The sequence below is a fragment of the Pyxidicoccus sp. M15 genome (assembly GCF_056858435.1).
Genome location: NZ_CM166495.1, coordinates 7736174 through 7793638, shown reverse-complemented (window position 1 = coordinate 7793638; position 57465 = coordinate 7736174). Strand labels below are relative to the sequence as shown.

Annotated in this window: 46 protein-coding genes and 1 tRNA gene (2 of these 47 only partly in view); 34 read left to right on the top strand and 13 right to left on the bottom strand. The window is 70.3% G+C overall.

The window, feature by feature from the left end; all coding sequences use genetic code 11:
• Both ACX9TP_RS28650 and ACX9TP_RS28645 read right to left on the bottom strand, forming a co-directional pair.
• Nucleotides 1-3393, bottom strand: partial view of a serine/threonine-protein kinase gene (locus ACX9TP_RS28650; RefSeq protein ID WP_482973810.1) — the 5' portion only. The gene continues 453 nt to the left of window position 1, outside the view; the window shows 3393 of its 3846 coding nt (coding positions 1-3393); it begins with the start codon at nt 3391-3393; its stop codon lies beyond the left edge, outside the window.
• A gap of 132 nt (nt 3394-3525) precedes the next feature.
• Nucleotides 3526-3798, bottom strand: a complete 273-nt coding sequence (locus tag ACX9TP_RS28645) for a helix-turn-helix domain-containing protein (RefSeq protein ID WP_240360793.1) — start codon at nt 3796-3798, stop codon at nt 3526-3528.
• Between the two features lie 236 nt (nt 3799-4034).
• On the opposite strand from ACX9TP_RS28645, the gene ACX9TP_RS28640 reads away from it, so the two are divergent.
• The 6 genes from ACX9TP_RS28640 to ACX9TP_RS28615 all read left to right on the top strand — a co-directional run bounded on the left by ACX9TP_RS28640 (nt 4035) and on the right by ACX9TP_RS28615 (nt 10181).
• On the top strand, nt 4035-4442 hold the full coding sequence (locus ACX9TP_RS28640) for a (deoxy)nucleoside triphosphate pyrophosphohydrolase (RefSeq protein WP_482973809.1): 408 nt from the start codon (nt 4035-4037) through the stop codon (nt 4440-4442).
• Nucleotide 4443: 1 nt separating this feature from the next.
• On the top strand, nt 4444-5379 hold the full coding sequence (locus ACX9TP_RS28635) for a hypothetical protein (protein ID WP_482973808.1): 936 nt from the start codon (nt 4444-4446) through the stop codon (nt 5377-5379).
• Nucleotides 5380-5525: 146 nt separating this feature from the next.
• Complete coding sequence (gene ftsH, locus ACX9TP_RS28630; RefSeq protein WP_482982234.1) at nt 5526-7586, top strand: ATP-dependent zinc metalloprotease FtsH; 2061 nt, start codon at nt 5526-5528, stop codon at nt 7584-7586.
• A gap of 109 nt (nt 7587-7695) precedes the next feature.
• Nucleotides 7696-7941 carry an RNA polymerase sigma factor region1.1 domain-containing protein gene (locus ACX9TP_RS28625; protein ID WP_482973807.1) on the top strand — a complete coding sequence of 82 codons (246 nt, stop codon included), beginning with the start codon at nt 7696-7698 and terminating at the stop codon, nt 7939-7941.
• 100 nt (nt 7942-8041) lie between these two features.
• Entirely contained in the window at nt 8042-8662 is a 621-nt protein-coding gene (locus ACX9TP_RS28620; RefSeq protein WP_482973806.1) for a nucleotide exchange factor GrpE, read from the top strand.
• A 61-nt stretch (nt 8663-8723) separates the two neighbouring features.
• Nucleotides 8724-10181 carry a trypsin-like peptidase domain-containing protein gene (locus ACX9TP_RS28615; RefSeq protein ID WP_482973805.1) on the top strand — a complete coding sequence of 486 codons (1458 nt, stop codon included), beginning with the start codon at nt 8724-8726 and terminating at the stop codon, nt 10179-10181.
• 218 nt (nt 10182-10399) lie between these two features.
• Here ACX9TP_RS28615 and ACX9TP_RS28610 read toward each other — a convergent pair whose 3' ends face one another.
• On the bottom strand, nt 10400-11038 hold the full coding sequence (locus tag ACX9TP_RS28610) for a DUF6066 family protein (protein ID WP_482973804.1): 639 nt from the start codon (nt 11036-11038) through the stop codon (nt 10400-10402).
• Nucleotides 11039-11223: 185 nt separating this feature from the next.
• On the opposite strand from ACX9TP_RS28610, the gene ACX9TP_RS28605 reads away from it, so the two are divergent.
• On the top strand, nt 11224-11583 hold the full coding sequence (locus ACX9TP_RS28605) for a PilZ domain-containing protein (protein ID WP_164000386.1): 360 nt from the start codon (nt 11224-11226) through the stop codon (nt 11581-11583).
• Nucleotides 11584-11734: 151 nt separating this feature from the next.
• On the opposite strand, the gene ACX9TP_RS28600 is transcribed toward ACX9TP_RS28605, so the two are convergent.
• Nucleotides 11735-13285 (bottom strand): Glu/Leu/Phe/Val family dehydrogenase, encoded by a 1551-nt coding sequence (locus ACX9TP_RS28600; RefSeq protein ID WP_482973803.1) that lies wholly within the window; start codon nt 13283-13285, stop codon nt 11735-11737.
• A gap of 309 nt (nt 13286-13594) precedes the next feature.
• On the opposite strand from ACX9TP_RS28600, the gene ACX9TP_RS28595 reads away from it, so the two are divergent.
• Nucleotides 13595-13669: transfer RNA gene (locus ACX9TP_RS28595), tRNA-Thr, on the top strand.
• A gap of 479 nt (nt 13670-14148) precedes the next feature.
• On the top strand, nt 14149-15054 hold the full coding sequence (locus ACX9TP_RS28590; protein ID WP_482973802.1) for a hypothetical protein: 906 nt from the start codon (nt 14149-14151) through the stop codon (nt 15052-15054).
• A 108-nt stretch (nt 15055-15162) separates the two neighbouring features.
• On the opposite strand, the gene ACX9TP_RS28585 is transcribed toward ACX9TP_RS28590, so the two are convergent.
• The 3 genes from ACX9TP_RS28585 to ACX9TP_RS28575 are packed head-to-tail and all read right to left on the bottom strand — an operon-like array spanning nt 15163 to nt 17070.
• Nucleotides 15163-15990 carry a sulfite exporter TauE/SafE family protein gene (locus ACX9TP_RS28585; RefSeq protein WP_482973801.1) on the bottom strand — a complete coding sequence of 276 codons (828 nt, stop codon included), beginning with the start codon at nt 15988-15990 and terminating at the stop codon, nt 15163-15165.
• 26 nt (nt 15991-16016) lie between these two features.
• Nucleotides 16017-16337, bottom strand: coding sequence for a rhodanese-like domain-containing protein (locus ACX9TP_RS28580; protein ID WP_482973800.1), 321 nt, complete (start codon nt 16335-16337; stop codon nt 16017-16019).
• 31 nt (nt 16338-16368) lie between these two features.
• A complete protein-coding gene (locus tag ACX9TP_RS28575; protein WP_482973799.1) occupies nt 16369-17070 on the bottom strand; it encodes an MBL fold metallo-hydrolase in 702 nt (233 codons plus the stop codon).
• A gap of 511 nt (nt 17071-17581) precedes the next feature.
• Here ACX9TP_RS28575 and ACX9TP_RS28570 point away from each other — a divergent pair.
• The 12 genes from ACX9TP_RS28570 to ACX9TP_RS28515 all read left to right on the top strand — a co-directional run bounded on the left by ACX9TP_RS28570 (nt 17582) and on the right by ACX9TP_RS28515 (nt 27155).
• Nucleotides 17582-18007 (top strand): YeeE/YedE family protein, encoded by a 426-nt coding sequence (locus ACX9TP_RS28570; RefSeq protein WP_482973798.1) that lies wholly within the window; start codon nt 17582-17584, stop codon nt 18005-18007.
• Nucleotides 18008-18019: 12 nt separating this feature from the next.
• Nucleotides 18020-18481 (top strand): DUF6691 family protein, encoded by a 462-nt coding sequence (locus tag ACX9TP_RS28565; RefSeq protein ID WP_482973797.1) that lies wholly within the window; start codon nt 18020-18022, stop codon nt 18479-18481.
• A 90-nt stretch (nt 18482-18571) separates the two neighbouring features.
• Nucleotides 18572-19093: an RNA polymerase sigma factor gene (locus tag ACX9TP_RS28560; protein WP_482973796.1), complete on the top strand. Its 522-nt coding sequence runs from the start codon at nt 18572-18574 to the stop codon at nt 19091-19093.
• The gene (locus ACX9TP_RS28555; RefSeq protein WP_482973795.1) at nt 19080-19844 is read left to right on the top strand and encodes an anti-sigma factor family protein; all 765 of its coding nucleotides are present in this window, start codon (nt 19080-19082) and stop codon (nt 19842-19844) included. The genes ACX9TP_RS28560 and ACX9TP_RS28555 overlap by 14 nt, the downstream gene beginning before the upstream one ends.
• 187 nt (nt 19845-20031) lie before the next feature.
• Nucleotides 20032-20385: a rhodanese-like domain-containing protein gene (locus tag ACX9TP_RS28550; protein ID WP_482973794.1), complete on the top strand. Its 354-nt coding sequence runs from the start codon at nt 20032-20034 to the stop codon at nt 20383-20385.
• Nucleotides 20386-20500: 115 nt separating this feature from the next.
• The gene (locus ACX9TP_RS28545) at nt 20501-22111 is read left to right on the top strand and encodes a bifunctional metallophosphatase/5'-nucleotidase (protein WP_482973793.1); all 1611 of its coding nucleotides are present in this window, start codon (nt 20501-20503) and stop codon (nt 22109-22111) included.
• A gap of 35 nt (nt 22112-22146) precedes the next feature.
• Nucleotides 22147-22626 carry a DoxX family protein gene (locus ACX9TP_RS28540; protein WP_482973792.1) on the top strand — a complete coding sequence of 160 codons (480 nt, stop codon included), beginning with the start codon at nt 22147-22149 and terminating at the stop codon, nt 22624-22626.
• Nucleotides 22627-22741: 115 nt separating this feature from the next.
• Nucleotides 22742-23785 (top strand): YeiH family protein, encoded by a 1044-nt coding sequence (locus tag ACX9TP_RS28535; RefSeq protein ID WP_482973791.1) that lies wholly within the window; start codon nt 22742-22744, stop codon nt 23783-23785.
• A 28-nt stretch (nt 23786-23813) separates the two neighbouring features.
• Nucleotides 23814-24284 carry a DsrE family protein gene (locus tag ACX9TP_RS28530; RefSeq protein WP_482973790.1) on the top strand — a complete coding sequence of 157 codons (471 nt, stop codon included), beginning with the start codon at nt 23814-23816 and terminating at the stop codon, nt 24282-24284.
• Nucleotides 24285-24620: 336 nt separating this feature from the next.
• Entirely contained in the window at nt 24621-25430 is an 810-nt protein-coding gene (locus tag ACX9TP_RS28525) for a sigma-70 family RNA polymerase sigma factor (RefSeq protein WP_482973789.1), read from the top strand.
• A 66-nt stretch (nt 25431-25496) separates the two neighbouring features.
• The gene (locus ACX9TP_RS28520; RefSeq protein ID WP_482973788.1) at nt 25497-25859 is read left to right on the top strand and encodes a thioredoxin family protein; all 363 of its coding nucleotides are present in this window, start codon (nt 25497-25499) and stop codon (nt 25857-25859) included.
• Between the two features lie 87 nt (nt 25860-25946).
• Nucleotides 25947-27155 (top strand): NAD(P)/FAD-dependent oxidoreductase, encoded by a 1209-nt coding sequence (locus ACX9TP_RS28515; protein ID WP_482973787.1) that lies wholly within the window; start codon nt 25947-25949, stop codon nt 27153-27155.
• Between the two features lie 94 nt (nt 27156-27249).
• Here ACX9TP_RS28515 and ACX9TP_RS28510 read toward each other — a convergent pair whose 3' ends face one another.
• Genes ACX9TP_RS28510 through ACX9TP_RS28500 form a run of 3 tightly spaced genes read right to left on the bottom strand, consistent with a single transcriptional unit; the run spans nt 27250 to nt 29952 of the window.
• On the bottom strand, nt 27250-28524 hold the full coding sequence (locus tag ACX9TP_RS28510; RefSeq protein ID WP_482973786.1) for an MFS transporter: 1275 nt from the start codon (nt 28522-28524) through the stop codon (nt 27250-27252).
• Entirely contained in the window at nt 28521-29255 is a 735-nt protein-coding gene (locus tag ACX9TP_RS28505) for an MBL fold metallo-hydrolase (RefSeq protein WP_482973785.1), read from the bottom strand. The genes ACX9TP_RS28510 and ACX9TP_RS28505 overlap by 4 nt, the downstream gene beginning before the upstream one ends.
• 28 nt (nt 29256-29283) lie before the next feature.
• Nucleotides 29284-29952 (bottom strand): ArsR/SmtB family transcription factor, encoded by a 669-nt coding sequence (locus ACX9TP_RS28500; protein WP_482973784.1) that lies wholly within the window; start codon nt 29950-29952, stop codon nt 29284-29286.
• 22 nt (nt 29953-29974) lie between these two features.
• Between ACX9TP_RS28500 and ACX9TP_RS28495 the strand changes: the two genes are divergently transcribed.
• From ACX9TP_RS28495 to ACX9TP_RS28485, 3 genes are all read left to right on the top strand, one after another.
• The gene (locus tag ACX9TP_RS28495) at nt 29975-30439 is read left to right on the top strand and encodes a hypothetical protein (RefSeq protein WP_482973783.1); all 465 of its coding nucleotides are present in this window, start codon (nt 29975-29977) and stop codon (nt 30437-30439) included.
• A gap of 232 nt (nt 30440-30671) precedes the next feature.
• The gene (locus ACX9TP_RS28490) at nt 30672-38006 is read left to right on the top strand and encodes an amino acid adenylation domain-containing protein (RefSeq protein ID WP_482973782.1); all 7335 of its coding nucleotides are present in this window, start codon (nt 30672-30674) and stop codon (nt 38004-38006) included.
• A 79-nt stretch (nt 38007-38085) separates the two neighbouring features.
• On the top strand, nt 38086-42840 hold the full coding sequence (locus ACX9TP_RS28485; RefSeq protein WP_482973781.1) for a type I polyketide synthase: 4755 nt from the start codon (nt 38086-38088) through the stop codon (nt 42838-42840).
• Between the two features lie 39 nt (nt 42841-42879).
• Here ACX9TP_RS28485 and ACX9TP_RS28480 read toward each other — a convergent pair whose 3' ends face one another.
• On the bottom strand, nt 42880-43995 hold the full coding sequence (locus ACX9TP_RS28480) for a nitroreductase family protein (RefSeq protein ID WP_482973780.1): 1116 nt from the start codon (nt 43993-43995) through the stop codon (nt 42880-42882).
• A gap of 9 nt (nt 43996-44004) precedes the next feature.
• Nucleotides 44005-45213 carry a patatin-like phospholipase family protein gene (locus ACX9TP_RS28475; protein WP_482973779.1) on the bottom strand — a complete coding sequence of 403 codons (1209 nt, stop codon included), beginning with the start codon at nt 45211-45213 and terminating at the stop codon, nt 44005-44007.
• Between the two features lie 213 nt (nt 45214-45426).
• Between ACX9TP_RS28475 and ACX9TP_RS28470 the strand changes: the two genes are divergently transcribed.
• Together ACX9TP_RS28470 and ACX9TP_RS28465 are read left to right on the top strand one after the other, a co-directional pair.
• Nucleotides 45427-46659, top strand: a complete 1233-nt coding sequence (locus ACX9TP_RS28470) for a cytochrome P450 (RefSeq protein ID WP_482973778.1) — start codon at nt 45427-45429, stop codon at nt 46657-46659.
• Between the two features lie 63 nt (nt 46660-46722).
• Nucleotides 46723-52023: a trifunctional serine/threonine-protein kinase/ATP-binding protein/sensor histidine kinase gene (locus ACX9TP_RS28465; protein WP_482973777.1), complete on the top strand. Its 5301-nt coding sequence runs from the start codon at nt 46723-46725 to the stop codon at nt 52021-52023.
• A gap of 62 nt (nt 52024-52085) precedes the next feature.
• Here the strand turns inward: ACX9TP_RS28465 and ACX9TP_RS28460 are convergent, their stop codons facing one another.
• Nucleotides 52086-52607 carry a hypothetical protein gene (locus ACX9TP_RS28460; RefSeq protein ID WP_482973776.1) on the bottom strand — a complete coding sequence of 174 codons (522 nt, stop codon included), beginning with the start codon at nt 52605-52607 and terminating at the stop codon, nt 52086-52088.
• A 128-nt stretch (nt 52608-52735) separates the two neighbouring features.
• Between ACX9TP_RS28460 and ACX9TP_RS28455 the strand changes: the two genes are divergently transcribed.
• The 8 genes from ACX9TP_RS28455 to ACX9TP_RS28420 all read left to right on the top strand — a co-directional run.
• Nucleotides 52736-53161, top strand: a complete 426-nt coding sequence (locus ACX9TP_RS28455) for a hypothetical protein (RefSeq protein ID WP_482973775.1) — start codon at nt 52736-52738, stop codon at nt 53159-53161.
• Between the two features lie 105 nt (nt 53162-53266).
• Complete coding sequence (gene sitA5, locus ACX9TP_RS28450) at nt 53267-54619, top strand: SitA5 family polymorphic toxin (protein ID WP_482973774.1); 1353 nt, start codon at nt 53267-53269, stop codon at nt 54617-54619.
• Nucleotides 54616-54966, top strand: a complete 351-nt coding sequence (locus ACX9TP_RS28445; protein ID WP_482973773.1) for a DUF2019 domain-containing protein — start codon at nt 54616-54618, stop codon at nt 54964-54966. Before sitA5 ends, ACX9TP_RS28445 begins: the two co-directional genes overlap by 4 nt.
• 68 nt (nt 54967-55034) lie before the next feature.
• Nucleotides 55035-55388, top strand: a complete 354-nt coding sequence (locus tag ACX9TP_RS28440; RefSeq protein WP_482973772.1) for a DUF2019 domain-containing protein — start codon at nt 55035-55037, stop codon at nt 55386-55388.
• A 31-nt stretch (nt 55389-55419) separates the two neighbouring features.
• Nucleotides 55420-55773 (top strand): DUF2019 domain-containing protein, encoded by a 354-nt coding sequence (locus ACX9TP_RS28435; protein ID WP_482973771.1) that lies wholly within the window; start codon nt 55420-55422, stop codon nt 55771-55773.
• Nucleotides 55774-55851: 78 nt separating this feature from the next.
• Entirely contained in the window at nt 55852-56223 is a 372-nt protein-coding gene (locus ACX9TP_RS28430) for a DUF2019 domain-containing protein (protein WP_482973770.1), read from the top strand.
• 183 nt (nt 56224-56406) lie between these two features.
• Entirely contained in the window at nt 56407-56757 is a 351-nt protein-coding gene (locus ACX9TP_RS28425) for a DUF2019 domain-containing protein (protein WP_482973769.1), read from the top strand.
• A gap of 331 nt (nt 56758-57088) precedes the next feature.
• On the top strand, nt 57089-57465 hold the beginning of the coding sequence (locus tag ACX9TP_RS28420; RefSeq protein ID WP_482973768.1) for a type I restriction-modification system subunit M. The gene runs 1366 nt beyond the window's last position; 377 of the gene's 1743 nt are visible here — the first part of the coding sequence; it begins with the start codon at nt 57089-57091; the stop codon falls past the right edge of the window.

The window sequence follows — 57465 nt, the reverse complement described above, 5'->3', positions numbered from 1 at the left end:
GGGGAGCGCCTCCGCAGCCCGTCCCTGATAGCCGAGCAGCAACGACAGGTTGAAGGCGGAGGTCCGCTCTATCTGCACGTTGCCCAGCTCGCGCCCCAGGGACACGGCGCGCTCCAGGTCCGCCCGGGCGCCCTCCGCGTCACGGCGTTGCACGTGCAACACCATCCGGTTGTTGAGCGCCACGCCCAGGTGCAGGGTGTCCCCCGTCGACTCGCAGAGCGAAATCGCTTCCTCGAAGCGCCGCGCCGCGTCCTCCAGGTGCCCCGTCCACGCCAGCATCGCGCCGAGCATGGACAGCGCAATCGCCTCCGTCTCCGCGTCGCCGCCGGCCCTCGCGGCCTCCACGGCCCGCTCCAGCGGAGGCACCGCGCCCGTGATGTCCTCCCGCCTCACCACGACGCGTGCCTGCGCCAGCGCATGGCGCGCGGCCAGCTCCGGAGGCACGGCATCCCCCAGGCGGCGCAGGGCCTGCTCCAGCAGGGCCGTGGAGCCGTCCGGGTCGTCCTGCCAGTCGAGCGCGGTGGCCTCCTCCAGCAGCAGGTCCGCCTCGCGCACCCCGTCCCCGCGGGCCTCCGCCAGCGCTCGCGCGGCGCGCAGGTCCGCCAGGGCATCGTCGATGCGCTGCAGCCGGTAGCGCACGCGCCCGCGTCCGGACAGCAGCTCCAGCCGGACGGCGTCGTCCCCGCGTGGCAGCAGGTCCAGCGCGGCCGAGTAGTGGCGCTCCGACTCCAGCAACCGGTGTGCGCGGCGGCCGGACTCGGCCAGCATGCGGTGGAGCGCGAGCGCCTGGGGCAGGTCTCCCGCGGCCTCGGCCAGCCGCGCCCTTCGCACGGCGGGGGCCTCCGGCAGGGCCCGCAGCGCCGCCGCGCAGACGCGCTGCCGCAGGGACGTGGAGAGCAGGGCGCCGAAGGCGTCGCGCAGGGTGGCGTGCTCGAAGCGCCAGCGCCGGGGGCCGCGCGGCTCCAGCATGCCCGCACGCGCCAGCCGCTCCAGGGCGACGCCCGGGTCCAGGGACAGGTCCAGCGCGTCGTCCGCCTCCAGGTGCGCGAGCGTCGCGGACAGCTCCTCCAGCCGCACGTCGTCACCCAGCAGCGCCGCCACCTGGAGCAGGGAGCGCAGTCCGGAGGGCAGGGCCGCGAGGCTCCGCTCCGCGAGCCGCTCGTCCGGGCGCGGGCTGTCCGACGCCAGCCCGTGCAGCGCGTCCGCCGCCAGGTAGTTGCCACCGCCCGCCTGAGAGCGGATGGCTCCGGCCGCGCGCAGCGCCCGCACCGTCTCCAGCATGCGCAGCGGTGAGCCGCCACACCGGTCCACCAGCTCCCGCAGCACCCCCTCGGCCAGCAGGTCCACGGGCCGCAGGAGCTGACGCAGCAGCTCGCGGGCCGCGTCCGCGCGGAGCGGAGGCAGCTCCCGCTGCGCCGAGTCGCGCGCGCGCTCACCGAGGTACGGACGCAGGCCCAGCAGCCGGTGCCTCCCGGCGAGCACCACGCAGAGCGACGCGTGGATTCCGGCCAGCGTGGCCAGCTCCAGTGCATCGAGCGCAGTGGGGTCCAGCGTGTGGGCGTCATCCACGAGCACCACGAGCGGCCGCGCCGCCGCGAGCCGCCACAGCCGCGAGGCCAGGGCCCGGGCGATGAGCTGCCGCCGCGCGGCGGGATGCGACGTGGGCCCGGAGCCCGCGAGGAGGTGGCGCACCGCCTCGTCGGGAGGCGTGGACGCCGGCAGCCCGAGCACGGTGGTGATGAGGTTGCGCAGGCCGCTCTCGCTGGCGCTGCCCTCGTCCGGCTGGGCCTCCACGAAGAGGACGGACACGCTCGGAGTCCCGCGCAGCTCCCGGTGCCACTCCGCGAGCAGGCGCGTCTTTCCCAGTCCCTCCTCGCCCAGCAGCGTGCGCAGGGCCGGCGCGCCGCTGGCGCGGACTCGCGCGAGCCCCTCCCGCAGCCAGGCCAGCTCCGCCTCCCGGCCCAGCGTGACGTCGAGGGAGGGCAGCACCACCTCGGGCGCCAGCGAGCGGCCCGGCCCGGCATCGCCCAGGTGTGCGCGGGCCTCCTCGGTGAGCGCGGGCTGCGCGACAGCGCCGGGCGGCGGGGGCGCGGGCCACCAGCGCTCGAGGCGCTCCAGCGCGGCACCGCCCACCGTCATCCTGCCCGCACGCTCGCGGATGCGCAGCGGCGCGCAGTGGATGACGCGCTCCGCGCCGGACGGAAGCACCGGGGCCAGCACCTCGGCGGACTTGAGCGCCGCGCGCAGCCCCACCTCCACCGTGCCCACATGGGGGAAGGCGAAGACGGCCCGCCCGGCGTCCACCCGCGCCAGCTCCGCGCCGAACGCCGCGAGCTGCGAGAGCATGGTCGGCACGTCCATCGACGTCTTCACCCCGAGCAGGGCCACCTCCCGCGGGCCCTGGGGCGCACGGCTCGCCTCCGTGCCGTCCCTTGAAGACGAAGACACGGACGCGGAGGGCTCCATGCTCCGCCCCGCCGTGTCCGCCAGCACGCGCCGCAGGTCCGCCGCCAGGGCCTCCGCGCTCGGGAACCGCTCCTCCGGGTCCTTCGCGAGCAGCCGCTGCACCAGGACTTCGACGGGCGCGGGCACCGGCCAGGGCGCCAGCTCCCTCAGCGCGGGAGGCCGGCGCGACACGTGCGCCTGCAGCACGGCCGCCGAGTCACCGACGAACGGCGGACGTCCGCACAGCAGCTCGAAGAAGACGACGCCCAGGCTGTACAGGTCCGCCCGCGCGTCGATGCTCCGGGCGTCGCGGCACTGCTCGGGTGACATGTACTCGTGGGTGCCCAGCCGCTGGCCCGTGCGCGTCAGGGTGACGGCGGGCGCCGTGTCGTCCTCGGTGGCGCCCAGGCGCGCCAGGCCGAAGTCCAGGAGCACGACCCGGGCCCCGGCGACCATCACGTTCTCCGGCTTGAGGTCCCGGTGCACGACGGCCGCGGCGTGCATGTGCCCCACGGCCTCCGCCAGCGCCAGCATGAGGGGCGCGGCCTCGGCCCACGGCAGCGCGCCGGGCCCGGGCAGCTCCGCCAGCCTGCGCGCGAGCGTGAGCCCGTCGATGCGCTCCATCACCACCAGGGGCTCACCGGCGCGCGTCAGCCCCTGGTCCAGCAGCCGGGGCGCGGCGGGCGGGCCGATGCGGCGCAGCGCCTCCACCTCGCGCTCCAGTCGCTCGCTCGCCAGGGGCTCCAGCACCTTGAGGGCCACCTCGCGTCCATCCTCCTGCCGGAGCGCGGAGAAGACGCGACCGAAGCCGCCGCGGCCCAGGGGGCCTCCCACGGTGTAGCCCGTCACCTCCGGGGGCACGGCCGGGGCCGCCGGTGGACGCGGCTCGGCCGAGGGGTGGAGGGGGCAGCGCTCCGCCACGCGGCGGTGACAGGTGGGACAGCGCATTCGAATCGAGAACGCCTGACCCGGGAAATCATCGCCGGTCGGCCGCGCGGACGGAAGGAGGCCCTGCGTCCAGACCTCGCGGCCACCGGGGAGGGCGGGGACGGCCCGGCCAGAGGGGCCCTCCCGGGACACTCAGTCCGACATCTCCGGCAGGTCGGGCAGCGTGTCCGGGTCCAGCTTGAGGATGACGCACAGCCGCGTCAGCGTGGAGATGGTGGGCACCATGACTCCTCGCTCCACCCGGGCGAGGACCTCCACGGGAATCTCCAGACGCTCGGCGACCTCCTCCATGCCGAGCCCCGCCTGCTGGCGGGCGGCCTTCAGTGCCGCTCCGAGCACCTCGGCCTTTTCCCTCCGACTCGTGTTCATGGCCCCGAGCATGACGCCATCCGGTCCGTCCGTCATCCAATTCACCACATGGACTGTACGCGACGCATGGCCTCGAACATTGCCGCCGGGCCCGGGGCGCCCCGCGCAAGCCGTCCTTCCGTCCCCGGCAAGTGTGCGGCCTGGCCGGCCAGGACTGGCCGCCCCGTCAGGTCGTGTGCAGGGTGACGGTAGGGGGCTGTGGCATTGGCGCCAGGGGCTGTGTTAGGTCGCCCCTCCCCGGTATCCCCCTGGGCAGGAGACAGGAGAAGCGAATGGCCCGTCGCCACGTCCGCGTCGTCGGTGCAATGCTCCAGAACGACGGGGGGCGCTACCTCATCACCCAGCGCCCTCCCAAAGCTTCGCTGCCTCTGCTGTGGGAGTTCCCCGGCGGCCGCGTGGAGGAGGGCGAGGACGACGCCACCGCGCTCGCCCGGGAGATTCAGGAGGAGATGGGCGTGGCCGTGTACGTGCTCGAGCAGGCCATGCACACCCGCCACGAGTACCCGACCTACGACATCGACTTCCGCGTCTTCCACTGCCGGATGGCCGAGCCCGAGGGCAACATCCGCCACCTGCGCGTGCACGACCACCGCTGGGTGACGCTGGAGGAGATGTCCGGCTACCGCTTCCCGGATGCGGACGCCAAGACGCTGGCGAAGCTGCTCGACCTGGACTCCTGACGTGTCGGCCCGACTGGCCCTCGTCCTGGCCCTGCTCGGGGGGCTGCTCGCCGGCTGCTCGCGCTCCAAGCCCGTCCCCCCCGGAGACACCCCTCCGGACGCGGGCTCCCAGGTGCCCGCCGTCGGGGTGCCCGGCTGTACCCTCTATAGCGAGCCCCGCCAGACGGGCACCGTGCCGGACGTGCTGCCCGAGTTGTCCGGCCTGGCCGCCAGCCAGCGCCACCCGGGCGCCTTCTGGGCGCACAACGACTCCGGCAATGACTTCGAGGCGTTCGCCATCGACGAGAAGGGCGCCGTCCGCGCGAAGCTGACGCTCACCGGCGCCGACCCCCGCGACGTCGAGGACGTGACGGTGGGCCCCTGCGCCCCCGGGGACTCACGCCCGTGCGTCTTCCTGGCGGACATCGGCGACAACTTCGAGCGACGGGACGTCCTGCGCCTGTACCGCTTCCCGGAGCCCGAGGCGCTCGCCGACGCCACCGTGCCCGTGGAGGTGCTCTCCTTCTCGTACCCCGACGGCTCGCACGACGCGGAGTCGCTCATCCTGGACGCGCGCTCCGGACGGCTGGCCGTCATCACCAAGACACGCAGCTCGCTGGGGGATGTGTTCGCCCTGGACGGGGCCCGGCCGGGCGCGACGGTGGCTGCCACGAAGCTGGGCTCCTTGGAGGTGCCGGAGGGGTTGGACGTGGCGACCACCGCCGCGTCGCTCCACCCGTCCGGCCAGCGGCTGCTGCTGCGCACCTACAGTCGGGTGTGGGAGGTGCGGCAGCCGGACGCCGCTCGCCTGGAAGACCTCCTCAAAGGGCAGGTGGTCGAAGTGCCGGGTGCAAGCCAGGCTCAGGCGGAGGCCATCGCGTTCTTGAAGGATGGCAACGGCTACCTGCTGGGCACGGAGTTCACCAGTCAACCTCTGTGGCTCACGGGATGTCGCTGATCTGGCGCAAAGGGCGGCACAGCCGGTGAAGCCCGCCTGCCGGGTTGACGGTATGGCGACGGTGAACATCTTTGGCCACAGCCAGGGTGCCCCCACATGGGCAAGGTGTCCCTGTGAGTGGGAGGGGGAGGGCGAGCGTGCCGACGATGAAGCCACAGGATTTGCCGCCGGGTATGAGCCCGCGCGGGAAGAAGACGGACAAGCCAACACCGACACCGGGGAAGGGCTTCAGGTTTGGCTCGCCTCTGGGCTACATCCTGTTGCTGGTCCTGGGCTTCCTGCTGTTCCGCAACGTCTTCCAGGACGCGGGCGTGCGGCGAGTGAGCTACAGCCAGTTCCGTGATGCAGTGGAGGCGGGCAACTTCAGCCGCGTCCAGATTTCCAACGAGTGGGTGAAGGGCTTCCTCAAGGACACGGCCCAGCAGCCGCCGCCGTCCACGACGGGGGACCGCGCGCTGCGCAGCGAGCCCAGCGCCCTGCCGTGGATGGCGTACCGCGTCCCCGGTGACGAGGGCCTCATCCCCGTGCTGGAGGAGAAGGGCGTCCAGTTCGAGGCGGTGCCGCAGTCCGGCCTCGGCGAGGCGCTATGGATATGGCTGCTGCCCCTGGGCCTCTTCGTCTTCTTCTGGAGCTTCATGATGCGCAGGATGGCCGGCGGCATCGGCCAGGGCCCGCAGAGCGTCATGAGCTTCGGGAAGACGCGCGCCAAGGTTCAGGCCGAGGCCGACACCGGCGTGGGCTTCAAGGACGTGGCCGGCGTCGACGAGGCGGTGGACGAGCTGCGCGAAATCGTCGAGTTCCTCAAGACGCCGGAGAAGTTCCGCCGACTGGGCGGACGCATCCCCAAGGGCGTGCTGCTCGTGGGCCCTCCGGGCACGGGCAAGACGCTGCTGGCGCGCGCGGTGGCGGGTGAGGCGGGCGTGCCCTTCTTCAGCCTCTCCGGCTCCGAGTTCGTGGAGATGTTCGTCGGCGTGGGCGCCGCCCGCGTGAGAGACCTCTTCGCGCAGGCCACGGCGAAGGCGCCGTGCATCATCTTCATCGACGAGCTGGACGCCATCGGCAAGAGCCGCAACGCGGGCGTCGCCGGTGGCCACGACGAGCGCGAGCAGACGCTCAACCAGCTGCTGGCGGAGATGGACGGCTTCGACAGCCGCGCGGGCCTCATCATCCTCGCGGCCACCAACCGGCCTGAAATCCTGGACAGCGCGCTGATGCGCCCGGGTCGCTTCGACCGGCAGGTGCTGGTGGACCGGCCGGACAAGCGGGGCCGCGAGCGCGTGCTGGAGATCCACTCCAAGGGTGTGAAGCTGGGGTCGGACGTGGACCTCAAGTCCATTGCCTCGCGCACGCCGGGCTTCGCCGGCGCGGACCTGGCCAACGTGGTCAACGAGGCCGCGCTGCTCGCCGCGCGCCGCAACCGCGACGCGGTGATGCGGGCGGACTTCGAGGAGGCGATTGAGCGCGTGGTGGCGGGTCTGGAGAAGAAGAACCGCCGCATGAACGAGCGCGAGAAGGAGATTGTCGCGCACCACGAGGCGGGCCACGCGGTGGTGGGCTGGATGATGCCGTACGCCGAGCGGGTGACGAAGGTGTCCATCATCCCCCGCGGCCTCGCGGCGCTGGGCTACACCATGTCGCTGCCGCTGGAGGACCGCTACCTCATGTCGCTGGAGGAGTTGCGCGACAAGATGGCGGGCATGATGGGCGGCCGCGCGGCGGAGGAGATCTTCATCGGAGAGATTTCCACCGGCGCCTCCAACGACATCCGCCAGGCCACGGAGATGGCCCGGATGATGGTCCGCGACTACGGCATGAGCTCGCTGGGCCCCGTCGCGCTGAGCGCCGACCACGGGCCGGGCTTCCTGCGCTCCGCCGGCATGCCCGAGTCGCGCAGCTACTCGGAGCAGACGGCGCGCATGATTGACGAGGAGGTGCGCAAGCTCGTCAGCGAGGCGCTGGACCGGGCGCGGGAGACGCTCACCCTCCACAAGGACAAGGTGCAGGCCGTGGCGGCCCGACTGCTGGCCACGGAGGTCATCGAGGAGGACGCGATGACCGCCATCCTCGGTCCCAAGGTGGTGGCCCAGCGCGGGCTGCTGCACCCGGAGGCGCGTCAGGTCATCTCGGCGCACCCCGTGGGAGTGGGGGAGCACGACGAGCAGACGCCGCCCACGCAGCACGCCACCAAGGCGCCCCTGGATTCCTGACGGGACGCCTGGGCGCCTGCCCTGCTGCCGTCCATTCGCCCACCGACGCCGCGGCTGCCTGCGGTGTCCGGTGGGCGAAATTATCTTGAGCGCTAAAGGAGGCGTCGCCGTGGAGAACAGGATCGGCAAGAGCTACGTGGCCCGGAAGTCCCTTTTCGCGAAGGGCCTGAAGGATGGACGGCTCACGGTTCAGGAGATCGAGGAGGCGCTGCCTCCGGGGACCCTGACGGCGGCGGAGCGGTGGCTCCTCTACTACTCGCTGCGCGCGGCGCAGGTGGAGATCATCGACGAAGTCACGGGACAGGTGGACCACGGCTTCATGGCCGAGGCCCCCGCCGCGCCGCAGGAGCATTAGCGCTCCTGGCGCGTTGACAGGTGCGCGCTCGCGGTTACGTTCCGGGGAATCCAACCCACCCGCGCACGCGCGCACTTCCCATCGCCTCAGGTTCTTCGACATGGACGGCAACTCCCGCAGCGACGCAACCCCCGAAGCCCAGCAGGCCCAGACCGCCAACGGCGGGGCGCCCGGCCCGGCCTCCGAGGAGGCCACCTCGCAGCAGCCGGAGGAGCCCACCGCGTCCAAGGCCGACCCGGAGAAGGAGCGGCTGGCGGCGGAGCTGGAGGCCACCCGGAAGAAGTACGACCAGCTCGCCCGCGCCTACCAGGACGTGAATCGGGACCGGGAGGAGTTCAAGCAGCGGCTCACCCGCGAGCGCGACCGGATGATGGACGTGGAGCGCGGCAACGTGGCCACCACGCTGCTGGAGGCCATCGACGAGCTGGACCGGTGCCTGGCGGTGAGCGGCCAGGACACGTCCCCCCTGGCCCAGGGCGTGCGGATGATTCGCGACGCGCTCTTGACCAAGGTGCAGGGCACCGGCATCGAGCGCATCCAGGTGGTGGGGCAGACGTTCGACCCCAACGTGGCCGAGGCCTCGGACATGGAAATCACCACCACCCCGGACGAGGACCAGCGCGTCGTCGCCGAGGTGCGGGCGGGCTACCGCCTGAAGGACCGCATCATCCGCCCCGCGCGGGTCAAGGTGGCCAAGTACGTGGCCCCGGCCCAGGCCTGAGGGCGAAAGTCGTACCCGCCCGGGAAGGGGGCGACCGGGGCCGCTGTTGGCCCCGCTCGCCATGGCCCGCCGTATAAGCTGCCCCTCCGTGCTCTCCCGACTGCTTCCCGTCCTCCTCGTGCTGGCGCTCGCCCCCGTGGCCCGTGCCGACGAGGGTATGCTCGACTCATGGCTCCAGGCGCGGGTGCGCGAGCACACCGCCTGGTTCGCCGCCCAGGCCGCGGGGGAGGGGGGCCGCTCCGGCACCGCCCTGAGCCTCTGGAGGGAGCGCGCCCCGGGCGACAAGGTCCTCCCCGACTTCGTGCCGCCCACGTCGCTGGCCCCGCTGATCCGCGCGGTGGAGGCGGGCGTGGTCAACATCACCACCGTGGCCCTGCGCGAGAGCGGGCTCGGGGGGATGAAGAAGGCCACCGGCTCCGGCTTCGTGCTGACGCCGGACGGCCTGGTCGTCACCAACAACCACGTGGTGGCCGGGGCGCGGCAGATTGCCGTCCGCCTGTCGGACGGCCGCGAGTTCGCCGCCGAGGTGGTGGGCCGCGACGCCTCCACGGACGTGGCGCTGCTGCGGCTGAGCGGCGCCGACCTGGGCAACCTCCCGGCCGTCTACCTCGGTGACTCGGACAGGCTGGAGGTGGGTGACTGGGTGGTGGCCATCGGCAACCCGTTCGGCCTGGACCACTCGGTGGCGCACGGGATGATTTCCGCCAAGGAGCGCGTGCTGGGCGTGGGCCAGTTCGACGACTTCATCCAGACGGACGCCCTCATCAACCCCGGCAACTCGGGCGGCCCGCTCTTCAACATGAAGGGTGAAGTCGTGGGCGTGACGACGGCCATCATCAGCCAGGGGCAGGGCATCGGCTTCGCGGTGCCCATCAACCTGGTGAAGGACCTGCTGCCCAACCTCCGGGAGAACGGGAAGCTGGAGCGCGGCTGGCTGGGCGTGGTCATCAACGACGACGGCGGCAACGGCGAGCGGCGCGCCCCGGTGGTGAAGGACGTCTACAAGGACAGCCCGGCCGCGACGGCCGGCATCCGCCCCGGGGACAGGCTGGTGGCGGTGAATGGGCGCGCGATTGCCTCCTACCTGCAGCTCTTGCGCAAGGTGGCGCTGCTGGCGCCCGGCACCGAGGCGCGGCTGACGCTGCAGCGCGAGGGCGTGACGCGGGAGGTGTCCGTGCGGCTCATCGTCCGGCCGGCGCAGGAGGCCACCGAGGGGCTCATCCAACGGACCTCCAGCGAGCAGGACGTGGGGCTGGCGCTGAGAGACCTCACGCCGGAGGTGGCGGCGCCGCTGGGCGAGGACGCCTGGTCCGGGGCGCTGGTGTCCACCGTCACGCCGCGCAGCCCGGCGGACGAGGCGGGCCTGCGCGCGGGGGACGTGGTGACGGAGGTGAATCGCCGCCGGGTGAAGGACGCGGCCGGGGTGCGCGCGGCGCTCGCCAAGGGCAGCGCCGGGGCCAGCATCCTGCTGCGGGTGAAGCGGGGCGACGCGCTCCAGTACGTGGCCATCGCCCGGTGAGGGCGGGGCGACGCGCCGCCGCACGTCGCCAGCGTCGGGTGAAGCGGGGCGACGCGCTCCAGTACGTGGCCATCGCCCGGTGGGGCGGGGCGGGGCGACGCGCCGCCGCACGTCGCCATTGCCCGGTGAGGCGGGGCGACGCGCTCCAGTACGTGGCCATCGCCCGGTGAGGCCGCGGAGGTGGGGCGTGGGGTGCCACCGCCTGCCGGTGCGTCGCGCTACTTGCCGGCGTTGGCGTCCTTGCCGTTGAGCCACAGGCCCATCTGCCCGCCGGTGCGGCCCTCGGTGACGAGGAGGCCCTCGATGCGGGTGGTGACGCCGAAGTTCTTCCCGCCGCCCTTCTTGGGCAGGCTCCACACGCCCTGCGGGGTGAAGACCACCTGCACGCGCATGCCGCGCATGGAGAACATGCGGGAGAACATCTGCCCGTTCCACCCCTCCGGCAGGGTGCCGGTGACGGTGAGGTAGGGCAGCAGCGGGTTGCCGTTGGCGTCCGTCTTCTTCGGCGTGCCGTGGGTGAGGGCGTAGCGGCCGCCGGGGAAGAACGGGGTGATGTTGATGGTGTACTCGCTCGTGGCCGGCGAGTACGGGCCCGGGGACAGCATGGTGGCGTCGTCCTCGGTGACGATCATGTACAGCCGCTTGCCCTGGTACTTCTTGCGGAAGGCCTCCGCCTGCGCCTTGCACTGCGGGTCCACGAAGGCCCCCTCGCACGCGCCGATGTACTTCTCCAGGAAGGCCCCCAGCCCGCCCAGCGGCTCGGCGTCGTCACGCAGCTTCGCGAAGCGCGGGTCCACGTCGGCCAGGGCCAGCGCGGGCAGCAGGAGGGAGACAGCGGCGGCAAGGAAGCGGCTCACGGGAGGGGACTCCAGGGAAAACGAGGGGTTCAGTCCGCCATGGTGCCACCGAGCCGCCCCCCGGGCACTCCTCTTTCAGTGGGTGGGGAGGGGTAGACGCAGGTGGATGCAGGTGAAGAACTTGCCTACATGTGGCTACCATGTAGTTTGCGCCTGTCACCACCTGTTCCGGGAGGTAGCCCCCAGTGTTCGAGCGTCCCCAAGAGCGCCGCACCCACCTGCGTTTCGACAAGGTCTTCACCGTGTACCTCACCACGCAGGACGGGATGATGCGGGGGGTGGGCCGCAACATCAGCGCGCGGGGCATGTTCGTGGAGGTGCGCGACTCGGTGGGCCTGGGCGAGAAGCTCAAAGTCACGTTCGCCGGCGAGGACGGCACGGAGATGACGTGCCTGTGCGAGGTCCGCTACCAGGTGGCCCTGGCCTTCGGGCGCAAGGACGGGCGCGAGGGCAGCAGCCGCGGGGTGGGGCTGCGCATCGTCGCCTACGAGACGCAGGACGACGCGCCGCTGCTGCTGGTGGACCGCGAGCGCGTCATGCACTGACGCCGCCTCCAGGCCCGTGAAGGGCTTGACGGCCCGTCGCTCCCGGAACCGCGGGGGCCGTGGAGCCACTCCTCACAGGCCTTGAAACGACAAGGGCACGTCCTCCGCGTGGGTGGACGTGCCCTTCGTCTTTGCTACGGCAGCGGGACGGTTACTGCGAGAAGCCCTCGAGGAGGTAGTGGGCCTCGATGCGCTTGAGCGCGAGGATCATCGCGGCGCAGCGGGTGTCCACGGCCTCGCCGATGCAGTACTGGCGGCTGTCGTGCATCTCCGTCTTGCGCGGCTGGTTGCGCGAGATGTCGCGGATGATGCGGTAGTTGCGCTTCATGGCGCGCTCGAGGCGCTGGTCGACCTCGGCCTCGCTCCAGCGCTCCATGCGCTTGTTCTGGATCCACTCGTAGTAGCTCACCGTCACACCGCCGGCGTTGGCGATGATGTCGGGGATGAGCTCGATGCCGCGCTTCTGGAGGACGCGGTCGGCCTCCGGAGTGGTGGGGCCGTTGGCGCCCTCGGCGATGAGCTTCACCTTGAGGCGCTCGGCGACCTCCGCGGTGATTTCGCCACCCAGCGCGGCGGGGATGAGGATGTCGGCCTGGACTTCCCAGAGGTCCTTCTTCTCGATCTTCTGGGCGCCGGGGAAGCCGAGCACGCTGCGCTTGAGATTCTTGGGGTCGGCCACGTAGGCGGCCAGCGCGTTCACGTCGATGCCGTCACCGTTGTAGATGGTGCCGTCGGAGTCGTTGACCGCCAGGAGGCGGGCGCCCATGTGGCCGAGGATGAGGGCGGCGTGGCTGCCCACGTTGCCGAAGCCCTGGAGGACGAAGGTCTTGCCCTTCACGGACTCGCCGCGGTCGGCGTAGTAGTCCTCGATGCAGAAGGCGACGCCCTGGCCGGTGGCCTTGCCGCGGCCCTCGGAGCCACCGATGCGCACGTCCTTGCCGGTGACGATGCCGCGCAGGTTGTGGCGCTCGCGCTCACCGTCGGAGAACTGGCGGTACAGGAGCGCCATGATGTCCGGGTTGGTGCCCACGTCCGGCGCCGGGATGTCGATGTTCGGCCCGATGAGGCTCTTGAGCCGGTACATGAAGCGCAGGGTGATGGCCTCGATCTCCTCGCGGCCGTACTCGCGCGGGTCGATCTGGATGCCGCCCTTGCCGCCGCCGAACGGAACCTCGCTGATGGCCGTCTTCCAGGTCATCTCCGCGGCGAGCGCCTTGAACAGGTCCAGGGAGACTTCGCGGTGGTAGCGGAGGCCGCCCTTGTAGGGGCCGCGGGCCTGGTTGTGCTGGACGCGGTAGGCCTTGAAGCGCTGCGACTCACCGGGGACCAGCTGGTACACCTTGCCGTCCGGCAGGCGCAGGTGGCCCTGGCGGATGGCCACGTCGGAGCCGAGGAGGGCGCGGCCGTTGAGGATGATGTTGCCGTTGGCCAGCAGCTCCAGGCCTTCCTTGTTGCGGACCTGCGTCTCGGGCAGGTCGGAGAAGGACTTCGCGCGGTCGGCGGCGAGCGGGACGAGGCGGTCCTTCAGCTTGGCCGTGACGTAGAAGATGTGCTCGTAGTCGGGCTCCTCGAGCTCGAGACGGACGCGCTTGTCCAGCTTGATGAGGTCCGCAGCGCGATGGAAGATCTCCATCGCCTCCGTGTAGACGGTGCGCTTGGGCGAGGGGGCCGGGGCGCGCATGAAGTTCTCTTCGCTGGCCATGACGGGAAACGCTCCTTGTGGGCCTCACCGGGTAGGGGCGAGGCACGCGGGGATGGCGGCCCTTATGTGCACAGCCGCCTTGCGCTTTCAACCGCGCGGAACGCCTGCTCTTCCTCCGGAATGTGGAGAGATGACGGGCACTTATGGCAACGCGCTGTGTCACCGAGGGCAGACGCGGTGTGTCATGGCTGTCACGGTGGACGGGCGGTGGATCTGGGGCAGGCCGGGCGGGTGGGGGAGCAAAGGAGCAGTGCTGATCATTTGTCCTTGCCGGCCCGAAAACCCCGTGGTACTTCGCGCCCACCTTCCGCCGACATAGCTCAGTGGTAGAGCAACTGATTCGTAATCAGTAGGTCCCCAGTTCAAGCCTGGGTGTCGGCTCCAATAAAATCAAGACGTTTCAGGCCGGTTGCGAAAGCACCCGGCCTTTTTTATTGGCCCTGTTGCGGGGGAGGGGTTGAGACCGCTGGGTCCAACGGCAGCTTCATGCCCATGAACGCCCACGAGCCCAGGCGGTCCGCCTCGACCACAGAGGAGGACTGTCAGGACTGCAGCTGCGGTGTGTAGCGGCGCGCCCCCCGCAGGGCTGCTCGAGTGAAGGTCGTCGGACGTGGTTGGCGCACGCGAGCGTGTCCTGTGAGCTTGCCTGCCCGCGCTCCCTCTTGTCGGGCGCTCGGCTCCGCCTCACGGCCCCCGGCAGGGACGCCTGAGCAAAGCCCGGGGCCCGGGGTGTAATGCCCCACGTGGCATCTGCGTCTCCTCTGGTGCTGGGCATCTCGCACTTCCGGCGCAGCGCTGATGGGCACCTTCTTCCTGGGGACGCTCTTCACGCAGCACGTCTTGCACTTCAACGAGGAGTTTCCATGAACCGCATCAAGCTCAGTCTCAGCCAGGTGTTCATTCATCTCATGCTGGCGGGCGCCTTCTTCCCCGCCCGCGTCCTTGCCGGCACGACTGCTACGCGCGCCGACGCCACCGCGAGCTCGCACGCGCACCGCGCCCAGGAGGGCACAGGCATGTACCGCACCCACTTGCAGCTGCACCCCGCACCGGCCGAAGCCGGCCAGCCGGTGACGCTCACCCTCACCGTCCGGGATGGGGAAGGGCGCGCCGTGTCGCGGCTCACGCCCTCGCACGAGAAACCCCTGCACCTGTTCGTCGTCTCCAGGGACCTGCGCCACTTCGCGCACGTGCATCCGTCCGTGGTCGGCGACTCCTTCCGTGTCCAGCACACCTTCGCGGCGGCGGGGGAGTACACCCTCTTCGTCGACTACCAGCAGCCGGGTCGCGGCCAGGTGGTGGACCGGCACAGGGTGCACGTCGAGGGCGCCGCGCCCCCGGTGGCCGCGGCGCTGACGGAGTCGCCCAGGACGCAGCGCGCGGATGGACTCGAGGTGACGCTGCACAGCGACGCGGAGCTTCGCGCGGGCGAGGCCGCCATGCTGCACTTCGACGTCACGGACGCGGAGACGGGCAAGCCGGTGGTGGACCTGGAGCCCTACCTGGGCGCGATGGCGCACTTCATGGTGCTGAGCGCCGACGGGCAGGACTTCGTCCATGTGCATGCCCTCGACACCCGCAGCAGCGCCTCGCGAGTGTCGGCGCATGCGGTGTTCCCGCGCTCGGGCCTCTACAAGCTCTGGATGCAGGTGCAGCGCCATGGCCGGGTGGCGACGGTGCCATTCGTCGTGCGTGTGGACGACGCCGAGGCACGCCCCAAGGCTGAGCCCGCCTCGGGGAAGAGTGGGCACGGGCATCACCAGCACTGAGCACCTTCCCGTCTGGGCCCGCAGTGCCTCGGGCAGCGCGCGTCCCATCGGGTGCCGGCATTCGGGTGCTGCTCCGCCAGGGGGCTCCTCGTCGAATCTCGAAGGACTTCAACGTGGGTGCGGTGCCGCGGAGGCCGAGGGCTCACCGCCACCCTGCGCCAACGCTTCCCGGTTCTTGAAGAAGATGAAGACGCCCATCACGACGAGGAAGACGGAGAAGGCCCGCTTGAGGGCCGCCTGCGAGACGTAGTGGGAGGCCCAGGTGCCGAGGAGGATGCCCGCCACGGCGATGGCCGTGAAGATGCCGAGGTAGCGCCAGGGCACCTCGACGTGGCCGAGGTAGCCGGCGAAGCCCACGAAGGAGTTGAGGGCGATGACGAGCAGGCTGGTGCCCACCGCCTGCTTCATCGGCAGGCCCACCAGGAGCACCAGCGCCGGGACGATGAGGAAGCCGCCGCCCACGCCGACCAGGCCCGTGAGTCCTCCCACCCCGAGGGCGGCCAGGGCCATGAGGGGGAAGGACGCCTTGTTCGGCTCGGGCGCGTGTGCGGACTCGTTGCGTGCCGCGAGGGCGGCCTCCCTACGGCCATTGCGGAACATGAAGAAGGCGGCCACGAGCATCACCGTGGCGAAGAGCAGCAGCTGTACGGCACCCGAGACGAGGGCGGACAGGCGCGCCCCGGCGTAGGTGCCCGCCATGGCCACCGCCCCGAAGAGGAGGGCCGCCCGGAGCTGGACGTTGCCCTTGCGCCAGTGGCCCGCCGCGCCGAAGAGGCTGGTGACGCCCACCACGGCCAGTCCCATGGCGATGGACTCCTTGGCCCCGAAGCCCAGGACGTACACGAGGATGGGAACGGTGATGATGGAGCCGCCGCCGCCGAGCAGACCGAGCGACAGGCCGATGAGGGCCGCGAGCGAGAAGCCGATGATGGGCATGGTGTCCGTGCTGGCGCGACGCGCGCTCAGCCCTTGGGCGTGAGCGTCTCGCGCACGGCGAGCATCCCGCCCGCCAGGTTGTAGAGGTGTTTGAAGCCACCGCGGGCGAGCGCCTGCGCCGCCTTCGCGGAGCGTCCGCCCGAGCGGCAGATGAGCAGCACCGGCTGTTCGCGCGGCCACGAGGCGCAAGCCGCCTCCAGCGTGCCCAGCGGGACGAGCTCCGCCCCGGGAAGGTGGCCCAGCGGACCGGTGTACTCATCCGGCTCGCGCACGTCGATGCGCCGCACCTCGGGGCCGAGCGTGTCGAGCTGCGAGGGAGTGATGTCCTGGTAGGGGTGGGGTGTCATGAGAGGGCCTCGGGGGATGAGGGCAGGGGACTCAGGCCCCCTGCGGTGAGGGCGCCGTGTGCCCGCAGGCGCGGTTGGCCGGGACGGCAAGGTCAATCTTCCTGGGCTTGGGCAGGTTGAGGTTCTCCATGATGTGGATGAACTCGTCGCGACTCTTGCCGGCCACGCGCGGGTTGTGTCGCTTCTCCTCGGCGATGCTCGTCACCGTGCGGCCCTTGTAGTCGTGGCCGGGGTAGACGAGCGTCTCGTCGGGGAGGGAGAAGAGGACGCGGGTGAGGCTGTCGTAGAGCTGGCTCGCATTTCCATTCTGGAAGTCGGTGCGGCCGTTGCCGCGCACGAGCAGGGCATCCCCGGTGAAGACGCGGTCGCCGAGCAGGTAGCTGATGCTGTCGTCCGTGTGCCCCGGGGTGGCGAGCACCTGGAAGACGAGCTGCCCGACGCGCACCTCGTCCCCGTGGCGCACCTGGACGTTGGCGCAGGCAGCACCGTCCACGCTCCCCACCACCTTGGCCTGCGCGCGCTCTCGCAGTACGCCCGAACCGGTGACGTGGTCGGCGTGCACGTGCGTGTCGAAGACGTGGGTGAGGGTGAGGTCCAGCTCGCCCACCAGTTGCAGGTCGCGGTCGACCTGCTCCAGCACGGGGTCGATGAGGACGGCCTGGCGCGTGGCCTCGTCACCGATGAGGTAGGTGTACGTCGAGGACTCGGCATCGAAAAGCTGACGGAAAATCATGTTGAAGTCTCCTGCCCGTGAGAGCCAGGGGCGGGAAAAAGGATTCAGGACCTTCCCGCTGTTCATCTTGCTCATGACCGGCGAGGGCAGGGCGGGCAGGGGGGCGGGGGCCCTCGGGGCCGCACTGGTGCAGGCGCGGATTGACGCCTGCCGCGTCCTCGCCCACCTCGCCCCCTCGAACCGGCCCTTGCAGCCCCGGAACGCACGCCCCGTCACCCTGACCCGGGGGGCGGGCTCAGGCTCGCCCGCTCGCCCGCGGAGGTCTCCGTGAATCCTCGGGAGCACTCCATGGCTCTTATGCATCACCATGGACTCTCTCTGGATTGCGCTGGCCTTCCTCGTGCTCTGGGTCCTGCTCCAGCGGTGGATTCTTCCCCGCTTCGGGGTGGGCACCTGAATGGCACCCCCGCGGACCCGGTCCGGGTCCGGCAAGAACGATGACAAGGACGGCCCGTCGAAGCGGGGCTGCTGAGCGGTGAATCCTCTTCCTGGAATCTGGCTCTAGAAGAACATGACCTCTTCCATTCTCCCTGCGCTCCTGGGCGGGGCGCTCATCGGGCTGAGTGCCTCATTCCTCTTGCTGGCCAACGGCCGGGTGGCTGGCATCAGCGGCGTCGTGGGCTCGCTGCTGGCCCCCGTGCGCGGCGACATCGCCTGGCGCGTGCTCTTCTTCGGGGGGCTGCTCACCGGCGGCCTGCTGCTGGCGTGGCTGCGCCCCGGCTCCTTCGCGGCCCCGGTGTCCCTGAGCACGGGCGGCGCGGCGCTGCTGGTGGCAGCGGGGCTGCTCGTGGGCTTCGGCTCACGGCTGGGCAACGGCTGCACCAGCGGGCATGGCGTCTGCGGCATCAGCCGGGGCTCGGCCCGCTCCCTCGCGGCCACGCTGACCTTCATGGCCACCGGCGTCCTCACCGTCTTCCTCGCCCGCCACGTCTTCTAGAGAGAGCTCTCCATGCGTCCCTCCATCAGTGCGTTTCTCAGCGGCCTCATCTTCGCCGTCGGCCTGGGCATCAGCGGCATGACGGATCCAGCCAACGTCCTCGGCTTCCTCGACATCACCGGGGACTGGGACTACCGGCTCGCGTTCGTCATGGGGGGGGCCATCGCCGTGCACGCGGCGCTGCGGCCCCTCATCCACAAGCGGGAGCGGCCCCTCTTCACCCCGAAGTTCTCCTCGCCCTCCGCCAGCGGGGTGGACCGCAAGCTCCTCGTGGGCGCGGGCCTCTTCGGCGTGGGCTGGGGGCTGGGCGGCTACTGCCCCGGTCCCGCGCTCACCTCGCTTGCCAGCGGTGCGACCCAGCTGTTCGTCTTCGTGCCCGCCATGTTCGCCGGCATGTATCTCGCCCAGGTGCTGCAAGCGCGGCGCAGCGTGAGCGCGGGGACGCCGGGCCTGGGCGCGACGCCCGCTCCGTAGCCCGGGCGTGCCTGCCGCCGGAGGAGTCCTCCTCCGCGGTGGCGCCCCCCTCGGGAACTTTTCTCAACCACCATCGTGTCCTGGAGAAACGTGAGCAGCCGGTCCTTCATCGAACGTGCCCTGGAGCATCTGCCCGCCCTGCGACGGGTAGGCTGTCGGCTGACGGGCAGCCCGGCGGAGGCGGATGACCTCGTGCAGGAGACGGTGGCGCGCGCGCTGGAGCGACGCAACGAACTGCGCGACCCGGAGCGGCTCAAGGGATGGTTGCTTGCCGTGCAGCGCACCGTCTTCCTCAATTCACGCCGGGGCCTGCGCCCTCGGCTGGAGGTGCTGGAGGGCGGCCTGGGGAAGGAGGCTGCTCCCGAGCCTTCCGCGGACCTGGAGGCGGAACTGCACGCCCAGACGCTCAGCTCGGGCATGAAGGCGGCGCTGGAGTCGCTGGACCCGGAGTGGCGTGACGCGCTGTGGCTGCGAGAAGTCGAGGAGCTGACCTACGAGGAGATTGCCCAGGTGCAGGGCTGCCCGGTGGGCACCGTGCGCTCGCGCCTTGCGCGGGCCCGGGGGGCGATGCTCGACTTCCTCGAGAAGGAGAAGGCACATGGAAGCCTGTAGCCCGGAGTGGCAGGAGCGTCTCTCCGCGTGGTTCGACGGGGAGGTCCAGTCGTACGAGCGGCAGGCCGTGGAGCAGCACCTGGCTCGATGCGTGGGCTGCGCCCGGGAAGCGGCCCGCCATGCCTCACTGAGCGAGTCGCTGAGGGCGCAGGCCGCCACGGAGACGCACGTGCCGCCCGCGCTGGTGGAGCGCGTCGCCCGGCTGGCGGCGCCGCCCCCGCGTCCGGCCTTCCGGAGGCGGCGGCTGACGGCGAGCCTGGCCGCGGCGCTCGCGTCCGTGGGCGTCCTCTGGACGTCCTGGCCCAGCGGCATGAATGACGCGCTGGCGATGGACCTTGAGCGGCACCACCTCAAGGCCTTCTCGCGCACCACCCCCTGCGAGTTCGAGTCCTCGGACCCGGCCGCGGTGAAGGCCTGGGTGGAGCGGGAGCTGGGCTACGCGGTGGAGGTGCCGGTGGTGCCCGGCGCCACGCTGCTGGGCGCCCGCCGCTGCAAGCTGCAGGGTCAGCTCTCTGCCTCCCTTCTATACCGGCACGAGGGCGGCAAGGCGATGACGCTCTTCCTGCCGCCGCCGGGCTCGCCCGCGGCGCGGGAGGCGGCGAGCTTCGCCGGAGAGGAGACGCGCTGCACGCAGGGTCCCGTGGGCGAGCGCATCTGCGTGGCGCCGCGCAGGGGCGGGCAGGCCGCGCTGGCCGTCTCCGAGTTGGAGCAGCCGGTGCTCCTCGCGGCCCTGGCCCGCCTGGCTCCTTGAGGACGCGAGGCCGGGGACTGTCGAGGTTCCCGGTCGCGTCCTCGGGGGCATGACCCTCGGCCTCCCCGGCATCTTTCTCGCGGGCCTGCTGACGTTCTGAATCCTTGGTCCGCCTCCATGGCTCTCACCGCGCTGCATCTCACTTCCCGGGGCCCATGGGGCCTCCGGTGCCGGTTGGAGCCGCGCCATGAAGGTCGTTCTCGTCATCGCCGCCGTATTCGTCGGCCTGTTCCTCGTCTCCTGTGCGCGCCAGCGGCCCGCCGGGGCGGCGGCCGGGCCCGAGGCCCGCCGCAGGGTGGAGGCGGGCGCCACGCTGGTGGATGTCCGCACGCCGGAGGAGTTCGCCGCCGGGCACCTGCCTGGCGCGGTGAACATCCCGGTGGATGAGCTGCCACAGCGGCTCGGAGAGCTCGGCTCGCCGGAGAGGCCCCTGGTCCTCTACTGCCGCAGTGGCGCGCGGAGCACCCGCGCCGAGCTCCTGCTGAAGGAGCGTGGCTTCGAGCAGGTCTTCAACCTCGGCCCCATGTCGGCCTGGGAGTGACGCGAGGGGAGCGGCCAGGGTGGCAACCACGGCTGACCCGCCGCCCGGGAACTTCGCGCGGCGCACCTCGTGTCCCCTCCGCTGTCTCTTTCCACTCCTCGCAAGGTGCTCCACGATGACCCGTCTCCTCTCCCTGCTCGGCGCGCTGCTCGCCCTGGCCTCCGGCTGTGCTTCGCCGAGGCCCGTGGTCACCGGCGCGGGGGCCGCCAGTGCTCCCGCTTCCAAGCGCAAGCAGCTCACCGTCCTCTACGTGGCGGACCTGCACGCGCAGCTGCGCGCCCACCCCGAGCTCTTCTGGCGCGACGGCAAGGAGCGCATCGAGGAGGCGGGAGGCTTTGCCAGGGTGGCCGCCGCCATCCAGCGGATTCGGGCCGAGCGCGGTGGTGACGTGCTGGTGCTCGACGCGGGAGACACGATTCAGGGCTCGGGCGCGGCGGCGCTCACCGAGGGCGGCGCCCTCATCGAGCCGCTCAATGCGCTCGGGCTGGACGGGGCGGTACCCGGCAACTGGGAGGTGGTGTACGGCCCCAAGGTGCTGCGCCAGCGCGCCGGTGAGCTGAAGCATCCGCTCTTCGCCGCCAACCTGCGCGATGCGGCCAGCGGTGAACGTCTCTTCCCGCCGTACCTGGTGAAGGAGGTGGGCGGAGTGAGGGTGGCCGTCGTCGGCTTCACGGACCCGGACGTCCCGCGCCGTCAGCCCCCGGGTTACAGCCAGGGCTTGCGCTACGACGGCCCGGAGGAACTGCCGGCCCTGGTGCGCGAGGTGCGCGAGCGCGAGGGCGCCCAGGTGGTGCTGCTGATGACGCACGTGGGGCTCGCCAAGGCGGAGGGGCTCGCCGCCCGGGTGCCCGGCGTGGACGCCCACCTGTCCAGCGACACGCACGAGCGCACCTATACGCCGATTGAGCAGGCCGGCAGCTGGGTGGTGGAGCCCGGCGCCTTCGGCTCCTTCCTCGGCCGGTTGGATTTGTGGGTGGAGGAGGGGAGGGTGGTGGACCGCCGCTGGGAGCTCATCGAGCTGACCGCCTCGCGCTTTCCCGAGGACCCGAAGGTGGCCCGGTTGGTGGACGCCGCGCTCGCTCCGCACGAGGCGAAGCTGTCCGCCCCGGTGGGCCACACCGGCGTGACGCTCGCGCGCTACGCGGTCGTGGAGAACCCACTGGACAACGTGCTGGCCGACGCCATCCGCGCCGCCGGAGGGACGGAGATTGGCCTCTCCAACGGCTTCCGCTTCGGCACGCCGTTGCTGCCCGGGCCGGTGCGAGAGGCGGACCTGTGGAACCTCTTCCCCATCGTCAACAAGCTGAAGACGGGCAAGGTGAGTGGCCGCCAGCTTCGTGCCTTCTGGGAGCAGGAACTGGAGAACGTCTTCGCGAAGGACCCGGAGAAGCGCTTCGGCGGGTGGCTGCCGCGCCCCTCGGGGATGACGCTGCGCTTCCGCGCCGACGCACCCAAGGGGCAGCGCCTCCGCGCCCTGGAAGTCGGGGGCGAGCCGGTGGAGGACGAGCGCCTCTACACCGTGACGGCCTGCGAGCGGGAGGGGGATGCCCCCGACATGGTCTGCCGCATCCCCGGCATCCAGGAGCCGCGCGTGCTGGACGTGGATGCGCATGAGGCGGTGCGCCGCTTCCTGGCCGGCAAGCCGCGGCTGCACGACTCGCTGGAGGGCCGCGCGGTGGGCGAGGACCTCCCGGCCGTGCTGCGCACCCAGCAGGTCCAGCCGTGAGCTCCATCCCTTCCAACCGCACGAAAGACACTCGAATGAACCTTCACGGTCCCAGGCTTCGCGCCGTCACGCAGCTCGCCTTCCGTACCCTCTTCAGCCTCATCTTCCTCGCCGCTGGCGCGAAGCACCTGCTCGCGCCTGATGCCATCGTGGGGCGCCTGGTGGAGGCCCCGGGGGCCGCCCTCGTCAGCGCGCTGGCCTCTCCCAAGCTCCTCGTCGTGCTGAGCGGTGCGGTGCTGCTGCTCGGCGGGCTGGCGCTCCTCACCGGGACGCTGACGCGCTGGGCCGCCGTCGCGCTCTTCGCCGTCCTGGTCCCCATCACCCTCACCGTGCAGGTGGGAGCCGCCGAGGGCATGGGGCCGCTTTTGAAGAACATGGCCCTCCTGGGCGGACTGCTGCACTGGGCCGTGGAGGGTGGAGGCGCCTTCAGCGTCGACGCATGGCTGACCACGCGCTCGCGACTCCGGCTCCCCCTGGTGGGGCAGGCCAAGGGTGTTCGCTCGGTGGAGCTCTAGCCGCGAGGGGCATTCCTGCCGCGATGGCCTGACACGAAACCGAGCTGGAGGAGCGCTTGGCCCGGGTGCCCGTTACCTGGGCGCGTGCCCCTCCGGATGGAACCGAGAACACGAAATGACCACACCTCTTGCCGCACCCGCCTCCACCACCGTCGCGCCTCCGCCTGGAGGCGTCTGGCGTCGGCGCTTGCCGGGCCTCGGGCTCGCCGCCGGGCTGGCGGTGGCCAGCTACTGGCTCGCCATGCTTCCTGGCCTCAAGGTGGTGGGGCCGCTCACGGTGGCCCTGCTCATTGGAATCACGCTGCGCACGTCCCTGGGGCTGTCTCCTGTCCTGGTGGAGGGCACGCGCTACTCGGCTCGCACGGTGCTGCGGCTGGGCATCGTGCTGATGGGGGCGCGGCTCGACTTCGGGCTGGTGGCGAAGGTGGGCCCGCGCGTGCTGCTGCTCGCCCTGGCCGTCATCGCAGGCGGCATCCTGGGCATCCGCTGGGTGACGAAGCGCTTCGGCGTGCCGGAGAAGCTGGGCACGCTGCTGGCCGTGGGCACCTCCATCTGCGGCGCCAGCGCGGTGGTGGCCGCCAGTTCCGTCACCCGCGCCGAAGAGGAGGACACCACGCTGGCGGTGGGCCTGTGCGGCATTCTGGGCACGGTGGGCGTGCTCTTCTACGTCTTCGCGGGGCCGCTGCTGGGGCTGAGCACCGCGCAGCTCGCCATCCTCTCGGGCGCCACGCTGCACGAGGTGGCGCAGGTGATGGCCGCGGCCTTCACCTGGGGCACCTCGGCGGGGGACCTGGGCACGCTGGTGAAGCTCACCCGCGTGGTGCTGCTGGCCCCCGCGCTCGTCGTGCTGGGGCTGGCCTCCGGTGCGGGCGGGAAGGTGCGCTACTCGCTGAAGGAGCCGCCCATTCCCTGGTTTGTCATCGGCTTCCTCGCCGTGGGCGTGCTGGGCTCGGTGGGCGTGCTGCCCGCGGCCGCCAGGGCCGGGCTCTCCACCACCAGCGTCTTCCTCATGGTGATGGCCATGGCGGCCATGGGGCTGGGTACCCACCTGAGCATGGCTCGCCGCGCGGGCATGCGCGTCGTCTACGCGGGCCTCGTCGGCTTCGCGGCCCTGGCGCTGTCCGCCTGGGGCCTCATCCAGCTGCTGTCCATCCAGTAATCCTCAACCTCGAAGTGGAGTCCCCCGAATGAATCGCCTCCTGTTGCTGCTCGTCACCGCGCTCGTCACCGCTCCCCTGGCCACGCTCGCCGCGCCGCCGTCCCAGCCTGCCCAGGCCACCGGGAAGAAGGTCCCCGCGCGCCAGGGCAAGCTCGTCTTCGTGGCCACCACGGGCCTGGAGGACATCGGCACCCTGTCCAGCTCCTTCCGGCACGCGGTGAACGCCAAGGAGTCCGGCTACCTGTCGGACGTGGTGTGGCTCACCTACGGTCGCGCGGTGGTGGCTCTGGACCCGACGGTGAAGGCCGTGCCGGAGTCGGTCCGCAAGGAGGCCCAGGCGGCGAAGGCCGCGGGCGTACGGCTCGTGGCCTGTGGCACCGCGCTCGCGAAGTTCGGCATCGACCCGACGAAGCTCCAGCCGGAGGCGGAGGTGGTGGACAACGGCGTCGCGGAGCTGTCGCGCCTGGTGGCCGAAGGCTATCAAGTCATCCGTTACTAGAGAGCCGCATCCGCCCCATGGCGAGCGCGACACGGAGAAGGCGGACCGTGCTGTCCATCTGCCTGCTGGCCATGGCTGGCGTGGCGTGGCCTGGCCGAGCCGAAGAGGTGGCGTGGGAGGAGGGGCCGCGGCTGGAATTCGAAGAGGCGCTTCATGCCGGACCCGGGGGCTACACCAGTGTCAGCCTCCGCACCCGTAGGGCACCTGGCATGTTCCTTCAGCATCGGCGCCAGGCTCCCGCTATGTATCCTCATGGAGACGTCCAGGAAGGCATCCTGGCGGCCGAGCGTTCTCCAATACGGAAGCGGCGGAGAGCGAGGAGGAGGCAACGGGCGGATGGCGACGCGAACCGATGAGCAGCTGATGGAGGCCGCGCGCTCGGGCGACGACAAGGCCCTGGATGAAGTCCTCGCCCGCCACGAGAAGCAGGTGTACCGCTTCGGCCTGCGCATGTGTGGCTCGGAGGAGGACGCCAAGGAGGTGCTCCAGGAGACGCTGCTCGCGGCCTTCCGGGGCATCCACGCGTTCCGGGGCGACGCGGAGCTCTCCACCTGGTTGTACCAGGTGGCCCGCACGCACTGCTTCCGCCTGCGCCGCCGGCGCGTCGGCGCGCCCGAGGACTTCCAGCCGCTCGACTCGCCCGCGGCCGCCCACGTTGCCGCGGAGGAGGCAACGCCAGACATGGTCTCCCATGCGCGGCAGATGGGGGAGGTGTTGCAGGCGGCCATCCTCGCGCTGCCGGAGACCTACCGCGAGGCGCTCATCCTCCGGGACGTGGAGGGGCTCTCGGCCGAGGAGGCGGCGCAGGTGGTGGGAATCGAGGTGCGGGCGCTGAAGAGCCGGCTGCACCGCGCGCGCCTCCAGCTGCGCGAGCACCTTTCCACCCTCATGGGGGAGGGCGCTCCGGGGCAGGCCCAGGGGTGCCCGGAGCTGGCGCAGGAGTTGTCGGCGTTCGCCGCGCAGGAGGTGGACCAGGCCACCTGCGTTCGCCTGGAGGACCATCTGTCGCGCTGCCCGCGTTGTGCCGAGGCGTGCGACGCGCTCAAGCGCACGGTGTCCCTGTGCCGGCGCATCCCCGGGGACGAGGTGCCCGCGCCCGTGCGCGCGGCGGTGCGCCAGGCGCTGGCACGCGCACTGCCAGCCTGAGCCCGCCAGCTCGAATCCTTCTCCGTCCCCCATGGCTCCAACCCGCATCACGCGAAGGAGGAGTCCATGGCAACGGTGGAGATGACGTTGGAGAACTTCGAGTCCGTGGTGAGCGGGCCCGGCATCGTGGTGCTGGACTGGTGGGCTTCCTGGTGTGCCCCTTGCCGCGCGTTCGCCCCCGTCTTCGAAGCGGCTTCCGAGGCGCACCCGGACCTCACCTGGGGGAAGGTGGACACGCAGGCGCAGGCGCAGCTCGCGGACGCGTACGGAGTCCGCTCCATCCCCCTGGTGTGCATCTTCCGCGACGGTGTCCTCGTCTTCGAGCAGCCCGGCATGATGTCTCGCTCCGGGTTGGAGATGGTCGTGCAGAAGGTGCGCGCGCTGGACATGGACGAGGTGAGGCGCCGGTTGGCCCTTGCCGGGCCGTAGGCCCTACGAGCAGTCCGGCATGAGGGGGTGAATCCTCGTCATTCTCTTCGGGCTCACACCTCCATCCCCATCGCATGGAGGTCGAACGTGTCCAATCTGCATCACCGGGTGCTCATCATCGGCGGAGGCACGGCGGGACTCACCGTCGCCGCACGGTTGAGGCGCAAGGGCGTGCGTGGCGTCGCCATCATCGAGCCCTCGGCTCACCACTACTACCAGCCCCTGTGGACTCTCGTGGGCGGTGGCGCCGCGGACATCGCGAGCACCGTGCGCCCCGAGGCCGACTACATCCCGAAGGGGACGCGCTGGGTTCAGGACTGGGCGGAGGAGGTGGACCCGGTGCGCCAGGAGGTCCGCACGCGCGGAGGGCTGCGCCTGGGCTATGACTTCCTCGTCGTCGCCCCGGGAATCCAGCTGGACTGGGACAAGGTGCCCGGCCTGCGCGAGGCGCTGGAGACGCCGTGGGTATCGAGCAACTACGACTTCCGCCTCGCGCCGAAGACGTGGGAGATGGTCCGCGCGTTCAAGGGCGGCACGGCCCTCTTCACCCACCCGGCCACGCCGGTGAAGTGCGCGGGGGCTCCGCAGAAGATCATGTACCTGGTGGCGGACCACCTGCGACGCAGCGGGCTCGCGGAGCGCTCGCGCGTCGTCTTCGGCTCGGCCGGCAAGTCCATCTTCGGGGTGCAGCCGTTCGCGCAGGTGCTCGAGGGCGTGGTGGAGCGCTACGGCATCGAGACGCGCTTCGGCCACAACCTCGTCGAGGTGCGCCCAGGCCAGCGAGAGGCGGTCTTCGCGGTGATGCGAGAGGGAGGGGAGGAGCGGGTGACGCTGGGCTACGAGATGCTGCACGTCACGCCCCCGCAGAGCGCGCCCGACTTCATCAAGGCGAGTCCGCTCGCCCACCAGGAGGGCCCGAACGCAGGCTGGGTCAAGGCGCACAAGCACACCCTGCAACACCCCGACTACCCGAACGTCTTCGCGCTCGGGGACGCGAGCGACCTGCCCACCTCCCGCACGGGAGCGGCCATCCGTGCGGAGGCCCCGGTGCTTGTCGAGAACCTGCTCGCCGTCATGGAGGGAAGGGCCCTCACGGCCCAGTACAACGGCTACGCCTCCTGCCCGCTCGTGACGGGCTACGGGAAGATGCTGCTTGCCGAGTTCGACTACGACGGCAAGCCCGCGCCCAGCATCCCGCTCATCAATACCCTGGTGGAGCGGCGCGACATGTGGCTGCTCAAGAAGTACGGGCTGCCGCGCATGTACTGGGACCTGATGCTCCGCGGGCGCGCGTAACGCCCGAGCCCGCAGTCCCGAGGCGATGCGCCAGACGCCCTGCATCTCCGGCTGGGAGCGCAGCGTCATCCGGCCCCATTCCGAGCTCCTGCTCCTACGAGAGGGTGGAGCCGGTCCGGGTCGGCGCGGCGCCGCGCGCGCCGTGCGTCTCGCGCATTCGCAGGGCCACGAGCATGCCCGAGGCGCCCGTGAGGATGGCCACCAGGGTGATGGCCGCGGGGATGCCCAGCGCATCGGCCGTCACGCCCGCGACCACCGCGCCCGCGGCGTAGCCCGCGTCGCGCCACAGCCGGTAGACCCCCACCGCTGACGAGCGCCACGAGGGGTGCGCCACGTCGCCGATGGCGGCGAGCAGCGTCGGGTACACCATGGCGGTGCCGAGGCCCAGCAACACGCCCGAGAGCACGAAGAGGGCCGTGCTTCGCCCGGACACCATCAGCACGATGCCGCCCGCCTGTACCCACATGCCGGAGGCGATGAGCCATTTGCGGCCCAGCCGGTCCGACAGCGCCCCGGTGAAGAGCTGCGCGAGTCCCCACACGGCCGGATAGACGGCGGCGAGCGTTCCCACCTGCGCCAGCGAGAGGCCCGCGGCTGCGTACACCAGGGGGAAGAGGCCCCACGCCATGCCGTCGTTGAGGTTGTTGACGAAGCCGGCCTGGGTGACGCTCGACAGCTCGCGGTCGGTGAAGCTCGTTCGCACGAAGATGCCATGTGGGGGCGCCGCGGGAGCGGCGTGCGTGCGGGCCTCGGTTTCGGCGTGCTCGCGCGTTTCACGCACCAGGAGAGCCGACAGCAGGAGGCCCAGCGCGGTGTAGGCAATGCCCAGATAGAAGGGCTCGGGCCGCAGGCCGTGGCGCGCCGCGAGGTAGCCCGTGGCGAGCGCGGAGAGGGCGACGGCCACGTAGCCGGCGAACTCGTTGAGGCCCATGGCGAGGCCGCGGCGCTCCGGGCCGGCCAGGTCAATCTTCATGATGACGGTGGTGGACCAGGTGAGGCCCTGGCTGGCGCCCAGCAGCACGTTGGCCCCGAGAATCCACGCCCAGGACGGGGCCCACATGAGCAGGAAGGGCACCGGCACGCCGACGAGCCAGCCCGCGACCAGCACCCCCTTGCGGCCCCAGGCGTCCGAGAGGCGCCCCGCGAAGTAGTTGGTGGCCGCCTTGGACAGGCCGAAGGCCACGATGAAGGAGAGGACCGCTGAGCGGGCGACGAGGCCGAACTCCTGCTCGGCCAGGCTGGGTAGGATGCTGCGCTCCAGTCCCACCATCGCGCCCACGAAGGCGTTGACGAGCACGAGGAGGGAGAACTGGCCGAGGTTGGCCCGCAGGCCCAGACGCACCTGGGGAGCGCCGCCCCTGGCGCTCACGGCCCCCGCCCCTGGTTGAAGCGGAGGATGGCCTCGGACCCGGTGGGCTTCGCGGTCACGCTCCGCGTCAGCTCGCGCACGAAGTCCTCGCGCGAGAGGGACAGCAGCCGGTTCCACCGCCGCTCCGCGGCCATGGTGGAGGAGGGCTTTCCGCTCATGCCCGCCCCACAAGCGCTCCCCGCGAAGTGCGCCGGGTACACCTCGACGTCATCGGGCAGAGGCAGGAGCTTCTGGTGCAGCGAGGCGTGCAGCTGCGCCGCGTTGGCTTCCGCCTGGCCGGGCAGGTCCGGCCGGCCCACGGCCCCCACGAAGAGGGTGTCCCCGGTGAGGACGAACCAAGGCTCCGGTCCCCTCCGCAGGTCGCTCACCAGCAGGCAGATGCTCTCGGGCGTGTGTCCGGGCGTGTGGAGCACCCGGACGAGGGTGTTGCCGAGCTCCAGCACCTGTCCGTCATGCAGCGGCTCGAAGGGGAAGCCCACGTCCGCGGAGGCATGCAGGCAGTACCGGGCGCCCGTGCGTGCCGCGAGTGCGCGCCCCCCGGAGCGGTGGTCCGCCTGCAGGTGGGTGTCGATGACGTGCGTAATCCGCATGCCCTTCTGGGCCGCGAAGGCGGTGTACGCCTCGACGTCCTCTTCGTGCGCATCCACCACGGCGCAGAAGCCCTTGCCTCCGCACCCGAAGAGGTACGCCGCGCAGCCGGTGTCATCGGAGTAGTAGGGCTTGAAAATCATCGGAGCGCTCCTCGTTGAAAGAGTGGAATCAGCCGGTGGTGGCCTCGGTGGGCAGGCCCGCGGCACGCCACTCCGGGAAGCCTTCATGGAGGCGGCGCGCCTTGCGGCCATGCGCGAGCAGGAGCTTCACCGCCTCGTCCGCATAGACGCAGTAGGGGCCGCGGCAGTACGCCACCACCTCGCGGCGGCGCGGCAGCTCGCTCAGGCGCGCCTCCAGCTCCGTGATGGGGATGCCTAGGGCCCCCGGGATGTGGCCGGCCGCGAACTCCTCGGCCGGGCGCACGTCGAGCACGACGACTTCTCCAGCGCGGACGCGCTCCAGCAGCTCCTCGCGTCCCACCGCGTCGAGCGCCTTGCGGTCCTTGAGGTAGGTGTCCACCACGCGCTGCATGTCGGCCAGCTGGGCTTCCGCCACGCTGCGCACGCACTGCACCAGCGCGAAGACGGCGGGGCTGGCCAGCCGGTAGTGGACGTAGAGGCCGTCCTTCCGTGCCTCCACCACGTGCGCCTCGCGCAGCACCTGCAAGTGCTGCGAGGTGCTGGCCACGCTCAAGGAGGCCTCGCGGGCGAGGGCCTCCACGGTCCGCTCGCCCTGGGCCAGCAGGTCCACCAGCTCGAGACGCCGGGGGCTGGCGATGGCCTTGGCGATGCGCGCGAGCTGCTCGTACAGCGCATTCTTGAAAGCTCGGTTTCCCATGGTCTCTCGTTCAATTGAATTATTGAATAGTGGCCGCCAGCAGCCATGTCAACTCGCCCGAGGTGCCAGCGTTGGGGAGTACACCCTCTTCGTCGACTACCAGCACTTCGACGTCACCGACGCGGAGACGGGCAAGCCGGTGGTGGACCTGGAGCCCTACCTGGGCGCGATGGCGCACTTCATGGTGCTGAGCGCCGACGGGCAGGACTTCGTCCATGTGCATGCCCTCGACACCCGCAGCGGCGCCTCGCGAGTGTCGGCGCATGCGGTGTTCCCGCCCTCGGGCCTCCACAATCTCTGGGCGCAGGTGCGGCGCCATGGCCACCGCCCCGAAGAGGAGGGCCGCCCGCAGCTGGCCGTTGCCCTTGCGCCAGTGGCCCGCCGCGCCGAAGAGGCTGGTGATGCCCACCACGGCCAGGCCCAGCTGCTCAAGAAGTACGGGCTGCCGCGCATGTCCTGGGAGCTGATGCTCCGAGGGCGCGCGTAGCGCCTGAGCCCGCAGTCCCGGGGCGATGAGCCAGGCGCCCTGCATCCGCGGCCGGGAGCGCCACGGAACCGGGGCAGCTTCGCTTGCTCGGTCTTGAACGCGTCCATTGACCCGCGAGTCACCATGCGCGAGCCTCGCGCGCCGCTGCGGAGGCACATCGATGCGGGCACGCGAAGAGGGCCGTGATGGCTGCGGCGGCGAGGACACACGAGTGACAGGCAGAAGGCCTCCCGTGCCGGAGCTCCCCGCTGGAGTCCTTCTCCATACCCTCTTCGAAGCCCATGCGGCCCGAGACCCCGACGCCCTGGCCGTGTGGCACGAGGGCCGGGGGCTCACCTATGGAGCGCTGGACCGCGAGGCCAACCGGCTCGCGTGGCGCCTTCGGGCGGCGGGCGTAGGCCCCGAGGTCCGTGTCGGGCTCTTCCTGGACCGGTCGCCCGAGGCCCTGGTGGGCCTGCTCGCCATCTGGAAGGTCGGGGGAGCGTATGTCCCACTGGAGCCCACGCTTCCGCCACAGCGACTGAGCTTCCTGCTCGAGGACACCCGTCCTCGGGTCATCGTGACGCGAGCGAGCCTGCGCGCCTCGTTGCCATCACCCCCCGCGGTCATCGTCTGCGTGGACGAAGGCGGGGAGGAGGGGATGGCTCCTCCGGATTGCCAGAGCGCTCCGGACACGCTGGCCTACATCATCCACACCTCGGGCTCGACGGGTGTGCCCAAGGGCGTGCTGCTGGAGCATCGCGGGCTCGCCAACCTCGTCAGGACGCTCGTTGACACGCTCGACGTCCGCCCGCGTGACCGGGTGTTGCAGTTCGCGTCGCTCTCCTTCGACGCGTCTCTTTTCGAAATCGGCATGGCGCTGGCCGCCGGTGCGTCACTCCACCTGGTGACAGGGGAGGCGCGGGCGTCGGGACCGGAGCTCGGAGAGCTGTTGTTCCAGCACGCCATCACCCACGTGGCGCTGCTGCCCTCGGTGCTTGCCACCGTACCGCCCAGGGCGCTCCCGGATCTCCGGGTGGTGGTCTGTGGCGGCGAGCGGTGTCCGGAGGAGTTGGTTGCGCGCTGGCGTGAAGGCCGCCGGTTCTTCAACACCTACGGTCCGACCGAGGCCACCGTCTCGGCCACCCTGTTCGAGTGTGATGGAGCCGGAGCGCCGCCGCTCGGGCGTCCGCTCCCAGGGGTGGTGGTGCACGTGCTCGACACGGCGGGCACCGAGGCGGCGGAGGGCTCCGAGGGCGAGCTCGCGATTGGCGGCGTGGGGCTGGCCCGCGGCTATCTCGACCGCCCGGAGGTGGAGGCCTCGCGGTTCGTCCCCGACCCCTTCGGCCGGGATGGGCGGCTCTACAGGACGGGAGACCGGGGCCGCCGTCGCGCCGACGGCAACCTGGAGTTCCTCGGCCGCATCGATGACCAGGTGAAGGTGCGGGGCTTCCGGGTGGAGCCCGGTGAAATCGAGGCGGTGCTCCTCGGGCACCCGGAGGTCCGCGAAGCGGCCGTGCTCCCGCGCGACGACGGCTCCGACGGTACTCGGCTCACGGCCTACATCCTGCCCGCCGGAGCGCACCCGCCCTCTGTCACTTCGCTCCGCCGCTTCCTGGAGGCGCGGCTGCCGGAGTACATGATTCCCGCCGCGTTCGTCTTGCTGGCGGCGCTGCCGCGGCTTCCCAGTGGAAAGGTGGATCGCCGCGCGTTGCCGTCGCCGGGGGCGCTGCGTCCCGCGCTCGACACGCCGTTTGTCGAGCCACGCACGCCCGTGGAGCAGACGTTGGCCCGGGTCTGGTCCGAGGTCCTCCGGGTCTCGGAGGTCGGAGTCTCCGACGAGTTCCTCGCGCTGGGCGGTGACTCGCTCTCGGCAGCGCGAGTGAGCACCCGACTGCGAGAGGTGGGCATTCCGCTGTCGGGACGCGACATCCTCGTGCGCCGCACGATTGCCGCGCTCGCCGAGCACGTGGCGGGCGGGGCGACTTCCTCGGGGCCGGACGGAGAGCCTCCGAAGCGCGCGGGAGCCGAGCCGGCCCCGCTCTCCTTCGTGCAACAGCAGCTATGGCTGCTCCACCAGCTCTCGCCCCAAGGCGCCGCCTACAACCTGCCAGCGGTACTCCGCCTGCGCGGCGCGCTGGACGTCACGGTGCTCCAGCGAAGTCTCGAAGCGCTCGTGCAACGCCATGAGGTGCTGCGGACCACGTTCCAAGGAGGGGAGGGCACTTCCCCGGTGCAGCAGGTCCGAGCCGACGTCGCCGTGCCGCTGCCCGTCGTCGACCTGTCAGCACTCCCGGAGGCCGAGCGCACGTCGCGCTTCACGGCGCTCTCGGCGGAACAGGCGCTGTGTCCCTTTCAGCTCGTGGAGGGCCCGCTGGTCCGTGCGGTGCTGGTGCACCTGGAGGCGCACGAGCATGCGCTGCTCCTCGTCTTCCACCACCTCGTGTGTGATGGCGGGTCGATGGAGGTCCTCCTGCGCGAGCTCGCGGTGCTCTACACCGCGCTGCTCGAAGGGACCCCGGAGCTCCTGGCACCACTGCCCATCCGGTATGGCGACTTCGCGGCCTGGCAGCGCCAGTGGATGCGTGGAGAGACGCTCGATGCGGAGCTTGCATTCTGGACGCGGGAGCTCGCGGGTGCGCCCACACGGATGACGCTTCCGCTGGACCGGCCCCGTCCCGCCCTCCAGAGCTTCCGCGGTGCACAGCTCCCCTGGTCGCTTCCGGCGGACACGACGCGTGCACTCCAGGACCTGGGGCAGGCGCGGGGGAGCACGCTGTTCATGACCTTGCTCGCCGGCTTCTCGGTCCTGCTCCATGCCGAAGGCGCGGAAGCGGACCTGTTGATTGGCACCACGGTCGACGGGCGCGAGCGAAGTGAAACCCATGGGTTGATCGGGCACTTCGCGAACACGCTGGTCCTGCGGGTGCAGCTCGGCGAGGCGCTGCGCTTCGGCGAGGTGCTGGACCGCGTGCGGGAGCGGGCGCTCGCGGCATATGCGCACGCGGCGCTTCCCTTCGAGAAGCTGGTGGAGGCGCTGCGGCCGGAGCGCGATGCCAGCCACAACCCGTTGTTCCAGGTTGCGTTCGGCCTCCACCCCGGCCTGCGGCCCGTCACTGCCGGTTCGCTCGAAATCGACCTCGCGCAGCTGCACGCGGATGCCGCACCGTTCGACCTCTCGCTGCAGCTCTGGACGCGTCCCGGAGGAGAGGGCCTCGAGGGAGTGCTGCTCTATTCCACGGACCTCTTCGACGCAGCCTCGATTGCACGACTCGGGCGCAGGCTGAGCGCGCTCCTCGAGAGGATCTCCGCGGAGCCGGAGGTCCCCGTCGCGGAGCTTTTGTGGCTCGACGCACCCGCGGAGCGGCGCGACTGCGAGGTGCTCGAAGCCGCGCTGGCGGAAGAGACCTCGGTGCTGGATTGCGCCGTACGGATGCGACCGACCTTGTCCTCCGGGTCGCAACGGGTGGCCTACGTCGTCTCCTCGGAGCCGCTCACTCCAACGTGGCTCGCTCGGCGGCTCCAGGGAAGGCTTCCAGCGGAGCTCCATCCGCGGGCCGTCGTGCCGCTGGCCTCGCTTCCACGCAGACCCGGCGGGCAGGTGGACGAGGACGCCCTCTCCCGCATCCCGGTCCCTGGCAGCGGCCTCCCCCAGAGGACCGAGGCGATGCTGCGCGCCACCCCGGGTGTGGGCGATGTCGCGGTGCTCGTCCACGCCCCGCCCGAGCCCGCGCCGCGTCTGCACCTGTGGCGGGTCCTGCCGCGGGAAAGGCGGGGTGCCAGTCACGAGCTCGACGCGCCCGCGAGGTCCGCGAGCGCGCCCACCGTGCCCTCCAGACCGCCAGCCTTGAGCGACGGTGGTCCCCTGGTCCTTCCACAAGGAGCGCCAGAGACGCTCGTGGACGCGCTGGTCCGTGCGGCCTCGGGAACCAAGGGCGTCCGCTACGTACAGCCCGGCGGAGCCGTCATCTTCCAGAGCTACGCGTCGCTGCTGCATGACGCGCGCGCGCTGCTCGCGGGGCTGACACGCGCCGGCCTGGAACCCGGAGCCAGGGTCATCCTCCACGTGGAGGCCCTCAAGGACCTGGTGACGACCTTCTGGGCCTGCGTCCTCGGCGGCATCCAGCCGGTCACCGTGGCGCTCGCGCCGTCGTACGACGCGCCGAACGGCGTGCTGACCAAGCTCCAGGGAACCTGGGCGCTCCTCGGCCGTCCCCATGTCATCACGAGCCGTGCGCTCGTCGAGCCACTCCAGGGACTGCGCGCGTTCCTTCCCATGGAAGGGCTGCGCGTGCTCGCGGTGGAAGACCTGTGGGGAGACCCTTCGCGGGCTTCACCCGCCGCGCTGCGCCCGGACGACATCGCCTTCTTCCAGCTGAGCTCGGGCAGCACGGGCATGCCCAAGGTCATCCAGGAGACGCACCGGGGCATCCTCCTCCATGCGCACTCGGTCTCCCGGTTCTGTGGCTATGGCCCGGACGACGTGACGCTCAACTGGATTCCCTTCGACCACGTGGTGCCCATCCTCACGTGCCACCTGAAGGACGTCTGCGTCGGCTGTGAGCAGGTCCACGTGAAGGCCGAGCGGATCCTCGCGGACCCGCTGGCCTGGCTCGACCTCATCGAGCGATACCGCGTTACCCACACCTTCTCCCCGAACTTCGGCCTCAGGCTCGTTTCGGACGCCGTCGCCCGGGCCCCGGGGCAGCGCACGTGGGACCTCTCCTCGCTCAGGTACCTCCTGAACGCGGGCGAGCAGGTGACCCTGGGCGCCATCCGCGACTTCCTCCAGGCGACCGCGCCCTTCGGCGTCAGGCCCGAGGTGATGCAGCCCGCCTTCGGCATGGCCGAGGCGTGCACCATCGTCTCCTACCAGAACGCGTTCTCCGTCGAGCGCGGCGCGCATCACGTGGCCAAGGCCTCACTCGGTGGCGCACTGGAGTTCCTCCCCACTGGGGACGACACGACCATCGCCTTCATCGACCTCGGCCCGCCCGTGCCGGGCGTGCAGCTTCGCATCACCGATGCCTCGAACCGGCTCCTGCCCGAGGGTTCCATCGGCCGGCTGCAGCTCAAGGGCGGTGTGGTGACGCCGGGCTACCTCGACAACCCGTCCGCCAACCAGGAGGCCTTCGTCGGGGACGGCTGGTTCAACACCGGAGACCTCGGGTTCCTCTGGCAGGGACGCCTCACCATCACCGGCCGCGAGAAGGAGGTCATCATCATCCGTGGGGCCAACTTCCACTGCCACGAAATCGAGGACGTGGTGGGGAGCGTCCCGGGCGTGGAGCCGACGTTCGCGGCCGCGTGCGCCGTGGTGGACCCCGACGGTGGCTCGGAGGGACTGGCCCTCTTCTTCGTGCCGAGAGCGGCGTCCATCGAAGTGGCCGCCCGGGTCGCGGGCGCCGTGCGCGAGCAGGTGACGAAGCGACTGGGTGTCGCGCCCACGTATGTCATCCCGCTGGCTCGAAGCGAGTTCCCGAAGACCACGAGCGGGAAGATCCAACGCGTGGCCTTGCAGCGGGCCCTCACGGCGGGGCGCTTCCGGAGCACCATCGAAGCCGTCGACCTCCAGCTCGGGAACGAGCGGACGCTTCCGGACTGGTTCTTCCGACCGGAGTGGAGGTGCAAGGCAACGCACGGTGTCGCCGTCAGGAAGGGCTCCTGCGTGTTCTTCTCCGACCCGCGAGGACCCGGTGCGCGCGTCGCCCGCCAACTCCAGGCGGAAGGCCGCACGTGTGTCATCGTCGAGCCCGGGGATGGTTTCGCCCGGCTCGGCCCGTGGCGCTACAGCATCAACCCCACCGTGCCCGAGCACTACCCGCGCGTCCTCGCAGCGGCGTTCGAGGAGGCTGGCCCCATCGCCGAGGTCATCCACCTCTGGACCCATGGAGCGCCAGGGACGGAGGTGTGCACTTCGGAGAGCGGCGTGCGGGGCCTGCTGCTCCTGGTCCAGGCGCTCGCTTCCGTGGCGGGTGCGGAGCCGAAGCAGGTCCGGCTGTTCGTCGTTTCGAGTCACGCGCAGGCCGTCTCCCCTGACGACACGCCCGACTGGACGAAGGCGCCGCTCCTCGCGCTCGTGAAGACCGTTTCGAGGGAGCTGCCCTGGCTCGATTGCCGCCATGTCGACCTGCTCGCCGCCGACCTCGAAGAGGACGCGGTGTGCATCACCCGCGAGCTGGCGGCCCGCTCCCGCGACCGGGAAGTCGCCTATCGCGGCAATGAGCGCCGCGTGGCGGGCCTCGTACGCGTGGACCCGGCCGTCCTCCCGGAGCAGTCGCCCCCATTCGAAGAGGGCGGGGCGTACCTGCTGGCGGGAGGGCTTGGAGGAATCGGCGTCGAGCTTTCGCGCTACCTGCTCCGGCAGCACCGGGCACGGCTCCTCCTGGTGGGCCGCACACCCTTCGCGCGGCTTCCCCAGGAACGGGCCAGGGCCCTCACGGAATTGGAGCAGCTTGCGCACCGCACCGGCGGACAGGTGCGCTACGAGTCCGTGGACGTGGCGGATGCCCCGAGGCTGCGCGACACCGTCGCGCGCGCGAAGGCGCACTGGGGCCGCGAGCTCTCCGGCGTGCTCCACCTCGCGGGAACGTTCGAGGAACGCCGCCTGCTGGAGGAACGCCCCGAGGACTTCTCCGCGGCGCTCCACGCCAGGGGCGCGGGAGCCCTGGCGCTGCACGGGCTGCTCGACGGCCGCACCGACCGGCTCTTCGTGGCCTTCTCCTCCGTCAACGGGTTCTTCGGCGGGCACTCCGCGGGCGCCTATTCAGCCGCGAGCTGCCTGGTCGAGCACTTCGTCCAGGACCTGCGCCGCAGGGGACACACCCGGGCGTACTGCCTGTCGTGGAGCTTCTGGGATGCCATCGGCATGAACCGCGAGAGCCCTGCGCGCGAGGCAGCCGTCGCCAGCGGCTTCCAGGCCATCTCCGCCACGGCGGGGCTCACCTCGCTCCTCGTCGCCCTGCACCGGAGCGAGCCCCAACTCCTGATTGGCCTCGACGGCCGGCACCGGGCGATAGCGCGCATCCGGTGGGACGCCGCACCCGAGTCACCCCGGCTCACCGCCTGGGTCACGAGCACCGGGGACGCCTCGTCGCTCCCCGAGTCGCTCCCGGTGCGCGATGACTTCGGCGTGCCCATGACGTGCCGGCTCGTTCGTGTCGAGCGCATTCCACGGACTCCCGAAGGGCAGCCCGATGTCGCGCTGCTCAGCGGTGGTGAGGCCGGGCGGAGCCGGCCGCCGCACGTGGCGCCGCACTCCGAGTCCGAGCAGCGCATCGCCGCCATCTGGCGCGAGGCGCTCGGGCTGGACCGCATCGGCATCCACGACAACTTCTTCAGCCTCGGGGGGCACTCCATGCTCGTGGCCCAGGTGAGCGCGCGGCTCCAGCAGGCCTTCAGCCGGGAGGTGGCCGCGGTGGACCTCTTCCGGCACCCGACGGTCCGCTCGCTGGCGGAGTACCTGGGCCGTGCCGTGCAGGCACCTCCGGAGCTGACAGGGGTGGATGAGCGGGCCCGCAAGCAGCGGGATGCGCTCGAGCGTCGTCGGCTGGCCGCGGAGTCCATGGTTTCACGGCGAGGACGATGAACCCGCGCGAGGGGAGTGGCGATGGGGCCCGCCTGCTCCCGGCGACGCGGTACGCTGTGGCATCGTGGAAGGGTTGAACATGCAAGTGGCTTCCACCGGCCTGACGGATGGCGTGGCCATCGTCGGAATGTCCGGACGTTTTCCAGGCGCTTCGAGCATCGAGGCGTTCTGGAAGAACCTGTGCGAAGGAAAGGAATCCATCGCGCGCTTCACACCCGAGGAGCTCATCGCCGCGGGTGAGGACCCGGCGCGGCTGGCCAGTCCTCGCTACGTCCGGGCGCGGGCCGTCCTCGGGGACGTCGGACAGTTCGAGCCGGAGTTCTTCGGCATGAGCCCGCGGGAGGCGGAGCTGACGGACCCGCAGCACCGCCTCTTCCTGGAGAGTGCCTGGGAGGCGCTGGAGCGCGCCGGGTATGACCCCTCGCGCTACCCCGGCACGATTGGCGTCTACGCGGGCTGCGGGCCGGAGGGCTACCTGCTCCACCACCTCCGAGGCCTCCCGGAGGCCTCCGGTGGAATGAGCGGGCTCGGGACGCTGCTCGGCAACGAGAAGGACTACCTGACGACGCGCGTCTCCTACAAACTCGACCTGCGCGGCCCCGCCATCACCGTGCAGAGCGCCTGCTCGACGTCGCTCGTCGCGGTGCAGCTCGCGTGTCAGGCCCTGCTCAACTTCCAGTGCGACATGGCCCTGGCCGGCGGCGTGTCCATCGCCTTTCCCCTGAACCACGGCTATCCCTACCAGGAGGGCCACATCGGCTCGCCGGACGGACGCTGCCGGGCCTTCGACGCCGACGCGGGGGGGACGGTTCCGGGCGATGGCGTGGGAGTGGTCGTCCTGAAGCGCGCCGCGGATGCACTGGCCGACGGTGACCACATCCACGCAATCATCCTCGGCGCGGCGGTCAACAACGATGGCGCGCACAAGGCGGGCTACACGGCACCGGGTGTCGCGGGGCAGGCCGAGGTCATCGCGATGGCGCAGGCCCTGGCCAACGTCGAGGCGCGGTCCATCGGCTACGTCGAGGCCCACGGGACGGGCACGCCGCTCGGAGACTCCATCGAGCTCGCCGCGCTCACGCAGGCCTTCCGTCATCGGACGGAGGAGCGCGGGTTCTGCGCCATCGGCTCGCTCAAGGGCAACATCGGGCACCTCAACACCGCGGCCGGTGTGGCGGGGTTGATCAAGGCCGCGCTCGCTGTCGAGCACGGGATGCTGCCGCCCAGCCTCCACTTCCGCGCCCCGAATCCGGCACTCCAGCTCGAGCGCAGCCCGTTCGTCGTCAATGCCTCTCTGCGGCCCTGGGCGAGTGACACAGGGCCGCGACGGGCCGGGGTGAGCGCCTTCGGCTTCGGTGGCACGAATGCCCACGCGGTTCTCGAGCAGGCGCCGCCCACGAGCTCGGACGTCCCCGTGAAGCCCTGGCAGCTCCTCGTGCTCTCGGCGCGCTCGCGCTCGGCGCTCGACATCCTGGCCGCGCGGCTCGCGGACCACCTGGAGGCGGAGCCCGACGCGGCTTCGTTCGCGGACACGGCGTACACGCTGCAGGTGGGTCGGAAGGCCTTCACCCACCGCCTCGCGTTCGTGTGCCGCGATGCCGCGGACGCCGTGGCGGTCCTCCGCGACGTGGGCTCCTCGAGGAGGATGCTCCACGCCGTCGAGGCCACCGAGGAGCGCTCCACGGTCTTCCTGTTCCCGGGGCTCGGCGCCCAGGCACCCGGCCTGGGAGCGGAGCTCTACCAGCGCGAGCCGGTGTTTCGAGAGCACGTCGAGCGCAGCGCGGAATGGCTCCGCGCCCGTTACGGCTTCGACATCCGTCCGGGGATGTTCGACGAGGGCGCAGCGCTGGCCGGGTACGCGCAGCCCGCGCTCTTCGTGTTCGAGCATGCGCTCGCCCGGCTCTGGATGTCCTGGGGGGTGCGCCCCCGGGCCCTGCTGGGACGCGGGGTGGGGGAGTACGTGGCCCTGTGCCTCGCCGGGGTGCTCTTGCTGGAGGACGCACTCGAGCTGGTGACCGAGCGCGGACGGCTGATGCAATCCCTCCCCGCCGGTGAGCGGTCCACCGGGGTGTCTCTCGCGCTCGCCGAGCGCGTGCGAGGGATGCAGCGAAGACCTCCCGAGCTGCCATGCCTCTCCAGCGTGACGGGCACCTGGTGGACCGAGACGGCCATCGCCGAGCCCTCCTCCTTCGCCTACCTGGACGAGGAACCCACGCGCTTCGCGGAGGCGCGTGCGCAGCTCGTGGAGACTCCAGGGAGCATCCTGCTGGAGTTCGGTGAAGGGGAGGGGATGGCCGTCGCGCGGGAGCTCGGCCGGCTCTGGGCCTCGGGAGTGGAGGTCGACTGGGCGGCGGTGCACGTTGGCGAGCGCCGCCTCCGGCGCCCGCTGCCGACCTATCCCTTCGAGCGGCGGCGCTGCTGGGTCGACCCTCCACGACCTGGCGCTGCGAATGCCGCACCGGCACGTCCCGAGCGCTCGCTGGCCGAAGCCGAGGTGGCGCTCCGGAGCACGCTGGCTCCTCCCTCCCTGGACGCGCATCCCGGCCTGGTCTCCGGGCTCGAGGCCCTGAGCACGGCCCATGTCTGTGCGTACCTGCGCTCGCAGGGCGTGGACGTGAGTGCCGGCGCCAGACACGAGGTGGACGCGCTGTCAGGTGCACTCGGCATCCTGCCCAGGTTCCGGCGGCTCCTGCAGGCCATGCTCCGGATGCTGGCCGAGGACGGCATCGTGCGCGCCGAGGGCTCGTCGATTGTCTTCCTGAAGGACGCGAGCTCGGTGCCCGCGCCCTCCGTCCTCCGCGCCGAGCTGGAGCTCCGCCACCCGGCCTTCACCGGCCTGTTCGCGTTCCTGGAGCACTGCACGAGCCACTATGCCGCCGCGCTCAGCGGACAGCGCGAAGCCATCAGCGTGCTCTATCCCGGAGGCAGCTCCGAGGTCATCGACCGCTTCGAGCGCGACACGGCGGCGTACCGCGCCGACACCGTCTACCTCGCGCTCCTTCGCGAGGCCGTGCTCCGGCTGGCCGCGTCCCGCCCCGGGCCGCTGCGCATCCTGGAGCTGGGAGGCGGGCAGGGCCTGCTGACGTGGCCGCTCGCCTCCGAGCTGAAGCCCCTCCAGGACCGTGTCACGTACCACTTCACGGACCTCGGGAAGGTCTTCGTCGACGACGCCCGCCGCGAGGCCGCGCGCCAGGGGCTCGAGGGGCTGATGCGCTTCGGCGTGCTCGACATCACGAAGGACCCGGTGGCGCAGGGCTACGAGGCGCACGGCTTCGACCTCGTCGTCGCGTTCAACGTCCTCCACGCCGTGCGCCATGTCCCCGACGCCCTCCAGCACGTGGAGCGGCTGCTCGCGCCTGGAGGGACGCTGGGGCTGGTGGAGGCGACCCGCTTTGGCCGCTGGGACATGCTCACCTGGGGCCTCGCGGAGGGCTTCTGGTACTACGAGGATGGACTGCGCCAGGACTCGCCGCTCCTGACGCTGGACGGGTGGGAGGCGGCCCTGCGACAGGCCCGCTTCGAGCAGGTGGAGGCCCATCCCCGCGCGCCGGAGGCACGTGCGCGGGTGGACCATGGGCTCATCCTGGGACGGCGCGCGGCCTCCGTGGCCGCCCACGTCGCTCCTGCGCGAGCCAGCTCGGCGCCCGCCGCGGGTGACACCGCCTCACGCCATCCACGGCCGGACCTGCGCACGCCCTACGAGGCCCCGCGGACCGACCTGGAGCGCAGGCTCGCCGTCCTCTGCGAGGAGGTCTTCGGTGTCACGCCCATCGGGCTCCACGACGACTTCTTCGAGCTGGGCGCCGACTCGTTGGTGATGCTGCGGCTCTCGGACCGGGTCCAGCAGGTGCTGGGGGTGGAGGTCCCCCAGCATGCCGTGTTCAGGGGTGTCACCCTCCAGCGCCTGGCGCACACGCTGGCGCCGGTGGACGCGCCGGTTGCCGCGACCGGACCAGCGCCGGTGTCCGCCCATGCGTCGGTGCTGGTGCCCCTCCAATCCGGTGGGACGAAGCCGCCGCTCTTCTTCGTCCATCCCGCGGCGGGGGTGGTCTTCCCGTACGTCGGGCTCGCTCGCGCGCTGGGGGCCGAGCAGCCCTTCTACGCCCTCCAGGCGCACGGGCTGGACGGGCTGGCGCCTCCGGACCGGAGCATCGAGGACATGGCCCGGCGCTACGTCGACGCCATCCGGAGCATCGCCCCGCGAGGGCCCTATCACCTGGGCGGCTTCTCGTTCGGCGGCCTCGTCGTGTTCGAGATGGCCCAGCAGCTCGTCAGGATGGGAGAGGAGGTCCGCACGCTCGCCATCGTGGACGAGCCCGCTCCCGTCCCCGGCCACCGGCCCTCGCCCGCGGTCATGGCCCGGCTCCTGGCCACGGGCATTGCCCGCTCCATCTGGCCGCACCTGCACGACTACCTCTACCTGTGGACCACCTCGCGCGACGGGACGGAGGCGGCCGGGCCCGCCCGGCCTCCGGGCTTCAACTGGCTGGAGTCCTTCCTCGCGCGGTCGACCATGGCCAACTTCGTGCCCAGGGAGTCGCGACTGCTCGCGCTCCGGCAGCCCGCCATGCTTCCGATGTTCCGGCTCTTCAAGCATCACCTCCAGCAGACGCTTGACTACTCACCGCGCGCCTATCCCTCGCGGGTGACGCTGTTCAAGGCCACGGAGCTGCCGGGCCGGAATGGCGGAGACCCGACCCAGGGCTGGAGCCAGCTCGCCGCGGGAGGCGTGGACGTGCACCGGGTTCCCGGCGAGCACCTCACGCTGCTCCGGCAGCCGCATGTCCAGGTGCTCGCGTCGAAGCTCCAGGCCTGCCTCGCCGCGGCACGGTAGTCCGCGAGCCGATACGGGGGCCCAGGACTCGACGCACCGTCAGCCCCCACTCACGGACAGGACGTCGTGAAGCGCGCGGCGCGGTGCGCGCTGGTGGGGTGGGAGCGGTGGGGAGCGCCCCGTGCGGAGCATCCACACGGGAAGCTCCGCGCGTGGGGCGCCGAACCCGCGCGCGATGAGCTCCGGTCCCCGTCGCAGCAGCGCGACGTACTCGGGACGGGCCGTCGGGGGCAGGCTGTCCGTCACGGCGTTGTAGGCCAGCAGGGCCGGGCTCGTGAGCGGCTGGACTCCGAACCCGGCCTGATTGAGGCGCAGCCACGCCCGGAGGCCCAGTCCGCCCGCGGCGACCAGGTCCTCCCGGCGGGTGGAGCGCGCCGTCAGGCACACGAGCGCGGCCGAGGAGCGCAGCTGCAGGGTGAGCCAGCGCTTCGCGACCACGCCCAGGGCACGGCCGGCAAACTCCCCGCCCAGCAACGGTGAGCGCGACAGGCTCAGCAACCGGGAATCCGGGATATCGAAGCCAAAGGTGTTCCAGGGCATGCCGTCCCGCGTGCGCTCCAGTTCTTCACGGGTCAGCCGCATCCAGCGCATCACATCGCGAAGCGAGTCCTCGTGACGCCACACGTAGGATTCGGCCTCGGAGAGGTAGCCGAGCAGCTCCTTGGAGAAACGGGCGGCGACATGCAGGCCGCTCCCCGGGAAGTCCCCTGCGTCGCTCCGGAGCACGTCGAACACGGGGTGGGTGGGGGTGCCGCCCTGGAAGAGCCGCCGGTCCGTCCCACGCGTGGGCAGCACCGGGGCCAGCGGGTGCACCTCCCGAGCGCTCGCGCTGAAGCCCAGCGTGGCCCAGACGGTGCCCGGCCCGTCCTCCAGTGACAGCGTCGGCCAGGCCAGGAGTCCCTCGGCGGTGGCCGCGATGGCGATGGACTCGAGGACACAGCCGAGCGTCACGTACGTGGCGTGCTCGTTGCGATTCAGCACGTGCCGCGAGCGCTCCGCGTCGTGGCGCACCGAGAGGACGGTGCCATCCCAGGAGAAGCTCCAGGGCTGGCAGTTCTCCGTGCTGGGCGCCTGGATGGCGGCCCTCACGATGCGCTCGAGCGCGGAGCGGGGAACGTGACACGGCACGACGGTGGTGGCCGGCGCGTCGCTCATCGTGCTGCTTCAGCCCTCCGCGGCGATGCGGAGGTCGGGCTGCGCGCCCACGAGGGGGGCCTGCATCCACTCCTTCCGGGCCCAATCGACGAGGCGGCGGAAGCCGGGGCCTTCACGGAGCCGCAAGGCTTCCTTGTCCATCGTGTCGAGCAGGTCCTGGGTGTCGCCAAAGAGCAGCTGGAGCAGGAGGTGCAGCTGGTCGATGCCCGGCGCGTAGCGGCAGTACTGGTCCGGGTGGAGCAGGTCGCCGCACTGGATGGCGACGGTGTCCATCGCGTTCTGGAACCAGGCGTAGAGCCCCAGGTCGATGAGGTTGAACTCGTAGTTGAGCAGCCACTGGAGCCAGCCCCAGTCCAGGCTCTTCACGTACTTGCCCCGAGGCACCAGCTTGGAGAGCGCCTTCAGGATGAGCATGGCCGTCGGGCGGGGGATGTGGACCTTCTCCACGCCCCCATTCAGCGGGCCGCCCCGCTTCGACTCCCGCCGGGCCACCGTCGAGCCGAGCGACGCCACGACCATGTTTTCGATGGGGTGCCCCCCCATGTGGCGCCGGAGCCGGGGGCCGCCGTGGTTCGTGCAGAGCGCATTCACCGCGGCCGCGACGGCGGACATGGTGGGGTTGTTCGTGGCCAGAGAGCCATCGAGGTAGTAGTTGCGCTCGTCCGGACGCTTCGGGTCGATGAAGCCCGGGAGCGGAAGCATCAGGGGCATGGCGGAGCTGGCCAGCGCGAGCGCGGAGAGCAGGCTGTTCGGAGCGTCGGCCCCGGGCCCGAAGTTCTGGAAGATCTGCGGGCGCTTCTCCGTCATGTTGAAGCTGGCGATCACCACCTTCACACCGCTGTTCGTCAGGTCGCCGAGCGTCTCGTTGCCGAAGCGCTGCTCCACGAGCTTCTGGAATTGGGTCTTGGTGGAGAACAGGCCCGGGGAGAGCAGGGGCTGGATGCCGATGGTGGCCATGAGGGTGCCCCACAGCGAGGCATGCAGCGAGGCGGCCATCTCGTTGCTGAACTCGATGGCGTCGTCAATCGCGGCCAGGGGCTTCATGCGGTTGGGGCCATGCAGCCGCGAGGCGAGGTAGACCCCCAGCAGCGTCCCGTCCGAGGCTCCCGCGAACAGCTCCGCCCGCTCCAGGAACCCGGGCACTTCCTCCTCCAGGTACTTCAGCATGCGGATCTGGAGGGACGTGCTGGCGGCACCGTCAAACGACAGGATGTTCATGAGGGCTCCCCTGGCGCATGGGCGCAGCACCGCTGGCCTCTTCTGGCGCGGCGCGCATTGTCGTCCGCGTGGGGTCGTGAACGCAACGCCAGCAGGTCCGTCCTGGCGGGTTGGAACGCGGCAGTCGCCTGGTCGCTCACGTGGCAGTCGTTGTTCCAGGTGGGTATGCTCGACGGCGCCTCACCGTGCCTTCACGCCTGCCCCAGGTCTCCGATGGCTCATGATCCCTCCGAAGCGAGCGCGGTCGAGTTCAATCCCTTCCTTCCGTCCCAGCTCGAGAATCCCTATCCCACCTATGCGAAGGCTCGCAGTGAGGCGCCGGTCTTCTTCAGCCCGATGTTCCATGCCTGGGTCGTGAGCCGGTACGAGGACTGCAGCGAGGCCGCGAAGGACACGGAGCGGTTCTCCAACAAGGTCGCCCTGGTCGAGCTGCCGCCCGAGGTGAAGGCGCTGCTGCCCATCCCGAACGAGGCGCCCGGGCTCGTGAACAACGACCCTCCGTCCCACACCCGGCTGCGGGCCCTGGTCGGCCGGATGTTCGCGCCCCAGCGCATGGCGAAGCTGGAGCCACACATCCGCGAGGTCGCGAACTCCCTCGTGGATGGCTTCGCGCGGGAGGGCCGCGCCGACGTCATGGCGCGCTTCGCCTTCGAGCTGCCGCTGAGCATCATCGTCGAGCTGTGTGGTGCGCCGCACGAGGACCGCCATCAAATCAAGCGCTGGTCCGACGCGTGGCTCACGCTCAACACGCCGGGGCTGCCGCTGGAGCAGCAGTTGCTCTGCGCCCAGGGCGCCGCCGCGCTCTACCACTACGTCGCCGCGCTCATGGCGCAGCGCCGGAAGGAGCCCCGGGACGACGCCCTGAGCGCGCTGCTCACCGCGGGAGCGGAGGGCGAGGCCCAGGCCAGCGAGCAGGAAATCATCAGCACGGCCATGCAGCTGTTCTTCGCCGGCCACGAGACTGTCACGGGCGCCATCTGCAACACGCTGCTGCACCTGCTGCGCCACCCGGAGCAGCTCCAGGCCTGCCTGCGGGAGCCCGGGCTGCTCCCCCAGGCCGTCGAGGAGGGACTGCGCTACGACACCTCGAACCCGGCGATGTTCCGCACCGCGGCGACGGACGTGGAGCTGGGGGGCGTGCGCATCCCCAAGGGGGCCCGGGTGATTCTGCTCTTCGGCTCGGCCAACCGGGACGAGAAACAGTTCGAGCGGCCGGACACCTTCGACATCCACCGGAGCAACGCGAGCCAGCACCTCTCGTTCGGCCGCGGCCCGCACTTCTGCATGGGCGCCTCGCTCGCGAGGCTGGAGATTCGCATCGCCATCGAGACGCTGCTCGCCCGGCTGCCGAACCTCCGCCTCCCACCGGCTCCGGAGCTGACCTTCACGACCAACCTCGTCCTCCGATGGCTCAAGCACCTGCCTGTCGAGTGGGATCCGGCCTGAGCTGCGGGTAGCATCCCGGGCGCTCGCGACGGGTGGGCGAAAGAGCGAAAGCAGGCGACCGCAATGCATGTCATCCCGGGTTTCACGGTGGCGGAGGTGCTGGCCGAGGACAGCGGCACGGTGCTCGTGCGCGCGCGGAGGAGCGACGGACAGTCGGTGCTCCTGCGCCACTTCACCAGGGAGTACCCCAGTCCCGAGGAGCTCGCCCGGCTCGGCTACGGCAATGAGCTGACGAGCGGGCTCCAGCTCCCGGGTGTCGTCAAGTCGCTGGGGCTGACCCGGGAGGGTGGCCGCTACGTGCTCGTGCTGGAGGACTCTGGCGGCTCACCGCTCAGCAGCCTCCTCGCCGAGGGGCCGATGGAGCCCCTGGAGGCGATTGGCATCGTCACCCAAATCTCACGGACGCTCGGAGAGCTGCACCGCACCCGCGTCATCCACAAGAGCGTCCAGCCCGCACACATCCTGTACAACCGGCGGACGGGAGAAGCGAAGCTCACCCACTTCGACTTCGCCTCCCGGCTGGACCGCGAAACGCAGGTCCTGCGGAGCATCCACCGCCTCGAAGGCCACCTGGCCTACATCTCGCCCGAGCAGACGGGGCGGATGAACCGCGCGGTCGACTACCGCTCGGACCTCTACTCCCTGGGCGTCACCCTCTACCAGTTGCTGACGGGGCGGCCTCCCTTCGAGGCCACCGACCCCGTGTCGCTCGTGCACGGGCACATCGCCGTCGAGCCCACGCCGCCGCACGTGCTCCGCCCGCAGGTGCCCCCCGCGCTGTCGGACATCGTCCTCAAGCTCCTGGCCAAGCGCGCGGAGGACCGGTACCAGAGCGCCTATGGGCTGACGGAGGACCTGAAGGAGTGCGCGGACCGGCTGCGGGTGGAGGACTCCCTCGACGGCTTCGTGCCCGGCCGGCACGACGTCTCGGCGACGTTCCGCATCCCCGAGAAGCTCTACGGCCGCGACGCCGAGAAGGCGGTGCTCATCGGGGCCTTCGAGCGCGCCAGCCACGGTGCCGCCACCATCGTGCTGGTGAGCGGCTACTCCGGCGTCGGCAAGTCGGCGCTGGTCAGCGAAATCCACAAGCCCATCGTCGCGCGCCGCGGCTACTACAGCTCCGGCAAGTTCGACAAACACCGCAACGAGCCCTACGGCGCGTTCATCCAGGCCTTCCGGGAGCTCATCCGGCAGATTCTCGGGGAGGACGCGCGCACGGTCGACCGGTGGAGGGAGCGCATCCGCGAGGCGCTCGGGCCCAACGGGCGCGTGGTGACGGACGTCGTTCCCGAAGTCGCCCTCATTGTGGGGCCGCAGCCTCCCGTGCCGGACCTGGGGCCATCCGAGGCGGAGAACCGCTTCAACATCGTCTTCCAGCAGTTCGTCCGCGTCTTCGCCCGCGAGGAGCACCCGCTGGCGCTCTTCCTGGATGACCTGCAGTGGGCCGACTCGGCGTCACTCAGTCTGCTGTCCCGGCTGCTGCACGACACGGGCAGCCGCAACCTGTTCTTCATCGGCGCCTACCGCGACAACGAGGTCTTCGAGTCCCACCCGCTGATGGTGGTGCTCGACGGGCTGCGCAAGAGCGGAAGCGTGGGAGGGGAAATCGCGCTCAAGCCGCTCGGGCTGGAGCACGTGCGGCAGCTCATCGTCGACACGCTCGGGGGCGAGGGCGAGTCGCAGGTGGACGAGCTCGCGGCGTTGGTCTTCAACAAGACGGAGGGCAACCCGTTCTTCGTGAACCAGTTCCTCACCTCGCTCCACGCGCGCGAGCTGGTGACCTTCGAGTCGGAGGCGGGGCGCTGGCGCTGGAGCCTGGAGCGCATCCGCGAGGAGGGCATCACCGACAACGTCGCGGTGCTGATGGCCGAGAAGATTCGCGCGCTGGCCGAGCCCTCGCAGCGGGTGGTGGAGCTGGCCGCCTGCATCGGCAGCACCTTCGCGCTGGACACGCTCGCCACGGTGAGCCGGCTGTCGGCGCAGGTGGTGGCCGCGGCGCTGTGGCCGGCGCTGGAGGAAGGGCTCCTGGTGCCCATCGGTGACGCGTACAAGTACGTGGCTCCGCTGCGCGACGACGCGCACGGCCCCGCTACCGGACGCGCGGCCGTCTACTCGTTCCTGCACGACCGGGTGCAGGAAGCGGCGTACTCGCTCATCGACCCCGCGGCGAGGAAGGCCGTGCACCTGCGCGTCGGGCGGCTCCTGATGGAGGACACCCCGAAGGAGGAGCTCGACAAGCGCGTCTTCGAAATCGTGGACCACCTGCTGGTGGCCGCGGAGCTGCTCGAGACGCGCGAGGAGCGACTCCAGGTGGCGCAACTCGGCCTGCTCGCGGGGACGCGCGCCCGGGCCTCGGCGGCGTATGCCTCCGGGCTCCGGTACCTGGAGGCCGGCATCGGGCTGCTGCCGGGGGATGGCTGGGAGCGGGAGCGCGAGCTCGTGCACTCCCTCCACCGCCAGCGGGCGGAGTGCTTCTACCTGCTGGGCCAGTTCGACGCCGCCGAGGCGGACTTCGAGCGCCTCCTGGCCCATGCGCGCTCCCAGCTCCAGAAGAGCGAGCTCCACAGCCTGCGGGCGGCGCTGCTCATCAGCCGGGGGGCCTTCGCCGCCGCGGCCCAGGCCGGGCGCGAGGCGTTGCTCGCCGCCGGCATCGAGATTCCCACCTCGGGCTACGAGGCGGCCTTCGCCGCGGAGCTGGGGGTGGTGGGCGGACTGCTCCAGACGAAGCTCGCGGGCCGTCCCGTGAGCAGCCTGCAGGACTTCGAGGAGGCGAAGGACCCGGAGCACCGGGCACGCATCCTGCTCGTGTCGCGGGCCACCATGTTCGCGGGAGACAACCTCGCGTTGTATGGCCTGCTCGCGGCCATCGTCGTCCGGCTCTCCCTGGAGCACGGCAACGCGGCCGGCTCCTCCATCGGCTACGCCACCTACGGGATGCTGCACGGAGGGATGACCGGCGACCAGGCGACGGCGTACGAGCTGGGCCGCGTGGGCCTCGTCCTGGCGGAGCGGTTCGACGAAGCGAGCACGCGCGCGACGGTGTCGAACTTCTTCGGCGGCTACATCAACCCCTGGCGCAAGCACCTGCGCGAGGGCAAGCCGCACCTGGAGCGGGCCTACACCGGCGGCATGGAGTCGGGAGCCATCCTCTACGCGGGCCTGGCGATGCTGCATGCCACCGACCAGGGCTTCCTCGGGGGGGCGGAGCTGCACGGGCTCCGAGAACGCGCGAACCGGTTCGCCGACCTCCAGCAGCGGCTCAATCAGAAGGACATCAGCACCACCTTCCGGTGCTTCGAGCGCGCCTTCGCCCTGCTGTCGAGCGGCGTCGCGCCGGACGACCAGGAGCTGGATGCCGCCGCGCTGGAGAAGAAGCTCGCCCACTATCCGATGAATGTGGCGACGCTCCTGCTCCTCGAGGTGCAGGCTGCCTACGTCCTCGGAGACCCCGCGCAGGCGCTCGCGCTGGGCGCCAGGACGGAGCCGTTCGTCCCGATGCTCGTGTGCAACATGCGGCAGACGGATTTCAGCTTCATCCTCCCGCTCGCGGCGGCGGCCCTGTGGGCGTCCGCCACCCCCGAGGAGCAGGCGCGCTACCGGGGCCTCATCGACGCGCAGCTCAAGCGCCTGGAGCAATGGGCGGCGAGCTGTCCGGAGAACTTCGAGCACCGCTGGCTGCTGGTGCGCGCGGAGGACGCCCGCATCTGTGGCCGGGAGCAGGAGGCGATGGAGCTGTATGACCAGGCCATCGAGTCCGCGACGCGCCATGACTTCACGAACATCCAGGCCATGGGCAACGAGCTGGCGGCGCGCTTCTACCTCGCGCGGGGCCGGCGCAAGCTCGCCCGCGCCTACCTGCTCGACGCGCGCTACGCCTACGTGCGCTGGGGCGCGGACGCGAAGGTCGCGAAGCTCGACGCGGAGTTCAAGGAGCTGCTGCCGCGGGATGGGACGGAGTTCCCCTCCGCGGGAGGCCCCACCAGCGCGTCGCTGGACCTGATGGCCATCATGAATGCCTCGCAGGCCATCTCCGGCGAGCTGGTGCTCGACGAGCTGGTGCGCACCCTGATGCGCATCCTCATCGAGAGCGCCGGAGCGCAGCGCGGCTTCCTCATCCTGTTCGGGGACTCGCCCCTCCTGGTCGAAGCGCCGAGCAGCGGGGGACAGGTGCACATCCACACCACGCCGGTGGACGACCGTGACGACCTCTCCACCGCGGTGGTCCGCTACGTCGAGCGCACCGCCGCGCGGGTGGTTCTGGGCAACGCGGCGGAGGCGGTGCAGTTCCAGGCGGACCCGTACATCATGCACGCGCGGCCCGTGTCCGTGCTGGGCATGCCCATCCTCCGGCAGAAGAAGCTCGTGGGCGTCCTCTACCTGGAGAACAATCTGGCGGCGGAGGCCTTCACCCCGGAGCGGTGCCGGGTGCTGGAGCTGCTCTCCGCGCAGGCCGCCATCTCCATCGAGAACGCGCGTCTCTACGACACGCTCGACAACCGCGTGAAGGAGCGGACGCGGGAGCTGCGCGAGCGCAACGACGAGATGGTGCAGACGCTCAAGCGCCTCAAGGAGACGCAGCGCCAGCTCGTCACCCAGGAGAAGCTCGCGTCCCTGGGCGCGCTCACCGCGGGCATCGCGCACGAGCTCAAGAACCCGCTCAACTTCATCAACAACTTCGCGAAGCTGTCCGTGTCGGCGGCCATCGACCTCGAGGAGGAGCTCCAGGAAGCCGCGGTGACAACTGGCCGCCCGGTCCAGGAGCTGCTCACCACCCTCAAGCAGAACGCGGCCAAGATTCACGAGCACGGCCGGCGGGCCGACAAGATCATCAACGGGATGTTGTTGCACTCCCGCAGCGGCAGCAGCACGCAGACGGAGACGGACCTCAACGCCCTGCTGGCCGAGAGCGTCAACCTCGCGTACCACGCGGTGCGCGGCAAGGAGCCGGAGTTCCACCTGGAGCTCGAGACGGCCTACGACTCGACAGTCGGGCTGGTGCGCCTGTCCGCGTCGGACGTGAGCCGGGTCTTCCTGAACGTCATCGACAACGCGTGCTACGCCACGCGCGAGAAGCTGCGCCGCGGGGTGCCGGGCTTCGTGCCCAGGCTGAACATCCGCACGAAGAACCTGGGGCACTCCGTGGAGGTGCGCATCCAGGACAACGGCTTGGGCATTCCGCCGGACGTCGTCGGTCGCATCTTCGACCCGTTCTTCACGACCAAGCCCGCGGGCGACGGCACCGGCCTGGGGTTGTCCATCTGCTACGACATCATCCAGTCACACCTGGGTGAAATCGGCGTGGAGACGGTTCCCGGCGCGTCCACCGCGTTCGTCATCACCTTTCCCCGAAGGCAGGGAGTGTAGACGGCCCTCCACCCCTGAAGACCGCGGGAGGAGCGGAGGGCGCGGCTGGCGACGCAAAGTCCCTACCACTTCTCCACGGACGTGACGGTGAGCGGGTACATGGGGCCGACGAAGTTGCCGTCCGACGTGCACGGGCGCTGGGCGACGTCCGAGAGGTTCGCGGCGTAGTAGCCGAAGGTGGAGCCGTTGCCCTTCTCGTAGAACGTGTTGCCGTTGGGGAGGACCACCTTCCAGACGTAGTCGAAGTGCTCGTACCACTTCGGCGAAGTCCGGTTGGAGATGATGCTCCTCACCGTGATGCTCCACGTCCAGGGCGCCGACGCGGAGACGGGGAGCGTCTGCGTGTTGTCCCAGTCGAACGGGACGAAGCTGTCGAGTCCGCCCCAGCCGTGGATGAGATACACGGAGGTGCCCCAGGGAAGGGTGTAGTTCTGGTAGGCCAGATTCAGCTCCGCCTCGTAGGAGCTGGCGTAGACACAGGCGTGGAGCACCACGCGCCCCTGCACCCACTGGTCCGACGCCATTGCCGACGAGGACACGAAGAAGAGGAGAAGCGCGAGCCCGTTTCGAGAGAACACCGTCATGGGAAGACTCCGGGGAGAGAGAAATGCGACCGTTACTTCTACCACGAAGTCGCAATAACTCTGCTTGGCGAAGCTCGCGCGGAATGCTTGTTTCAGGTCTTCCCCCTCTCCTGGAAAGGACCTCATCCATGCGGAACTTCCTCGCAGTGACTGTCTCGGTGTTCTCGCTCACGCTGATGGGAACGGTGGCCTGTGGCGGCACGACTCCCGAGCAGGCGCCGGAGACCACGGAGCAGAAGCAGGGTCTCAACGCGACGGGCAGCGGCTGCAGCGCGGATTCGGAGTGTGCGTCCGGGCTGTGCTGGACCGAGTCGGACTCGTATCCCCTCTACAACCCGTATTGGATTCGCGCCGATAGCTGCACGGAGGAGTGTGGCGGGGAGACGGACCATGCCTCCTGCCAGGCTCTCGCCGCGGACCTGAACGCTCCGTATCCCAACTCGGCGCGCTGCATCCCGGCGCGGGGCGTCTACGACAACTACCCCTACGACGACATCTTCTACGTGTGTGACCTCATCCCCGCCGGCCTGGGCCAGGTCCACTGGGTGGAGTAGTCCGTTTCATGCCCCCGGCGGTGCTTCACGCCCGCCGGGGTGCCGTGCTCGCGGGTGCGACGGGCGTGCGTAGGATTCGCCGGGAGTGTGGGACTGGAGCTTTGAATGCGGCTGCCATGGCTGGTGCCTTGCCTGGTGTGGGCGCTGGTGGGGTGCAGCGGAGCCACCAGGGGCGTTCGGCTCGATACGGGCCGTGGCTCGCCCGTCGTCCATGTTCCCCGCGCGGAAGGGGGCACCGAGCCGATAGCGCTCGATGAGGACGAAGTGAAGGAGGCCGTGGCACGGTGGGCTCGGAGCCTTCGGCCGTCACAGCGCCCCCAGGAGGCCGCCCAGCGCCTGTTCGAGGTGGACTCACGGAGTGGCGCGTATCTCTTCGACGTGGGGAGCCGGCGGCTCACCCCATTGGGGCCTGGAGAGGCGCTTGCCGTCGAGCTTCCCCGGTCCGAGGTCGAGCTGACGCGCGCCTACCTGCGCTGGTGTGAGCGGACCGGGCGCAGGGGTGACTGCCTGGGGCTGCTGAGCGAGGGCCCCGTCGTCATCGGGGACGCACGCTTCACGCTCGCCCTGGCGCTGGCGAAGGGAGCGGTGCTGGATGAGCTGTGGGAGGCCGTGAAGGACATGGCCAACCCGGAAGCCCTGGTGCAGGCGGCTCTGTGGACAGCGGGCACCTATGCGCTGCTTTGGACCGTACCCGAGCCGGCAACCAAGGGCGTGGCGGCGGTTTTGACGGCGGCACTCATTGCCTATGTGGGGGTGGACACCTTCTGGGGGCTCATCCAGGGCTTCCGTCAGTTGATGGAGGAGGCCGACCGAGCCGTCACCTTCGATGATTTGCGCGACGCGGGAGAGCGCTTCGGGAAGGTGATGGGCAGGAACGCGGCGCGCGCGTTCGTGATGCTGGCGACGGCGGCCATCGGAAGCACGGGGGCGACGCTGGGCGCGAAGCTGCCGGGGCTTCCCGGGGCGGCTCAGGCCGCGGTGAGGGCCGAGGCACAGGCGGGGGTGGCGTACGCCGCGGTGGCCCAGGTCGAGACGGTTGCCGTGGCTGCGGACGGGTTTGTCATCGGCCTCGCGCCGGGCGCTGTGGCCATGTCATCCAGTGGCACGCGTGGAGGCGGAGGCGCATCGGCGGGATACCGGGAGTGGCAGACGCACGGCGGCCTCTACAAGGGCAGGGGCAGTGCGGGCAAGGGCAAGCAATGGCACCACATTGTCGAGCAGACGGAGGGCAACGTTCGCCGGTTTGGACCCGAGGCCATTCACAATACAGAGAACGTCATTGCCCTGGATAAGGCACTCCACGAGGTTGTCAGCGCGTTCTACTCACGGAAGTTCCCGCTCCTCACCCGCTCACCCAACCTTACCATACGAGAGTGGCTGGGTACGCAATCCTATGCGGCGCAACGGGATTTCGGCTTGCTCGCCATTGAAAACATCAGAAAAGGCGTCTGGCGATGACATTGGAAGAACTTGTCAGAGAATTCGCCGAGAATGTCGCGGCGCAGACAGAGGCGATCTTCCAGGTGGGGGCAGATCCCGAAGACACGCACGGAGACCGATACATCGCAGCGTTCCAGGAACTTCGCGCTCGCGGCGACAAAGGTAGAGAAGCGCTATGCGTTCTTCTCAAGCATCCAAAGGTGGATGTGCGGACAACAGCCGCTGCGTTCTTGCTCCGATATCGCACTGCTGAAGCCAAGGCCGTTTTGGAGGAAGCCGCAAAGGGAGAAGGACTCATCGCCTTTGGAGCCCAACAGACGCTGAGGGGGTGGGAGGAGGGGACCTGGGCCCTCGATCCGGAGTAACAGCCAGATCAGACTCAGCGCGATCTCGGACTTCAGGCTATTGAGAACATCAGGAACGGGATGTGGCAATGACGCTCGACCAACTTGTGGAGGAGTTCGCAACGAACGTGACTGCACAGACCGAGGCCATCTTCCGTGGGGATGCCAGGGTCGGTAACAAGCACGTTGATCGATACATTGCCGCATTCGAGAGGCTGCGCGCCCACGGCGATGAAGGACGAGAAGCGCTCGCTGTTCTTTTGAAACACCCCAGCGTGGATGTGAGAACGACGGCTGCCGCATACTTGCTTCGCTACCGGACCGCAGAAGCCAGGGCCGTGCTGGAGGAGGCCGCGCGGGGAAAAGGGATGGTTGCTTTCGAGTGTCAATATACACTCAAAGGGTGGGACGAGGGCACCTGGGCCCTCGACCCGGATTCTTAGAAAATCTCCTCCATGGCAAGGGCGTCTGGCGATGACACTGGAAGAGCTTGTCAGAGAATTCGCCGAGAATGTCGCGGCGCAGACAGAGGCGATTTTCCAGGTGGGGGTAGATCCCGAAGACACGCACGGAGACCGATACATCGCAGCGTTCCAGGAACTTCGCGCTCGCGGCGACAAAGGAAGAGAAGCGCTATGCGTTCTTCTCAAGCATCCCAATGTGGATGTGCGGACAACAGCCGCTGCGTTCTTGCTCCGATATCGCACTGCTGAAGCCAAGGCCGTTTTGGAGGAAGTCGCAAAGGGAGAAGGACTCATCGCCTTTGAAGCCCAACAGACGCTGAGGGGGTGGGAGGAGGGGACCTGGGCCCTCGATCCGGATTCGTAGCAGTTCCACTCCCAGCTGGAACTTCGGAGGGCAGGGGGATTCAGGGCTGCGGGTTCTCAGTCAGTTTGGTGCCAACTCATGAAGGTAGATGATTGGAAGACGCTCACCACGGATGCCCTGGTTGGCAGGTACAGGGAAGCCTCCGCGAATCATGGGCGCTTGCTGGATGCGCGCAAGACACTGGCTGCAAACAAAGAGTACGACCGAGCTACCGCCATCGAGGCTGAGTTGAGAACACGTGGTGCCGAGGCCAGCGAAGGCATCACGAAACTGCTTGACGACCCAGAACCAGGAACGCGGTTCTGGGCCGCCTCGGCCGCTCTGAAGTTCGCCCCCGAGGAGGGAGCGCGTGTGCTTGCCGAACTGGCAACGCCTCCCCTGAGCATGGTCGGGCTCAGTGCAGCGATGACGCTTGAGGAGTGGAGAAATGGGACATACAAGCCAGAGTGATGATCGTGGTGTCCTTGGAATAGACCCGTTTCCCTTCAACCCCACGACGCGTCCGGAGAAGGGGCGCAGTTCGCGAACCGAACTCACCCGATCGTCAGGGCGAACTCACGAACGCCATCATGGGTGCGCTGGACGCGCAGTTGACCCGCTGACCGTTGAAGATGTCCGAAAAGGTATCTGGCGATGCGTCTGGAGGAACTTGTAAAGCAGTTTGCGGAAAACGTGGCCGCCCAGACCGACGCAGTCTGGCGAGGCGAGGCCCGAGCCGGAAACAGACACGCAAGAATGTATATCTCCGCTTTCGGCACACTCCGTGCGCATGGCGATGCGGGACGCGAGGCGTTGACAGCGTTATTCAATCACCCGCGTATGGATGTGCGCGTCATGGCTGCTGCCTACCTGCTTCGTTACGGGACGAAGGAAGCCAGAGCCGTCCTGGAGGAGGCGGCCAGGGGGGAGGGATTCGTCCCCTTCAAGGCGGGGCAGGCGCTGAAGCGCTGGGCGGAGGGCACCTGGGCCCTCGACCCGGAGTAACCGCCTCGGGCGGCGATGAAGCTTGAGGGAGGTGACGGGTGACTGGCGTGGCTCAAGGGACGGAGCGCCCGCCGATGGCTGGGAAGCGCGCGTAGGCCCGCAGGAGCGCGTAGGGGACAGGCGCTGAACGGCTCGGAGGAGGGCATCGCCGCTGTGCGCGACGATTCTGGATGTCCGGCAGGACGGACACTGGCAGTGCGCGCGACGCAACGATGGACACCCCCCCACCGAACGCTGCGCTAGTATGCCCGGGTAGCACCCGGGCGGCGGCGCGGCACTCCATGCTTCGCCCCCTCACGGTGCGCCTCGAGGGCTCCCAGCAAACGTAACCATGAGTGAACCCAACCTCTCCAGCTTCATCTGGTCCGTCGCGGACCTGCTGCGCGGCGACTACAAGCAGTCTGAATACGGCAAGGTCATCCTCCCGTTCACGGTGCTGCGCCGCCTCGACTGCGTGCTCGAAGCGACGAAGCCCGCCGTCCTCGCGGAGAAGAAACTGCGCGAGAGGGCGGGGCTCAACCCCGAGCCCTTCCTGCTCAAGAAGTCCGGCCAGCACTTCTTCAACACGTCGCCGCTCGACCTGAAGCAGATCATGGGCGACCAGGACAACATCGGAGAGAACCTCCGCACCTACGTGGAGGACTTCTCCCCCGCGGTGCGCGACATCTTCGAGCGCTTCGAGTTCCACACGCAGGTCGACAGGCTCGA

Bases quoted from the DNA above. Each gene is read 5' to 3' on its own strand.
- ACX9TP_RS28645 (WP_240360793.1), bottom strand. From the start codon at position 3,798: ATGACGGACGGACCGGATGGCGTCATGCTCGGGGCCATGAACACGAGT.
- ACX9TP_RS28640 (WP_482973809.1), top strand. From the start codon at position 4,035: ATGGCCCGTCGCCACGTCCGCGTCGTCGGTGCAATGCTCCAGAACGAC.
- ftsH (WP_482982234.1), top strand. From the start codon at position 5,526: ATGAAGCCACAGGATTTGCCGCCGGGTATGAGCCCGCGCGGGAAGAAG.
- ACX9TP_RS28620 (WP_482973806.1), top strand. From the start codon at position 8,042: ATGGACGGCAACTCCCGCAGCGACGCAACCCCCGAAGCCCAGCAGGCC.
- ACX9TP_RS28615 (WP_482973805.1), top strand. From the start codon at position 8,724: ATGGCCCGCCGTATAAGCTGCCCCTCCGTGCTCTCCCGACTGCTTCCC.
- ACX9TP_RS28600 (WP_482973803.1), bottom strand. From the start codon at position 13,285: ATGGCCAGCGAAGAGAACTTCATGCGCGCCCCGGCCCCCTCGCCCAAG.
- ACX9TP_RS28590 (WP_482973802.1), top strand. From the start codon at position 14,149: ATGAACCGCATCAAGCTCAGTCTCAGCCAGGTGTTCATTCATCTCATG.
- ACX9TP_RS28585 (WP_482973801.1), bottom strand. From the start codon at position 15,990: ATGCCCATCATCGGCTTCTCGCTCGCGGCCCTCATCGGCCTGTCGCTC.
- ACX9TP_RS28580 (WP_482973800.1), bottom strand. From the start codon at position 16,337: ATGACACCCCACCCCTACCAGGACATCACTCCCTCGCAGCTCGACACG.
- ACX9TP_RS28575 (WP_482973799.1), bottom strand. From the start codon at position 17,070: ATGATTTTCCGTCAGCTTTTCGATGCCGAGTCCTCGACGTACACCTAC.
- ACX9TP_RS28570 (WP_482973798.1), top strand. From the start codon at position 17,582: ATGACCTCTTCCATTCTCCCTGCGCTCCTGGGCGGGGCGCTCATCGGG.
- ACX9TP_RS28565 (WP_482973797.1), top strand. From the start codon at position 18,020: ATGCGTCCCTCCATCAGTGCGTTTCTCAGCGGCCTCATCTTCGCCGTC.
- ACX9TP_RS28555 (WP_482973795.1), top strand. From the start codon at position 19,080: ATGGAAGCCTGTAGCCCGGAGTGGCAGGAGCGTCTCTCCGCGTGGTTC.
- ACX9TP_RS28550 (WP_482973794.1), top strand. From the start codon at position 20,032: ATGAAGGTCGTTCTCGTCATCGCCGCCGTATTCGTCGGCCTGTTCCTC.
- ACX9TP_RS28545 (WP_482973793.1), top strand. From the start codon at position 20,501: ATGACCCGTCTCCTCTCCCTGCTCGGCGCGCTGCTCGCCCTGGCCTCC.
- ACX9TP_RS28540 (WP_482973792.1), top strand. From the start codon at position 22,147: ATGAACCTTCACGGTCCCAGGCTTCGCGCCGTCACGCAGCTCGCCTTC.
- ACX9TP_RS28535 (WP_482973791.1), top strand. From the start codon at position 22,742: ATGACCACACCTCTTGCCGCACCCGCCTCCACCACCGTCGCGCCTCCG.
- ACX9TP_RS28530 (WP_482973790.1), top strand. From the start codon at position 23,814: ATGAATCGCCTCCTGTTGCTGCTCGTCACCGCGCTCGTCACCGCTCCC.
- ACX9TP_RS28525 (WP_482973789.1), top strand. From the start codon at position 24,621: ATGGCGACGCGAACCGATGAGCAGCTGATGGAGGCCGCGCGCTCGGGC.
- ACX9TP_RS28520 (WP_482973788.1), top strand. From the start codon at position 25,497: ATGGCAACGGTGGAGATGACGTTGGAGAACTTCGAGTCCGTGGTGAGC.
- ACX9TP_RS28505 (WP_482973785.1), bottom strand. From the start codon at position 29,255: ATGATTTTCAAGCCCTACTACTCCGATGACACCGGCTGCGCGGCGTAC.
- ACX9TP_RS28500 (WP_482973784.1), bottom strand. From the start codon at position 29,952: ATGGGAAACCGAGCTTTCAAGAATGCGCTGTACGAGCAGCTCGCGCGC.
- ACX9TP_RS28485 (WP_482973781.1), top strand. From the start codon at position 38,086: ATGCAAGTGGCTTCCACCGGCCTGACGGATGGCGTGGCCATCGTCGGA.
- ACX9TP_RS28480 (WP_482973780.1), bottom strand. From the start codon at position 43,995: ATGAGCGACGCGCCGGCCACCACCGTCGTGCCGTGTCACGTTCCCCGC.
- ACX9TP_RS28475 (WP_482973779.1), bottom strand. From the start codon at position 45,213: ATGAACATCCTGTCGTTTGACGGTGCCGCCAGCACGTCCCTCCAGATC.
- ACX9TP_RS28470 (WP_482973778.1), top strand. From the start codon at position 45,427: ATGGCTCATGATCCCTCCGAAGCGAGCGCGGTCGAGTTCAATCCCTTC.
- ACX9TP_RS28465 (WP_482973777.1), top strand. From the start codon at position 46,723: ATGCATGTCATCCCGGGTTTCACGGTGGCGGAGGTGCTGGCCGAGGAC.
- ACX9TP_RS28460 (WP_482973776.1), bottom strand. From the start codon at position 52,607: ATGACGGTGTTCTCTCGAAACGGGCTCGCGCTTCTCCTCTTCTTCGTG.
- ACX9TP_RS28455 (WP_482973775.1), top strand. From the start codon at position 52,736: ATGCGGAACTTCCTCGCAGTGACTGTCTCGGTGTTCTCGCTCACGCTG.
- sitA5 (WP_482973774.1), top strand. From the start codon at position 53,267: ATGCGGCTGCCATGGCTGGTGCCTTGCCTGGTGTGGGCGCTGGTGGGG.
- ACX9TP_RS28445 (WP_482973773.1), top strand. From the start codon at position 54,616: ATGACATTGGAAGAACTTGTCAGAGAATTCGCCGAGAATGTCGCGGCG.
- ACX9TP_RS28440 (WP_482973772.1), top strand. From the start codon at position 55,035: ATGACGCTCGACCAACTTGTGGAGGAGTTCGCAACGAACGTGACTGCA.
- ACX9TP_RS28435 (WP_482973771.1), top strand. From the start codon at position 55,420: ATGACACTGGAAGAGCTTGTCAGAGAATTCGCCGAGAATGTCGCGGCG.
- ACX9TP_RS28430 (WP_482973770.1), top strand. From the start codon at position 55,852: ATGAAGGTAGATGATTGGAAGACGCTCACCACGGATGCCCTGGTTGGC.
- ACX9TP_RS28425 (WP_482973769.1), top strand. From the start codon at position 56,407: ATGCGTCTGGAGGAACTTGTAAAGCAGTTTGCGGAAAACGTGGCCGCC.